Annotated in this window: 57 protein-coding genes and 1 tRNA gene (1 of these 58 cut by a window edge); 21 read left to right on the plus strand and 37 right to left on the minus strand. The window is 61.9% G+C overall.

What is annotated here, in order from left to right; all coding sequences use genetic code 11:
* The 5 genes from D0B32_RS32810 to D0B32_RS31040 all read left to right on the plus strand — a co-directional run.
* Positions 1 to 192: hypothetical protein (locus tag D0B32_RS32810; RefSeq protein ID WP_220444987.1), on the plus strand; the 192-nt coding region annotated here is incomplete at its 5' end.
* Between the two features lie 428 nt (positions 193 to 620).
* The gene (locus D0B32_RS31025) at positions 621 to 1835 is read left to right on the plus strand and encodes a DUF2863 family protein (RefSeq protein WP_117338149.1); all 1215 of its coding nucleotides are present in this window, start codon (positions 621 to 623) and stop codon (positions 1833 to 1835) included.
* Positions 1836 to 2231: 396 nt separating this feature from the next.
* Positions 2232 to 3095 carry a response regulator transcription factor gene (locus D0B32_RS31030; protein WP_117338150.1) on the plus strand — a complete coding sequence of 288 codons (864 nt, stop codon included), beginning with the start codon at positions 2232 to 2234 and terminating at the stop codon, positions 3093 to 3095.
* A gap of 93 nt (positions 3096 to 3188) precedes the next feature.
* A complete protein-coding gene (locus D0B32_RS31035) occupies positions 3189 to 3863 on the plus strand; it encodes an energy-coupling factor ABC transporter permease (RefSeq protein ID WP_117338151.1) in 675 nt (224 codons plus the stop codon).
* Positions 3864 to 4157: 294 nt separating this feature from the next.
* Positions 4158 to 4790, plus strand: coding sequence for a BspC domain-containing protein (locus D0B32_RS31040; protein ID WP_117338152.1), 633 nt, complete (start codon positions 4158 to 4160; stop codon positions 4788 to 4790).
* A gap of 185 nt (positions 4791 to 4975) precedes the next feature.
* Here D0B32_RS31040 and D0B32_RS31045 read toward each other — a convergent pair whose 3' ends face one another.
* Positions 4976 to 6130 carry a M14-type cytosolic carboxypeptidase gene (locus tag D0B32_RS31045; protein ID WP_117338153.1) on the minus strand — a complete coding sequence of 385 codons (1155 nt, stop codon included), beginning with the start codon at positions 6128 to 6130 and terminating at the stop codon, positions 4976 to 4978.
* 44 nt (positions 6131 to 6174) lie between these two features.
* Positions 6175 to 6957: a peroxide stress protein YaaA gene (yaaA, locus tag D0B32_RS31050; RefSeq protein ID WP_117338154.1), complete on the minus strand. Its 783-nt coding sequence runs from the start codon at positions 6955 to 6957 to the stop codon at positions 6175 to 6177.
* A gap of 56 nt (positions 6958 to 7013) precedes the next feature.
* Here yaaA and D0B32_RS31055 point away from each other — a divergent pair, with 56 nt between their 5' ends.
* Both D0B32_RS31055 and D0B32_RS31060 read left to right on the plus strand, forming a co-directional pair.
* A complete protein-coding gene (locus tag D0B32_RS31055; protein ID WP_117338155.1) occupies positions 7014 to 7511 on the plus strand; it encodes a putative toxin-antitoxin system toxin component, PIN family in 498 nt (165 codons plus the stop codon).
* Between the two features lie 79 nt (positions 7512 to 7590).
* Positions 7591 to 8763: a pyridoxal phosphate-dependent aminotransferase gene (locus D0B32_RS31060; RefSeq protein WP_117338156.1), complete on the plus strand. Its 1173-nt coding sequence runs from the start codon at positions 7591 to 7593 to the stop codon at positions 8761 to 8763.
* Between the two features lie 85 nt (positions 8764 to 8848).
* On the opposite strand, the gene D0B32_RS31065 is transcribed toward D0B32_RS31060, so the two are convergent.
* Positions 8849 to 9496 (minus strand): glutathione S-transferase family protein, encoded by a 648-nt coding sequence (locus D0B32_RS31065; protein ID WP_117338157.1) that lies wholly within the window; start codon positions 9494 to 9496, stop codon positions 8849 to 8851.
* Positions 9497 to 9622: 126 nt separating this feature from the next.
* Between D0B32_RS31065 and D0B32_RS31070 the strand changes: the two genes are divergently transcribed.
* The 5 genes from D0B32_RS31070 to D0B32_RS31090 are packed head-to-tail and all read left to right on the plus strand — an operon-like array spanning position 9623 to position 15115.
* The gene (locus D0B32_RS31070) at positions 9623 to 11179 is read left to right on the plus strand and encodes a 3-hydroxyacyl-CoA dehydrogenase (protein ID WP_117338158.1); all 1557 of its coding nucleotides are present in this window, start codon (positions 9623 to 9625) and stop codon (positions 11177 to 11179) included.
* Complete coding sequence (locus tag D0B32_RS31075; RefSeq protein ID WP_117338159.1) at positions 11176 to 11964, plus strand: oxepin-CoA hydrolase, alternative type; 789 nt, start codon at positions 11176 to 11178, stop codon at positions 11962 to 11964. Before D0B32_RS31070 ends, D0B32_RS31075 begins: the two co-directional genes overlap by 4 nt.
* Before the next feature lie 11 nt (positions 11965 to 11975).
* Positions 11976 to 12695 (plus strand): histidine phosphatase family protein, encoded by a 720-nt coding sequence (locus D0B32_RS31080; protein WP_117338160.1) that lies wholly within the window; start codon positions 11976 to 11978, stop codon positions 12693 to 12695.
* 23 nt (positions 12696 to 12718) lie between these two features.
* The gene (locus D0B32_RS31085) at positions 12719 to 13825 is read left to right on the plus strand and encodes a phosphotransferase (RefSeq protein WP_117338161.1); all 1107 of its coding nucleotides are present in this window, start codon (positions 12719 to 12721) and stop codon (positions 13823 to 13825) included.
* Positions 13826 to 13855: 30 nt separating this feature from the next.
* Entirely contained in the window at positions 13856 to 15115 is a 1260-nt protein-coding gene (locus D0B32_RS31090) for an acyl-CoA dehydrogenase family protein (protein WP_117338162.1), read from the plus strand.
* Positions 15116 to 15249: 134 nt separating this feature from the next.
* On the opposite strand, the gene D0B32_RS31095 is transcribed toward D0B32_RS31090, so the two are convergent.
* The 28 genes from D0B32_RS31095 to D0B32_RS31230 form a co-directional block, all read right to left on the minus strand.
* Positions 15250 to 15714, minus strand: a complete 465-nt coding sequence (locus D0B32_RS31095; protein ID WP_117338164.1) for a MaoC family dehydratase — start codon at positions 15712 to 15714, stop codon at positions 15250 to 15252.
* Entirely contained in the window at positions 15711 to 16169 is a 459-nt protein-coding gene (locus D0B32_RS31100) for a MaoC family dehydratase (protein ID WP_117338165.1), read from the minus strand. Before D0B32_RS31100 ends, D0B32_RS31095 begins: the two co-directional genes overlap by 4 nt.
* Before the next feature lie 35 nt (positions 16170 to 16204).
* Positions 16205 to 17341 (minus strand): acyl-CoA dehydrogenase family protein, encoded by a 1137-nt coding sequence (locus tag D0B32_RS31105; RefSeq protein WP_117338167.1) that lies wholly within the window; start codon positions 17339 to 17341, stop codon positions 16205 to 16207.
* A gap of 10 nt (positions 17342 to 17351) precedes the next feature.
* Positions 17352 to 18548, minus strand: a complete 1197-nt coding sequence (locus D0B32_RS31110; protein ID WP_117338169.1) for an acyl-CoA dehydrogenase family protein — start codon at positions 18546 to 18548, stop codon at positions 17352 to 17354.
* A gap of 49 nt (positions 18549 to 18597) precedes the next feature.
* Positions 18598 to 19023: a DUF1178 family protein gene (locus D0B32_RS31115; RefSeq protein WP_117338171.1), complete on the minus strand. Its 426-nt coding sequence runs from the start codon at positions 19021 to 19023 to the stop codon at positions 18598 to 18600.
* Between the two features lie 323 nt (positions 19024 to 19346).
* Entirely contained in the window at positions 19347 to 19937 is a 591-nt protein-coding gene (locus tag D0B32_RS31120; RefSeq protein WP_117338173.1) for an NUDIX domain-containing protein, read from the minus strand.
* A 41-nt stretch (positions 19938 to 19978) separates the two neighbouring features.
* Positions 19979 to 20275: a DUF2818 family protein gene (locus tag D0B32_RS31125; RefSeq protein ID WP_117338175.1), complete on the minus strand. Its 297-nt coding sequence runs from the start codon at positions 20273 to 20275 to the stop codon at positions 19979 to 19981.
* On the minus strand, positions 20275 to 21747 hold the full coding sequence (gene nuoN / locus D0B32_RS31130) for an NADH-quinone oxidoreductase subunit NuoN (RefSeq protein ID WP_117338176.1): 1473 nt from the start codon (positions 21745 to 21747) through the stop codon (positions 20275 to 20277). The genes D0B32_RS31125 and nuoN overlap by 1 nt, the downstream gene beginning before the upstream one ends.
* Positions 21748 to 21772: 25 nt before the next feature.
* Positions 21773 to 23263 carry an NADH-quinone oxidoreductase subunit M gene (locus D0B32_RS31135; protein WP_117338178.1) on the minus strand — a complete coding sequence of 497 codons (1491 nt, stop codon included), beginning with the start codon at positions 23261 to 23263 and terminating at the stop codon, positions 21773 to 21775.
* Positions 23264 to 23287: 24 nt separating this feature from the next.
* Complete coding sequence (gene nuoL, locus D0B32_RS31140; protein WP_117338180.1) at positions 23288 to 25369, minus strand: NADH-quinone oxidoreductase subunit L; 2082 nt, start codon at positions 25367 to 25369, stop codon at positions 23288 to 23290.
* Between the two features lie 18 nt (positions 25370 to 25387).
* Complete coding sequence (gene nuoK / locus D0B32_RS31145; protein ID WP_013339863.1) at positions 25388 to 25693, minus strand: NADH-quinone oxidoreductase subunit NuoK; 306 nt, start codon at positions 25691 to 25693, stop codon at positions 25388 to 25390.
* A 20-nt stretch (positions 25694 to 25713) separates the two neighbouring features.
* Positions 25714 to 26439: an NADH-quinone oxidoreductase subunit J gene (locus D0B32_RS31150; RefSeq protein WP_117338182.1), complete on the minus strand. Its 726-nt coding sequence runs from the start codon at positions 26437 to 26439 to the stop codon at positions 25714 to 25716.
* 168 nt (positions 26440 to 26607) lie between these two features.
* The gene (gene nuoI / locus D0B32_RS31155; RefSeq protein ID WP_007588142.1) at positions 26608 to 27096 is read right to left on the minus strand and encodes an NADH-quinone oxidoreductase subunit NuoI; all 489 of its coding nucleotides are present in this window, start codon (positions 27094 to 27096) and stop codon (positions 26608 to 26610) included.
* Positions 27097 to 27110: 14 nt separating this feature from the next.
* On the minus strand, positions 27111 to 28175 hold the full coding sequence (gene nuoH / locus D0B32_RS31160; RefSeq protein ID WP_117338184.1) for an NADH-quinone oxidoreductase subunit NuoH: 1065 nt from the start codon (positions 28173 to 28175) through the stop codon (positions 27111 to 27113).
* Entirely contained in the window at positions 28176 to 30509 is a 2334-nt protein-coding gene (gene nuoG / locus D0B32_RS31165; protein ID WP_117338186.1) for an NADH-quinone oxidoreductase subunit NuoG, read from the minus strand.
* A 105-nt stretch (positions 30510 to 30614) separates the two neighbouring features.
* Positions 30615 to 31943 (minus strand): NADH-quinone oxidoreductase subunit NuoF, encoded by a 1329-nt coding sequence (nuoF, locus tag D0B32_RS31170; protein WP_117338188.1) that lies wholly within the window; start codon positions 31941 to 31943, stop codon positions 30615 to 30617.
* On the minus strand, positions 31940 to 32425 hold the full coding sequence (nuoE, locus tag D0B32_RS31175) for an NADH-quinone oxidoreductase subunit NuoE (RefSeq protein WP_117338190.1): 486 nt from the start codon (positions 32423 to 32425) through the stop codon (positions 31940 to 31942). Before nuoE ends, nuoF begins: the two co-directional genes overlap by 4 nt.
* Positions 32426 to 32561: 136 nt before the next feature.
* On the minus strand, positions 32562 to 33815 hold the full coding sequence (locus tag D0B32_RS31180; protein WP_117338192.1) for an NADH-quinone oxidoreductase subunit D: 1254 nt from the start codon (positions 33813 to 33815) through the stop codon (positions 32562 to 32564).
* Positions 33816 to 33824: 9 nt separating this feature from the next.
* The gene (locus D0B32_RS31185; protein ID WP_117338194.1) at positions 33825 to 34427 is read right to left on the minus strand and encodes an NADH-quinone oxidoreductase subunit C; all 603 of its coding nucleotides are present in this window, start codon (positions 34425 to 34427) and stop codon (positions 33825 to 33827) included.
* 20 nt (positions 34428 to 34447) lie between these two features.
* On the minus strand, positions 34448 to 34927 hold the full coding sequence (locus D0B32_RS31190; RefSeq protein ID WP_006052903.1) for an NADH-quinone oxidoreductase subunit B family protein: 480 nt from the start codon (positions 34925 to 34927) through the stop codon (positions 34448 to 34450).
* A gap of 63 nt (positions 34928 to 34990) precedes the next feature.
* On the minus strand, positions 34991 to 35350 hold the full coding sequence (locus tag D0B32_RS31195; RefSeq protein WP_117338196.1) for an NADH-quinone oxidoreductase subunit A: 360 nt from the start codon (positions 35348 to 35350) through the stop codon (positions 34991 to 34993).
* Positions 35351 to 35510: 160 nt separating this feature from the next.
* Positions 35511 to 35595, minus strand: a tRNA-Leu gene (locus D0B32_RS31200).
* A gap of 112 nt (positions 35596 to 35707) precedes the next feature.
* Complete coding sequence (gene secG / locus D0B32_RS31205) at positions 35708 to 36085, minus strand: preprotein translocase subunit SecG (protein ID WP_117338198.1); 378 nt, start codon at positions 36083 to 36085, stop codon at positions 35708 to 35710.
* 86 nt (positions 36086 to 36171) lie between these two features.
* On the minus strand, positions 36172 to 36945 hold the full coding sequence (gene tpiA / locus D0B32_RS31210; protein ID WP_117338200.1) for a triose-phosphate isomerase: 774 nt from the start codon (positions 36943 to 36945) through the stop codon (positions 36172 to 36174).
* Positions 36946 to 37107: 162 nt separating this feature from the next.
* Entirely contained in the window at positions 37108 to 38124 is a 1017-nt protein-coding gene (locus tag D0B32_RS31215; RefSeq protein WP_117338202.1) for an NAD(P)H-quinone oxidoreductase, read from the minus strand.
* A 150-nt stretch (positions 38125 to 38274) separates the two neighbouring features.
* A complete protein-coding gene (gene pnp / locus D0B32_RS31220) occupies positions 38275 to 40410 on the minus strand; it encodes a polyribonucleotide nucleotidyltransferase (protein WP_117338204.1) in 2136 nt (711 codons plus the stop codon).
* 307 nt (positions 40411 to 40717) lie between these two features.
* On the minus strand, positions 40718 to 40990 hold the full coding sequence (rpsO, locus tag D0B32_RS31225) for a 30S ribosomal protein S15 (RefSeq protein ID WP_117338206.1): 273 nt from the start codon (positions 40988 to 40990) through the stop codon (positions 40718 to 40720).
* Between the two features lie 146 nt (positions 40991 to 41136).
* A complete protein-coding gene (locus D0B32_RS31230; protein WP_181969964.1) occupies positions 41137 to 42462 on the minus strand; it encodes a branched-chain amino acid ABC transporter substrate-binding protein in 1326 nt (441 codons plus the stop codon).
* 217 nt (positions 42463 to 42679) lie between these two features.
* Here D0B32_RS31230 and D0B32_RS31235 point away from each other — a divergent pair, with 217 nt between their 5' ends.
* Positions 42680 to 43237: a hypothetical protein gene (locus D0B32_RS31235; protein ID WP_259295224.1), complete on the plus strand. Its 558-nt coding sequence runs from the start codon at positions 42680 to 42682 to the stop codon at positions 43235 to 43237.
* 182 nt (positions 43238 to 43419) lie between these two features.
* Here the strand turns inward: D0B32_RS31235 and D0B32_RS31240 are convergent, their stop codons facing one another.
* The 6 genes from D0B32_RS31240 to D0B32_RS31265 all read right to left on the minus strand — a co-directional run bounded on the left by D0B32_RS31240 (position 43420) and on the right by D0B32_RS31265 (position 50499).
* Positions 43420 to 44970, minus strand: coding sequence for a 2-isopropylmalate synthase (locus D0B32_RS31240; RefSeq protein ID WP_117338208.1), 1551 nt, complete (start codon positions 44968 to 44970; stop codon positions 43420 to 43422).
* Between the two features lie 377 nt (positions 44971 to 45347).
* Positions 45348 to 46217 carry a CDP-diacylglycerol--serine O-phosphatidyltransferase gene (gene pssA / locus D0B32_RS31245; protein WP_117338210.1) on the minus strand — a complete coding sequence of 290 codons (870 nt, stop codon included), beginning with the start codon at positions 46215 to 46217 and terminating at the stop codon, positions 45348 to 45350.
* Positions 46218 to 46240: 23 nt separating this feature from the next.
* Positions 46241 to 46885, minus strand: coding sequence for a phosphatidylserine decarboxylase (locus tag D0B32_RS31250; RefSeq protein ID WP_117338212.1), 645 nt, complete (start codon positions 46883 to 46885; stop codon positions 46241 to 46243).
* Positions 46886 to 47052: 167 nt separating this feature from the next.
* Positions 47053 to 48069 carry a ketol-acid reductoisomerase gene (gene ilvC / locus D0B32_RS31255; protein WP_117338214.1) on the minus strand — a complete coding sequence of 339 codons (1017 nt, stop codon included), beginning with the start codon at positions 48067 to 48069 and terminating at the stop codon, positions 47053 to 47055.
* Positions 48070 to 48135: 66 nt separating this feature from the next.
* The gene (gene ilvN / locus D0B32_RS31260; RefSeq protein ID WP_117338215.1) at positions 48136 to 48627 is read right to left on the minus strand and encodes an acetolactate synthase small subunit; all 492 of its coding nucleotides are present in this window, start codon (positions 48625 to 48627) and stop codon (positions 48136 to 48138) included.
* A gap of 108 nt (positions 48628 to 48735) precedes the next feature.
* Positions 48736 to 50499 carry an acetolactate synthase 3 catalytic subunit gene (locus D0B32_RS31265; RefSeq protein WP_117338217.1) on the minus strand — a complete coding sequence of 588 codons (1764 nt, stop codon included), beginning with the start codon at positions 50497 to 50499 and terminating at the stop codon, positions 48736 to 48738.
* 350 nt (positions 50500 to 50849) lie between these two features.
* Here D0B32_RS31265 and D0B32_RS31270 point away from each other — a divergent pair, with 350 nt between their 5' ends.
* The 8 genes from D0B32_RS31270 to D0B32_RS31305 form a co-directional block, all read left to right on the plus strand.
* Positions 50850 to 51413, plus strand: a complete 564-nt coding sequence (locus D0B32_RS31270) for an RNA polymerase sigma factor (protein ID WP_117338219.1) — start codon at positions 50850 to 50852, stop codon at positions 51411 to 51413.
* On the plus strand, positions 51410 to 51856 hold the full coding sequence (locus D0B32_RS31275) for a DUF3619 family protein (protein WP_117338221.1): 447 nt from the start codon (positions 51410 to 51412) through the stop codon (positions 51854 to 51856). The genes D0B32_RS31270 and D0B32_RS31275 overlap by 4 nt, the downstream gene beginning before the upstream one ends.
* Before the next feature lie 16 nt (positions 51857 to 51872).
* A complete protein-coding gene (locus D0B32_RS31280; protein WP_117338223.1) occupies positions 51873 to 52625 on the plus strand; it encodes a DUF3106 domain-containing protein in 753 nt (250 codons plus the stop codon).
* A 176-nt stretch (positions 52626 to 52801) separates the two neighbouring features.
* The gene (locus D0B32_RS31285; RefSeq protein ID WP_117338308.1) at positions 52802 to 53329 is read left to right on the plus strand and encodes an RDD family protein; all 528 of its coding nucleotides are present in this window, start codon (positions 52802 to 52804) and stop codon (positions 53327 to 53329) included.
* A 251-nt stretch (positions 53330 to 53580) separates the two neighbouring features.
* Positions 53581 to 54525, plus strand: a complete 945-nt coding sequence (locus D0B32_RS31290; protein ID WP_117338225.1) for a UDP-2,3-diacylglucosamine diphosphatase — start codon at positions 53581 to 53583, stop codon at positions 54523 to 54525.
* A 58-nt stretch (positions 54526 to 54583) separates the two neighbouring features.
* The gene (locus D0B32_RS31295) at positions 54584 to 55618 is read left to right on the plus strand and encodes a glycosyltransferase family 1 protein (protein WP_117338227.1); all 1035 of its coding nucleotides are present in this window, start codon (positions 54584 to 54586) and stop codon (positions 55616 to 55618) included.
* A 20-nt stretch (positions 55619 to 55638) separates the two neighbouring features.
* Entirely contained in the window at positions 55639 to 56457 is an 819-nt protein-coding gene (locus tag D0B32_RS33055; protein ID WP_259295225.1) for a diacylglycerol kinase, read from the plus strand.
* A 141-nt stretch (positions 56458 to 56598) separates the two neighbouring features.
* Positions 56599 to 56842: the start of a TetR/AcrR family transcriptional regulator gene (locus tag D0B32_RS31305; protein ID WP_117338309.1), read on the plus strand. It continues 482 nt past the right edge of the window; the window shows 244 of its 726 coding nt (coding positions 1-244); it begins with the start codon at positions 56599 to 56601; its stop codon lies off the right edge, out of view.

The raw sequence follows: 56842 nt of genomic DNA on the forward strand, positions 1-56842 counted from the left end.
CGACCGCGTCGCGCATCAAGCGCCCACACTTATCGGCTGTTAATTTTTAAAGATCGATCCGCATTCACCACCGAAACCGCGCCAACTTCACCACCCGGCACCGCTTCGTTCTGCGTCGCTGCATCAGCAGCAGAGAAACGAGATTATGAAGAACTTCCGCTTGATCGTCAACAGGTTTTTTTAACTTCCTGAACCCGCCCGATCCGCTGCAAGCCTTGCCACTGCTGGCTCTCCCGCCTCCCGCGCCCGGTTGCCCGAAGCGCGAAAGACCGAGATTCTAGCGAGCCGGCAAGCGCTGCGCAAGCGTTATCGGAATATATTTTCAAGCGGCGTTTTCCACTACATAAGACCCGCCGGGCAAGCCCGTTCAACCACCCTTCAAACGCGCAGTCGTCGGAGCAACGGTGACGCAACTCAGCTCATAAAGTAAGTCGCCGCGATCCACTTCAAAACCTATTGGTCGCAAACCCCACGTCGATATCAAACGGGCAGTACCCGCACCGTCTACGCGCATACGTCACGCTCGTTCGCCAGCTAGCCGAACAGCCATGCAGCACAAATGATGTGACAGGCCAGAAAAGACTAGAATATGCGGTTCTGTGCACCCCATTTCTGGATTTATGCGCTCGCGAATCGCCAAACGCCTTCCCCCCGACGCCGACAAGCTTGTCGGTCTCTCGCTCGCGCTATTCGCGTCCGGCAGCCGCACCGAGGACCGCTTCTGGGAAGCGAAGCTCGATGCGCTGCTGGCCAAGATCGTCCGCAACGCCAACCAGACTACGCTGGACGCCGCGCTCGATCATCTGCAGCAAAACCACCCGGATGCCTACGGCGCGCTCGCTGACATGGCGGAAACGCACAGTGAGTCGTTCGTGATCGAACACGAAGGCGTTCCTTATGAAGCATTGCTGATTGCCGCGCCCGTGCTCGCATGGACCCGCTATGCGATTCCGTCCGGCCCGCTCAAGAGCGACGCTGCCGACGCCCTGCGCGCCCATCTGCAGGCCCACGTGCTTGCTGCCGGCACACGCGTGGCGATGGCACCGTTCCTCTACAGCATCGACCAGTTGCCACGCCATCACGTCGAAACCTGGCGTATCGCGCAACAGCTCACACAGGCCGCACTGAGCGGCGGCAGCGCGAAAATCAATTTCGGCGAATTGCCGGAGACCTCGCCGATTCTGGCCGACCCGCGCTTCCTGCTGGCCGTGGTCGCCGCGCCGGTTGGCGAAGCGACGTTCCGCTGGCAGGAGGAGGAGCACGGCAATCGCATCGAGCGCGGTCAGTGCCTCGAACAGTGGGCAACGCAGGGGGGCGCCAATTTGTCGCTGGCGTTGCCTGGTTGCGAATTCGAGTGCCTGCTGCCGGACGCCTATTACTCCGCCTGCCGGGACGCCGACGAACGCGTGCGTCCACACACCGTACGCACCGCCGTGCGCTACCTGTTCGACACGATCAGTGCCGCGCCGTCGGATTTGCGGGCTGTCGTCGCGGGATTTGGCGAGCGGCGCATTGACGAATATCGCGTCGGCTTTACGAAGCGCGGCAGCAACGACGTGATCTACGGCGTCGTGTGGCCACTCTACGGCCGTGAAAACGGCGAATCGGGCATTGACGAAGAGCCGCCGGAAGCCTCGGCATCCAGCGGCCCGCTCGAGGAGATCGTCGCGCTACTGAAGGAAACCGGGGTGACCGACATCCGCCGCCACGCCGGACGCTTCGAGCCGGAATACTGCGACGACTGCGGCGTCCCGCTCTATGCGGACCCGCTCGGCGAGATCGTGCATGCGGAGATGCCGGAAGATGCGGAGCCCGCGCAGCCTCACTTCCACTAGGTCGTATCCCCTCCGCTCCGTTCGCCGGTCCAATTACTGAACCGGCAAACAAGGCATCGGAATACGTCAAAACCCACTGCAACAAACATCAATCGGCCCGACCGGCTCACGCTGGTCGGGCCGTTATTTTTTCAGGACAGGCATCGACTAACCCCGCGCCATGCACACTTCAGCAACAGTCACGACTCACCGTTGAGCCCTCCTCTGTCGCAGATCAAAAACTCACTGATCAAGCCGACGGCACCCGCGTGTGTCTTTCATCCTATGCCATCCGGCCAGGCCGTCATGACGCAAGGAATTTGTCATCATGACGCCGGTGGCGCATCGCAATGCGACCGGGTCGATTAACGGCCCTCGGCATCGCGCCACCACGACCGATTCATCTGGAGGCATGGCATGCGATTCTCGGTTCTCAACTCGGACGCGGAACGACGCGACGGGCTCAAAGCACTGTTGCGGCAAATCGACCGCATGGCGCGATTCAACGAAGCACAAGACTGGCGTCAGGTCACCCGCTCGCTACGGCGTCAGCAACCCGACCTGCTGGCCATCGACTGGCAGGACTGGATGTCTGCCAGGGAGGTACGCCGGCTGCTGGAAGGCGACCCGAGCCTGCGGATCGCCGTCCTGAGCGACGACACCTCGCCCAGGTTCGTGCGCGGTTTGCTCGACAAAGGTGTGCTTGGCGTCATCCAGCGCAGTACTGACCCGCGCCAGATCGTGCGCGCACTCGAAATCGTGCTGCTCGGCGGTCACTACGTGCCGGCGGGCGCCCTCGCCCTCACGCTGCCGCCGGCACCGGCGCCGGTGCTGGATCCCACGCCGCAGGACATCGAGACGGTCAAGCCGCCGCCGCGGCGTCCGCGGCTCGCCAACGGCCTGTCGCCGCGCCAGGAGCAGATCATGCGCTGCGTGCACATGGGCAGCACCAACAAGATGATCGCGCGCACGCTCGGCATCAGCGAGGGCACTGTCAAGATTCATCTGGCCAGCATATTCCAGCAGTTGGGAGCGCCCAATCGGGCCGCGGCGGTGGCGCTCTACAACGGCTGGCTGTCGGCCCAGCTCGAAGTGCTGCGCAGCGATCAGGAAAGCGCCCCGCGCCCCGTGATGGGACAGCCAGGCGTCGTCCCGTTGCGCCGCCGGCCCGCGCCTTCGTTCAAATATGCGTTGCCCGCCAACGACAGTGCCGACACCCAGCCTATGGCCGCCGAACCCACGGCCTCTTTCGGCGAGCCGGGCCCTGACGAGCCGGGTTGAGACACGCCGCCGCGCCCGCCAGTGGCGTCGACCCGGCCGTTGGCATGGAATCCGCTCGCACCTTTTTTTCGTTCAACGAGTAATATGAGATCTATGGGTTTTCTCTATACACCGCTTCCGTTTTGGGTCGCCGTCGGTGGCTGGATCGCCGCCGCGCTGCTGCTCGCGCTCGCGTTGTGGAAAAACCCATTCAAGCGCCTGCAGGATGCCACCCTCCAGCATGTCTGGCTGGCCATCATCGTCGCCGTCTCGGTGCTATGGGCCAGCAACGCCTGGCTCGACGACGGCACCGTGATGCATCTGCTCGGCGCGACACTCGTCGTTACGTTGTTCGACTGGGCGCTGGCACTGGTTGCCATGGCAGCAGTAACCGGTCTTGCCGCGGTCGTCTTCGACGCACCCTGGCAGGGTATCGCGCTCACCTTCCTCATCTACGGTGCATTGCCGGTCGGCATTTCTGCGCTGCTGCAGCGCGCCTGCGTTGCATGGCTGCCACGCAACCTGTTCATGTTCATCTTCGGTCAGGGGTTCGTGTCACCGGCTATCGCCGTCGCCCTGACGGCAGCCGCCGCGCTCGGCACGCACGTCGCCATCGCGGGCGGCTCGATCACCGTCATACCTGCCGGCTACGCGTTCAGTGTCTTCCTGCTCGCAACGGGCGAAGCCTGGTTCACCGGCATGTCTACCGCACTGATCGCTGTGTATCGCCCTGCATGGGTAACGACCTACGACGTGCGACGCTACCGCCTGGGCGGTCCACGCATCTAGCTCCGCGCACTGAAGTCCGCTTGTTTATCCTGCTCATAGAATTGAGCTCACTGAAGCTCACTGCAGCACACCGAAGCACACTTCGCGACGAGCCCTCTCTCATCGCTTTGTCTCTTTCTGTGCAGCAGGTAAGTGCACTCCGCAGTAACCACAAGTGACCATGCGTCGCTACGGTGTATTCGTGCAGCGAGATCGCTACTCACGACAAGGCAAAATATTTGTGTCAGGATTGAACTCCAACCTGTCGTCAGGCATCTTACGTGCCTGATGTCTCAATAGCGCCTACCGAACTAGATGGATCGCACCAACGAACCGCGCCGATTGCTGCGGGTGGTCGGCCGGTTAACGGCATGTGCAGCGAGTCTCTCGCTCATGTTTGCCGCTACCGCTTTCGCCGATCAGCTCGACCAGCACAATCAACTCGTCGATAAATTCGTCAATGAGCTGCACGCCGATCCGCTCGTCGCGGACTGCGCGGCTCATGGCGATTTCGTCGCGAGCACCTCGACCGCGTTCGATCACGTCGAGTTTCCCCCCAGCTCTTTCGATACCGCGCATTCGTCTGTCACGCCGTGGAACGATTCATTCGACGAAGGCAAGCAGCGCGTCAAGGTCGATAACATCGTGACCGTCGAAGGACTTGGCGTACGCCAGAACAGCAGCGACGATCCCGCTGACCTGAAATTCCGCTGCGGCTACGTGGGCACCCAGATGCTCGCGTTTAGCTGGAACGATCCGGTGCCGCCCGCCAAAGCGCATGCCGCGCCAGCGCCTGGCAAGCACAAAGGCGCCAAAGGCAAACACTCGGGCAGCACGAAGTCGTCGACGAAGAAATCGTCTGGCAAAAGCTCGAAGAAGGCAACCTCCAGCAAGTCGTCTTCCGCCAAGTCGAGCAGCAAGAAAACCTCGGCTAAAAAGAAAGCATGAAACGCGATTGAAGTGCTCACGTCTCGCGAGCCCGTTCAGCGTCGACACTGAAGCTCAAGACGAAGCAGAAAAAAAGAGGCACACGCAATCAACGTGTGCCTCTTTTTCATTGCAGCACCTGCTACGGCTGCTCAAGCTCGCTCCGAGCAGACCTCAGCAAACGCCTCAAGCAACGTCAAGCAACCTCAGGCAAACGTCTCGACGTGCCGGAGAATAGCCTGCAACATGGCCGCGCCGAGCGACGCGCTGCGCTCGCCATTCCAGCCCACCCGCTCATCCGGCAGATTGGCGTTGTCCTTGAACGGCATCTCCAGCGTCAACGAAAGACAGCCGAATTCATTGCCGATGTACTTCGACGCGAGCTTCAACGCATCCTCACGATACTTGCTCGCCGCGTAGCCATACTTGTCCTGGAAGTCTGGACTCGCGTGCTTGAACGCCTCGATAAAGGCCTTTTGCTCCTGCCCCTGCCGCTCAGTGAAACCCGGCAGCATCTCCGAGCCCGCCACGAATACATATGGCAGCGCCTCGTCGCCGTGGATATCGAAAAACAGATCGCAGCCGGTGGCGTGAATGGCATCACGAACCACCAGCACTTCCGGGCTGCGCGCGGCGTCCGGCGCCATCCATTCGCGATTCAGGTTCGCGCCCGCCGCGTTGGTGCGCAGATTGCCGTGCACGCTGCCATCGGGGTTCATGTTCGGCACGATGTAAAACACCGCGTGATCGTAGAGCTTGCGCGCCACCGGATCGCCGGCCCAATCGCCCCAACCGGCCAGCCGCTTCACCATGCCTTCGACAAACCATTCGGCCATCGTCTCGCCCGGATGCTGGCGCGCGATGATCCAGATTTTCTTTTTCGGCGTATCGCCCACTTGCGGCGTACCGAGCGTGAGCAACGACATGGGCCGCCCTTCGACGGTCTGCCCCAATTCGGTGAGCGTCGCCTGCGGCATTTGCTGGACCGCGCCCAGAAACTCCGAGTGACGCTCTTCGCCGTACGGCTCGAAGTACGCGTAGTAAATGCGGTCGAAGTCGGGCGTATGGTCGATCGTCATCACCCGGCCGTCGTACGAAGTCGGCACGCGGAACCAGTTGACGCGGTCGTAGCTCGCGGCCGCCTGATAGTCACGCCAGCCCTCGGCAAACGCGCACTCGGCGGCGTTTTCGAAGGTCATTACGCAACGCTCGCCTGCCGCGCCCGAGAGGCGAAAGTAGAACCATTGGGCGAAATCGGCCTGACTGTCGCGCCGTACACGCAGACGGATGTTGTCGGCCTGCTCGCAGGACACGACTTCAATCGCACCAGCGTCGAAGTTACTCGTAATCGAAAGTGTCATGATGATTTTCCGGGCATCCCATACCAGTTGCCGCGTGCGCCGCGTCAGTCCGCGACGCGGCGACGAAATACGTACGTCGAATCATTCGAAGCCGCGGCCTCGAATGCATAACCTTCAGCATCGAAGCCTCGCAGGGCTTCCGGTGCATCAAGGCGGTTCTCGACCGCATAGCGTGCCATCAGCCCACGCGCACGCTTCGCATGGAAACTGATCACCTTGTAGCGGCCGTCTTTCCAGTCTTCGAAAACCGGCGTGATGACCGGAGCGTCGAGCAGCTTCGGCTTGACCGACTTGAAGTACTCGCCCGACGCGCAATTCACCAGTACGCGCGACGCGCCCGCGTTCTTCTTCAACTGGGCATTCAGGGCGTGGGTAATGCGCTCGCCCCAGAACGCGTACAGATCCTTGCCCCGCGCGTTCGCAAAGCGCGTTTTCATTTCGAGCCGGTACGGTTGCAGCAGATCGAGCGGCCGCAGCAGCCCGTAGAGTCCCGAGAGCACGCGCACGTGTTTCTGCGCGTAGTCGAGATCGGCCGAGGACAGCGTCTTTGCGTCGAGTCCTTCGTACACGTCGCCATTGAAGGCGAGCACGGCCTGTTTGGCATTGTGCGTGCCGAATTCGGGCGACCACTCGGCATAACGCTGGAAATTCAGCTGCGCGAGCGGATCGGAAATGCTCATCAGCGTGGCGATCTGCTGGGGCGACAGGCGACGCAGGCCGCCGATCAATTCAGCGGCATCGTCGACGAAATCGGGGAGCGTGTGCTTCTTGACGTGCGGAGGGGTTTCGTAGTCGAGCGATTTCGCCGGCGACAGAACGATTATCATAGAGGCTCGCAGGCACGCCGTGCCTGGCATTAATGACGAAAGCCAGATTGTAACGAATGCCCGCCTCCCCTGTCGCACCCCCGCTGCGCGTCGTGCTCGATTCGAATGTGTGGATCGACATCCTCGTGTTCGACGATCCGCACACGCGGCCCATTCTTGCCGCGCTCGAAAGCGGTGCGCTTGCAGCGCTGATCGACGCCCGCTGTCTTGCCGAACTGACCTACGTGCTCGACTATCCGCAGTTTGCCAGGCGCGCCATCGACAAGACCGCTGTGCTGGCGACGCTCACGCGTCTCACGCAATTTGTCGAGATCGAACCCGCGGCAACGGAAGAGGCCAAGCCCTTGCCGAAGTGCAAAGACCGCGACGACCAGAAGTTCCTCGAACTGGCGCATGCGGCGCACGCGGACTGGCTGGTATCGAAGGATCGCGCGGTGCTGAAACTGGCGCGCCGCGTGGCCCGCGATTTCGGTTTTCAGATTGCCCAGCCGGCGCCGTTCGTGAACGCCTGCGCACTGGAGGCCCACGCGTCCGGCGAGCCAGCGCCGGCGTGACGCCCACGTCACGCGTCAATTCCCTACAATCGACACTCAGCCCGCCACGACGGCCACCGAACCCGTACCCGACCGCGCCATGAATGCACCGCACGACAAGCCTGTGACCCCGTCGTTTCCGTCCCGTCTGCCGAACGTCGGCACCACGATCTTTACCGTGATGAGCGCGCTCGCGGCGGAAAAGGGGGCCGTGAACCTTGGCCAGGGTTTTCCGGACTTCGAATGCGATCCGCGCATCGTGGACGCGGTGGCCAAGGCCATGCGCGAGGGGCACAACCAGTACCCGCCCATGGCCGGTGCCGCGCCGCTGCGCGAAGCCATTTCAGACAAGCTCGCCGCGCTGTATGGACGCCGCTACGATGCGGCCAGCGAGATCACCGTCACGGCGGGCGCGACCCAGGCGCTGCTGACGGCGATCCTGTGCGCGGTGCATCCCGGCGATGAAGTGATCGTGGTCGAGCCGACCTACGACAGCTATCTGCCGTCCATCGAACTGGCGGGCGGCAAGCCGGTATTCGTCACGCTCGAGGCGCCCGACTACGCGATCCCGTTCGACAAGCTCGCCGCCGCGATCACGCCCAAAACGCGTCTGCTGCTGATCAACACGCCGCACAACCCGACCGGCACGGTCTGGCGCGCCGAAGACATGCGCAAGCTCGAAGCAATCGTGCGCGGCACCAACGTGCTGATCCTGTCGGACGAAGTGTACGAACACATGGTGTACGACGGCGCGCCACACGAAAGCGTTTCGCGCTACCCGGAGTTGGCCGGGCGCAGCTTCGTGGTGTCGAGCTTCGGCAAGACCTATCACGTGACGGGCTGGAAGGTGGGCTACGTCGCGGCTCCCGCTGCACTCACAGCGGAATTCCGCAAGGTGCATCAGTTCAACGTGTTCACGGTGAACACGCCCATGCAGATCGGCCTTGCCGACTACATGCGCGATCCCAAGCCGTATCTGGAGCTGCCCGCGTTCTATCAGAAGAAGCGTGACTTCTTCCGCGCGGGTCTCGCCAATAGCCGCTTCAAGTTGCTGCCCTGCACCGGCACGTACTTCCAGTGCGTCGACTATTCGGCCATCAGTGATCTGCCCGAGGCGGACTTTGCGCAATGGCTGACGCGCGAGATCGGCGTGGCGGCCATTCCGGTGTCGGCGTTTTATCACGAGCCGCACGAGTCGGGCGTGGTGCGCTTCTGCTTCGCCAAGCGCGAGAGCACGCTCGCCACTGCGCTAGAGCGGCTGGCGCGTCTCTAGGATGAAACGCGCGATGCAGCGAACGAACCCATCACGTTCTTCGCCATCGCGTCGAGCGGCCGCGTGCGGAATCGCGGCACACGCCTCAAGCGGGTTTGCTGGCCGCCATATAGGCCTTGCGATCCGCCGTAACGCGCTGCGCCGCCGGCCGTTCGCCAACGGTCTTCAGATAACGCTTCCAGTCCACGCCCGCTTCGAGCAGGAAGTCGTGCCCGTAGACGATCTGGGTCGTCAATCCCACCAACGGCAGATTCACAAAACCGCTCGCATCTGCCACGGAAAAACTGCCGCCGCACAGATACGGGTCCAGTTTCGCCAGCCGCTTGAAGCCGGCAATGTGGCGCGTCAGCAGCTTCTCGGCACGCCCCTTGGTGGCATCCGTGACCTTGCCACCGAAGAACGCTTCCTTGTAGAGATTGCGTGCCACCAGTTCGAGATGCAGCTCGACGAACGCGATCATTTCGCGCTCCTTTGCGGCCTCCCACGGATCAGCCGAGAAAATCCCCTTATCTGGATAGCGCGCGTGCAGATACTCGACGATGGCCTGCGACTCGCACAGATTGCCGTGCTCGGTCTGGATGAAGGGCACCTTGCCGAGCGGCGATTGCGCGAGCATGGCCTCTTCCTGGCTGGTCTGGACCGGCACTTCCTCGAACGGGATGCCGTATTCGAGCAGCACGAACTTGACCTTGTTGTAGTAGTTGGACAGCGAAAACCCGCACAGCTTGATCATCCGCGATCTCCTTCGGACGGTTATCGAAAACGCCCACCCCATTGATGCAGGCGGCGCCTCAGATCAATCATCCAGTAAATTGCACGCTCGTGCTATTCTAAATAACCAATGGAGTTGAGACATCCAATGACCTCTCGCAACAGCAGCATCGAGACTATCGGCATTGTTGGCGCGGGCGCAATGGGCCGCGGTATCGCGCAGATCGCAGCGCTGGCCGGTCTGAGCGTGCGTCTGTATGACACCAATCCGGCAGCCGTGAGTGCGGCACGTGACGCGCTTGCGGACACTTTCGCCAAACTCACGGCCAAAGGCAAGCTCGACGAAGCCCGTGCGTTCGCGGCGCTGGCTTGCGTGAGCAGCGCACAGGCGCTCACGGATTTCGTCGAGTGCGATCTCGTGATCGAAGCCATCGTCGAGAATCTCGACGTCAAGCGCACCCTGTTCCGTGAACTCGAAACCGTCGTCAGCGGCCGCTGCCTGCTGGCATCGAACACGTCTTCTCTATCCATCACCGCGATTGCCGCGGGCTGCGCGGACCCCACGCGCGTGCTCGGCTATCACTTCTTCAACCCGGTGCCGCTGATGAAAGTCGTCGAGGTAATCGACGGCCTGCGCAGCGACCCGGCCGCCGGTGACGCGCTGATGGATCTCGCGCGTCGTATGGGCCACACGCCGGTGCGCGCGAAAGACATGCCTGGCTTCATCGTCAATCACGCGGGCCGCGGCATGAACACCGAGGGTCTGCGCGTGGCGGGCGAAGGCGTGGCGAGCTTCGTCGACATCGACCGCATCATGCGCGAACAGGCCGGCTTCCGGCTCGGTCCGTTCGAACTGCTCGATCTCACTGCGCTCGACGTCTCGCATCCGGTGATGGAGTCGATCTATCACCAGTTCTATGAAGAGCCGCGCTTCACGCCCTCGCCCATCACCGGCACACGTTTCGCAGGCGGTTTACTGGGACGTAAAAGCGGCGAAGGCTTTTATCGCTACTACGAGGGCAAGCAGCAGGTGCCCGCCGAAGCGCCTGCACCAAGCGGATTGCCGCACCGTGTGTGGATCAGCCAGCGCTATCCCGAAGCGCGTGAGGCCGTGCTGCAACTCGTCGCCAAAGCGGGCGTGGCGATCGACGAAGGCTCAACGCCTGGCGCCGATTCGCTGATCATCGTGACGCCGTATGGCCATGACGCCACCACGGCGGCTGTCGACGAAGGGCTCGACGCCACTCGCGTGGTCGCAGTCGATACGCTCTTCCCGCTCGTCGGTGCACAGCGCCGCACGCTGATGACCACGCCTGCCACCACACGCGCCGCCCGAGACGCTGCGCACGCGCTGCTCGCCGCCGACGGCGTCCCCGTCACCGTGATCCGCGATTCAACCGGTTTCGTGGCGCAGCGCGTGGTGGCGACCATCGTCAACATTGGCTGTGAGATTGCGCAGAAGCAGATCGCCACGCCCGAAGATATCGATCTCGCCGTCACGCTGGGCCTCGGCTATCCGCGCGGCCCGCTCGCGCTCGGCGACGCGCTAGGCGCGAAGACCATCCTCGCGATCCTGCGCAACATGTCGAGCGTGCTCGGTGATCCGCGTTATCGTCCGTCGCCCTGGCTTGCGCGGCGTGCGCAACTCGGCCTCTCGCTCACCCAGCGCGATGCCGCTGATGCTCAACCGGAGAACCAGCCATGAGCGCCGAACTCCTCACCGCACGTCCCGCTGAAAGCGAATCGACGCTGGTCCTCACGCTCTCCAATCCCGGCACGCGTAACGCGCTGCATCCGGATATGTACGCGGCGGGAATCGAGGCGCTCGATAGCGCCGAGCGCGATCCATCGGTTCGCGCCATCGTGTTGACCGGCGCGGACGATTTCTTTTGCGCCGGCGGCAATCTCAACCGGCTGCTGGAGAACCGCGCGAAAGATCCTTCCGTGCAGGCGCAGAGCATCGACCTGCTCGGCGAATGGATCGCCGCGTTGCGCGCCTCGTCGAAGCCGGTCATTGCGGCGGTCGAAGGCGCCGCCGCCGGCGCGGGCTTTTCGTTAGCGCTGGCCTGTGATCTGCTCGTTGCTGCGGACGACGCCAGGTTCGTGATGTCCTATGCGCGCGTCGGTCTCACGCCGGATGGCGGCGGCTCATGGTTCCTCGCCCAGGCGCTGCCGCGCCAGCTTGCCACTGAGGTGCTGCTGGAAGGCAAACCGATCGGCGCCACGCGTCTGCACGAACTGGGCGTAGTCAACCGGCTCACGAAACCGCATGCCGCACGCAGCGCTGCGATTGCGTGGGCCGAGGAACTCGGCAAGATTTCGCCTAATGCCACGGCCCGTATCAAGAGCTTGATCGGCGCAGCCAATGCGCAGGCGCTCGCCGATCATCTGGTTGCGGAACGCGACAACTTTGTCGCCTCGCTGCATCACCGTGACGCGCTGGAAGGCATCACCGCGTTCCTCGAAAAACGCGCCCCTGTCTACAAATGAGCTCACCCGTCATGCCTGAATTTCAATTGCCGAAGCGGCGGCGCATCTATCTGATGCGGCACGGTGACGTGACTTACTTCGATGCCTCCGGCCGCGCCATCGATCCCGAGACCGTGCCGCTCAACGCCAACGGCCGCGAACAGGCGAGCGCCGCAGGCCGCGCGTTCGCGGAGCAGCAGATTCGTTTCGACCGGGTGATCGTCAGTGGCTTGCCGCGTACGGTGGAGACCGCGCAGCGCGTGCTTGCCGAAACGGGCCAGCACATCGAACTGGAAATCGACCCGGCGTTGCAGGAAATCCGTGGCGGCAAACTGGGCAGCATTCCAGCCGCCGATCTCGAAGCCGCGTTTCTCGGCGTGTTCGACGGCATCGTGCCCGAAAGCACGCGTTTTCTCGATGGCGAAACGATCGGCGCGTTGTTCGACCGCGTGCTGCCCGCCGTGGCTGCGCTGCGTGAAGACAGTACGTGGGACACCGTCCTGCTCGTGCTGCACGGTGGCGTGAACCGCGCCATCCTCTCGCATGCCATCACGGCAGGCGGCCGCACGTTCTTCGGCCATCTGTCGCAGGCAACCGGTTGCATCAATGCGCTGGACGTAGGCACGGCGGCGCGCGACTGGGTCTTGAGAACGCTCAATTATTCGCCGCCGTCGCCGCTGCATCGCGACGTGCGCAACACCACGATGGAAATGCTCTACGCGCAATTTACTCAATACAAGCGCAACGCATAGCCATCACTGACCTGGAGGAGACAATGGGCGAAGCCACCCCGACTGGTGAACCTGAACGCAAGCCGGATTACTCGGGATTCGTCGGCACCCGTCCGGTAACGGAGCGGCAACGTTTCGACAACGACGCGCTCAGCGCGTGGCTGTCGCAGCACGTCGAGGGATTCGCTGGTCCGCTCACCGTGGAGCAATTCGCTGGCGGCCAGTCGAACCCCACCTTCAAGCTCATCACGCCGTCGCGTACCTATGTGATGCGCGCGAAGCCTGGTCCTTCCGCCAAATTGCTGCCGTCCGCGCATGCCGTGGAACGCGAATACCGCGTGATGCATGCACTCGCCGGGACCGATGTGCCAGTCGCCCGGATGCTTGCACTCTGCGAGGACGAAAGCGTGATGGGCCGCGCGTTCTACGTGATGGAGTTCGTGGAAGGCCGCGTGCTGTGGGACCAGTCGTTACCCGGCATGACACCCGCGCAACGCACCGCCATCTACGACGAAATGAATCGCGTGATCGCCGCGCTGCATAGCGTGGATGTGGCAGCAGTTGGCCTCGCTGACTACGGCAAGCCGGGCAATTACTTCGCGCGGCAAATCGGGCGCTGGAGCAAGCAATACGTTGCGTCCGAAACCGAGCCCATCGACGCGATGCACCGGCTGATCGAATGGCTGCCGCAGCACATGCCGGCGGAAACCAGCGAGCGTGTTTCCATCGTGCATGGCGATTACCGTCTCGACAACCTGATCTTCCATCCAAACGAACCGCGCGTGCTCGCCGTGCTCGACTGGGAACTGTCCACACTCGGCGATCCGCTCGCCGACTTCGCCTATCACTGCATGGCGTGGCACGTCGATCCGGCGCAGTTCCGCGGCATCGCGGGACTCGACTGGGCCGCGCTCGGTATTCCGGACGAGGCGCAGTACGTGGAGCGCTATTGCGCCCGGACCGGCTTCGAGATTCACGGCGACTGGAACTTCTATCTGGCCTACAACATGTTCCGCATTGCCGCGATTCTGCAAGGCATCATGAAACGCGTCGTCGACGGCACCGCGGCAAGCGCCCAGGCGCTCGATGCGGGCCGGCGCGCAAAGCCGATGGCGGAACTTGCCTGGCGCTACGCGCAGAAAGTGCGCTAACCGACACCCCTGTTATCCGCGAGGTCCTACATGAATTTCGATTACACCCCGAAGGTTCAGGCGCTGCGCGAGAAGTTGCTCGCGTTCTTCGACGCGCACATCTATCCGAACGAACAAGCCTTCGCCGACGAAGTCGCGCGCAACCGTCAGAACGGCAACGCCTGGGTGCCGACTGAACTGGTCGAGCAACTGAAGCTGCAGGCACGCGAGGCCGGCTTATGGAACCTGTTCCTGCCCGACTCCGAGCGCGGCGCGGGTTTGTCGAACCTTGAATACGCACCGTTGTGCGAGATCATGGGACGCGTGCCCTGGGCGCCGGAGGTGTTCAACTGCAACGCGCCCGATACCGGCAACATGGAAACGATCGAACGCTATGGCAGCCCGGAGAACAAGCGCGAGTGGCTCGAGCCGCTGCTGCAGGGGCAGATTCGTTCCGCGTTTCTGATGACGGAGCCTGAAGTGGCGTCGTCGGACGCCACCAATATCCAGACCAGCATCGTGCGCGACGGCGACGACTATGTCATCAATGGCCACAAGTGGTGGTCATCCGGTGCGGGCGATCCGCGCTGCAAGGTGTACATCGTGATGGGCAAGACTGATCCCGAGGCGCCGCGTCATCAGCAGCAATCCATGATCCTCGTGCCCGCCGACGCCACCGGTATCACGGTGCACCGGCCGCTCACCGTGTTCGGCTACGACGACGCGCCGCACGGTCACATGGAAATTACGCTGGACAACGTGCGCGTGCCGGCTTCGAACATGCTGCTGGGCGAAGGCCGCGGTTTCGAGATTGCGCAAGGTCGACTTGGACCGGGCCGCATTCACCACTGCATGCGGCTCATCGGACTCGCCGAGCGCGCGCTCGAATTGATGGCGAAGCGCACGCTGCAACGCGTGGCGTTCGGCAAGCCGGTGGCCGCGCAAGGCGTCACGCAGGAACGCCTCGCCGAAGCGCGCTGCATGATCGAACAGGCGCGCCTGTTGACGCTCAAAACGGCGTACATGATGGATACGGTCGGCAACAAGGGCGCGCGTGGCGAGATTGCGATGATCAAGGTGGTGGCGCCGAACATGGCGTGCCAGGTTATCGACTGGGCCATTCAGGCACATGGCGCGGCGGGGCTTAGTGAAGATTTCCCGCTGGCTTATGCCTATACGTCAGCGCGTACGCTGCGCTTTGCCGATGGCCCTGATGAAGTTCACCGCAATGCGATCGCCAAGCTCGAACTGGCGCGTCACATGGATGCGGGTGCAGCGGCGCGGGTGGAGATGCCGATCACGCGGTCGTGAGGTGAGCTGCGCGTTGGTTTGGAAGCGCACGCTGATGCATAGCGTGCGCGCGCATTGAAAATGCGGGCGGCCACCAAGCCGCCCGCATTCGTTAGCGCATGGACAAACGCGCCTGAACGCGCGTCGCGCTAAAACTAGAAGTAATGCCGCGTGATGAATTCCGCCACGCAGACCGGCCGCTCACTGCCCTGCCGTTCCAGCGTCACGTTCCACACCACCTGCACCCCTTTGTCGTCCACATCGGTCACGCTTGCCACCGCGAAGCTGGCGCGTACCTGTGAATCAACCGGCACAGGTGAAGTGAAGCGAACCCGGTTCAGTCCGTAGTTGACACCCATCCGTTGCTGAAGCCTGACCGTCTCCTGCAACAGTGAAGGAATCAGCGACAGCGTCAGAAAGCCGTGCGCGATCGGGCCGCCAAACGGCGACTCGCGCCGCGCCCGCTCCGGGTCGACATGAATCCATTGATGATCGCCCGTGGCCTGCGCGAAGTCATTCACGCGCGACTGGCTGATGGCGAGCCAGTCGCTCACGAGCGGCGCACCGCCCACCAGCGCCCGCAAGCCCTCGGCATCCAGCGCCACCACATCGCGCTTCATGCGGCACCGCCTGGATGACGCAAGCCGAACAGGCCCTTCGAGCGCACCGTAATCACTGTCTCGCCGTGCTGGTTGATGCCTTCCCATTGCGTCTCGACAATGCCGCGATCCGGTTTGCTCGACGACACCCGTTTGTCGAGCACCTTGTTGAGCATGCGGATCGTGTCGCCCACGCGTACAGGCTTCAACCAGCGGATTTCGTCGATGCCCGGTGAACCCATCGACGTCGAGTCCTTGAACGCGTTACGCACCAGCATCCCCATCATCACCGAACAGGTATGCCAGCCGCTCGCGATCAGCCCGCCGAACGGCGAGGCGGCTGCCGCCGCGTCGTCGATGTGGAACGGTTGTGGATCGAATTGCCCGGCAAACTGCACGATCTCTTCACGCGTGAACGTATGTTCGCCGCATTCGATGACCGAGCCGACTTCCATATCTTCGAAACTCAAACCCATCGTGACACCTCGTTCGTTCAGATCGGACTCAGGGATCAGACTTCGGCGCGGGCGAAACCAGGCAGCGCCGCGAAACGCGCAAGATGATGATCGACATCGCCTAGCGTCGTTTCAATGATAGCCAACCGCTTGAACAGATGCGCGGCCGCCACTTCATTCGTCACGCCCATGCCGCCGTGCAACTGCACCGCCTGCTGGCCGACGAAGCGCGCCGCCTGCCCCACGCGTACCTTCGCGGCCGACACTGCGCTGCGTCGTACCTCGGCATCGCTGCTCGAATAACGCACCGCCGCCAGATACGTGACCGAGCGCGCCTGCTCGGCGTGAATCAGCATTTCGACCATGCGATGCTGTAGCGCCTGGAAGCGCGCGATGGGTTGACCGAATTGCTGACGCGTTTTCGTGTATTCGGCAGTGGCATGGTTCAGCGCGTCGAGTGCACCGATGGCTTCTGCGCATAGCAGCAGCGTGCCATAGTCGGCGATATGTTCGAGCGTTGCCGCGCCAGCTTCGCTGCCACCCAGGCGGCGCGCCGACGTGCTATCGAACTTCAGATTGGCGGCACGCTGGCCGTCGATCGTCCGATAATCCGTCACCTGTACACCGGCCGCATCACGCGCCACGACGAACAAGGCAATCTCGCCATCGAAACGCGCGGGCACGATCCAGTAATCGGCCTGTGCACCATGCAGGACGACCGATTTGTCGCCCTTCAGCGTGACGTGCTCGCCCTGCTGCGTTGCCGTGGTTTCGACTGAGAACAGATCGTAGCGTGCATGCGGTTCGTGAAACGCCACCGCCAGCTTGATCTCGCCTTGAGCCGCGCGTTCGAGCAACGCGGTGTCCTCGCTGTTTCCGGCGCGCGCCGATCCCGCCAGACGCAGCGCCTCGATGCCCACGGCCGTCGCCCAGTACGGCTCGATCACCAGCGCCCGGCCAAGCTCCTGCATCACCACCAGCAGATCCACCGGCGAGCCATTGAAACCACCCTGCTCTTCCGGCACCGGCAAGGCCGTCAAGCCCAGCTCCGTGAACGCATTCCAGTGCGTGTCCGACACGCCCGCGTCCGAACGCACGATGGCCTGACGTGCCTCGAAACCGTAGTTCTTGTCCAGATAGCGGCGCAACGCGTCGGCGAATTGCTGCTGTTCGTCGGTAAAAGTAAAGTCCATGCGCCGCTCCTCAGAGTCCGAGAATCATCTGCGCGATGATGTTCTTTTGAATTTCGTTCGAGCCGCCGTAAATCGACGTCTTGCGGAAGTTGAAGTAGTACGCGGCGAGCGGCGCGGCGTCATCGTCGCCGGCAATGCTGTGCTCGCGTTCTCCTTCGAGGAAAGGCACATCGAATGGCGCAGCAAGCGGCCCAACCGCCTCGACCATCAGCTCGGTCAATCCTTGCTGGACTTCCGTACCCTTGATCTTCAGCATCGACGCTTCCGGTCCCGGCCCACGGCCGCCCGCTTCATTCGCGACCACCCGTTGCACGGTGACTTCCAGCGCCAGCAGTTCGATTTCGAGGCTTGCCACCTTGGCACCGAAAACCGGATCGAGCAGCAGCGGCTTGCCGTTCTTTTTCTGCTCAAGCGCGAGGCGCTTGAGAAAGACCAGTTCGCGCTTCGATTGACCCACCCGCGCAATGTTGGTGCGCTCGTGACCGAGCAGATATTTGGCGTAAGTCCAGCCGCGATTCTCTTCGCCGACCAGATTCTCGACCGGCACCTTCACGTCCTCGAAGAACACTTCGTTGACTTCGTGGTCTTCGTCGAGCGTGATGATGGGACGCACGGTGATGCCCGGCGTTTTCATGTCGATCAGCAGGAACGAAATGCCCTCTTGCTTCTTCGCGCCGCTGTCGGTGCGCACGAGGCAGAACATCATGTCGGCGTGCTGGCCGAGCGTGGTCCATGTCTTCTGGCCGTTCACCACGTAGTGATCGCCGACACGCTCAGCGCGCGTACGCAACGACGCGAGATCGGAACCGGAGCCTGGCTCGGAATAGCCCTGACACCACCAGTCGGTGCCGTCCAGAATGCGCGGCAAGTAGTGGCGCTTTTGCGCTTCAGTGCCGTACTTCATCAGCACCGGCGCGACCATCGAGACGCCGAACGGCAGCACGGCCGGTGCCCCGACGCGCGCGCACTCTTCGTCCCAGATATGCCGCTGGGTCGCGTTCCAGCCGGGGCCGCCGTATTCGGCGGGCCACGCGACGACCGACCAGCCGCGCTTGCCGAGCAGCTTGTGCCAGTTCGCGAAGTCAGCGCGATTCAGACGCTTGTGATTGAGGACCTTGTGGCTCAGCTCTTGCGGCAGATTCGCTTCGAGCCAGGCGCGGATGTCGGCGCGTAACGCGTCGTCGGCGGGGGAATAATCCAGATTCATGCGCAGTGTCTCCTGGCCGCGACCGCCCTGCCGCCAGTGAGCCACTGCCTTACTGCAGCGGTTCCTTCAGCGCGGCCGGGGCCGGCAACGGCATCACTTCAATGCCTTCTTCGACCAAGGCTTTCGCATCTTCCGGTGTCGTGACACCGCGAATATTGCGTGCGGGCGCTTCATTGTAGTGAATGCGCCGTGCTTCCTCGGCGAAGCGGTCGCCCACGTTCTCGGTCTTTTCCAGTACCTCGCGCAACGCGCGCAGCACGCGCGCCTGCCTGTTCTCAGCACCCGCCGGAGCTTGCGATTCGGACGCACCGGACAGATTCAGCCGGGGCGCCGAGGGCAAACGGCTGACTTCGGTCGCGCTGCAGATCGGACATGCGACCAGCTTGCGGGACAACTGTGACTCAAAGTCTTCGGCTGAAGCAAACCAGCCTTCAAACCGGTGGCCGTGCGGGCACTGTAAATCGAGGACCTTCATGTGGAATCAGGGCTTGCGTATGAGTTTAGCGCAAAATCTAAATTTGTGAACGGTCGTTCGTAAATTTTGCTGGGACGACTGAGGCACGCTTTTCCCGTGCAGGAACAATCAAGCGTGCGTGCGCGATTCTACCCCGCCGGACGGATGCTCGCCGACGGCACATCAAGCGGGAATGGGGGTGGGAGCGAGGCGAGCGCGTCTATGACGCGACGGCAGTCGTGAGAGTGATGGAGGGGTAATGCTGAGATGAAGCCAGGTGGGGAAAACCGCGCGCTGCGGCGACAGGCGAGCGTTGCGCTCGCCGTCCCTCTGTCTGCCGCTGCTTAATTGGGCTCGGGCTCAGCCGTCGGCCATGTACCGGCCAGCACCTTCTCCAGCCAGAAAGTGCCAATGATGGTTTTCACATCACTGATCTTGCCGGTCCGCACCCATTCCGATACCTCGGGCACCGTCGCAGTGAACAGTTCGAGAAACTCGCCGTCGTCGAGCTTGCGCTCGCCCGCGGTCAGCCCACGCGCCAGATAGATGTCGATGAATTCGGTGGAGTACGAAATGATCGGGTGGATACGCGTCACGTAGATATATTCGCGCGCCGTATAACCCGTTTCCTCACGCAGCTCGCGCTTCGCACAGGCCAGTGCGCCTTCGTTCGGATCCAGCTTGCCCGCCGGATATTCGTACATGACCTTGCCGATCGGATAGCGGTACTGGCATTCCAGCAGCACGCGGCCGTCGTCGAACAGCGGGATCACCATCACCGCGCCCGGATGCTTGACGTATTCGCGGGTGGCGCTCTTGCCGTCCGGCAGACGGACGGTGTCGCACTTGAGTGTCAGGAACGGGCCCTGATGGAGCGTTTTGCTCTCAAGGCAGGTCTCGGTGAGCGCGGCGTCGTGATCGGGAAGTTCAGCCATGTGCGACCTCAGGACAGCGTGAAGCGCGACGGCTCGAGCCGTCAGCGCCGTTTGACGAGATACTGGAAGGTGAAACCGGGAAACGCAAACACGATGAAGAGGCTAAACGTGATGGCGTAAAACTGCCAGCCCTGATCGAAGCGGTTGCCCGCCCGCGCCTCCAGCATGAAGCCGAGCGCGCCAACCACGAGATACAGCACGATAAGCTCGGCAATTCGCAGCCACGCACTCTTCTTTTCCGCCTTCATGGGGACGAAGGCGAAGAGGCGTTGATTCAGAAACGGCAGGTTGGCGCCGACGAGCGCCAACAACACGATAAACCACCCTGCTGCCGACATCAGAACGGCAGCGTATGGGTGATCGCTTGCAGACAAGCAGTCAACAGATGCCCAGGAACCAGACCCAGCACCAGCACGGCGATACCGTTGATGGCCAGCAACGCGCGGTTGCAGACATCGGCCTTGATCGGGCTCGTGTCCTGCGGCTCGTCGAAGTACATCAGCTTGACGATACGCAGGTAGTAGAACGCGCCAAACAGCGACGTAATCACGGCCAGCACGGCCAGCCACGTGAGACCCGCGTTCATGGTCGCTTCGAGCACGGCCAGCTTGGCGTAGAAGCCAACCGCTGGCGGCACACCTGCGAGCGAGAACATCATGATCATCATCACGAACGCAAACACCGGGCTGCGCTGATTGAGGCCCTTGAAGTCGTCGAGCGTCTCGGCTTCGAATTCGCGGCGTGCGAGCAGCATCACGATACCGAAGGTGCCGAGTGTGGTGATCAGATAAACGATGCTGTAGAACATCGCCGAGCCGTAGGCACTCGCGGCGGTGGCGGTCTTGCCGTCCACCACGCCGGCCAGCAGGCCTAGCAGCACGAAGCCCATGTTCGAGATGGCCGAGTAAGCCAGCATCCGCTTGACGTTACGCTGCACGATACCCGTGATATTGCCGACGATCAGCGAGAGCGCCGCGAGGATCACCAGCATTTCCTGCCAGTCCACTGCCAGCGGCAACAGGCCCATCACCAGGAACCGCAGGCCCCACGCGAACGCTGCGACCTTCGGGCCACCGCCCGTCAGCAGCGTCATGGCCGTGGGTGCACCCTGATACACGTCAGGCACCCACATGTGGAACGGCACCGCGCCCATCTTGAACGCCACACCCGCCACGATGAAGATCACGCCGAACAGCAACACCACGTCGTTGATGCGACCCGATGCAACGGCCTTGAAGACTTCGTTGAGGTCGAGCGAGCCCGTCGCGCCATACAGCATCGAGATGCCGTACAGCAGGAAACCGGAGGCCAGCGCGCCCAGCACGTAGTACTTCATGGCCGCTTCGTTCGACTGCGCCGCGTCGCGACGCAGTGCGATCACCGCGTAGAGCGAGAGCGACATCAATTCCAGACCGAGGTACAGCGTCAGGAAGTTGTTGCCCGAAATCATCACCAGCTGGCCGAGCAGCGAGAACATGCCGAGCAGGAAGAAGTCACCGCGGAACAGATCGCGGTCTTCGAGATACCTGCGCGAGTACACGATCGACACCGCGTAACCCAGCGACACCACCGCTTTCATCATGCTGCCGAACGAGTCGACCACGTACATGTGCGCGAAGTAGTAGTGCACTTGCGGATCGAACGCGTTGACGGCGAACCAGATGCCGGCGATCAGCGTCGAGAAGAACGCGATGAAATAGGTCGTGCGTCGACCCGCCTGGCCGAAAAACGTGTCGTTGAGCCACGCGACAACGACGGCGAGCATCAACAGGCCGTCAGGCAACAGGGCAGTCATAGGGGCGTTTTGCATGGTCTTTAAATTCCTCCGCTCTGCGTTACTGTGGCAACGGCAGCTTTGACTGCGCAACGTGGGAGAGGAGGTTTTCCACGGATACGTGCATCACATCGGTAAAAGGCTTGGGATACAGGCCCATGAACAGCGTCAGCGCGGCCAGCACGAGCAGCATGAAGAACTCGCGATTGTTGATATCGAGCAGTTTCTTCACGTGGTCGTTGGCCACCGCGCCAAAGTACACACGCTTGTACATCCACAGCGTGTAGGCCGCGCCGAGAATCAGCGTGACCGCGGCGCCGCCTGCAATCCAGAAGTTGTACTGGACCGCAGCCAGAATCACCATGAATTCGCCGACGAACCCGGAGGTGCCCGGCAGGCCGCAATTGGCCATCGCGAACAGCATGACCAGCGCGGCGAACTTCGGCATCACGTTGACGACGCCGCCGTAATCCGCGATCTGCCGCGAGTGCATGCGGTCATACAGCACGCCGATACACAGGAACATCGCGCCCGACACGAAACCGTGCGAGATCATCTGCACGATCGCGCCTTCCGCGCCGAGTTGATTGAAGATGAAGAAACCGAGCGTGACGAAGCCCATGTGCGCGATGGACGAATACGCCACCAGCTTTTTCATGTCCGCCTGCACCATTGCCACGAGACCGATGTAGATCACCGCGATCAGCGACAGCGTGATCACCACGGGTGCGAGGAAGTGGCTGGCGTCGGGCGTGACCGGCAGCGAGAAGCGCAGGAAACCGTACGCGCCGAGCTTCAGCATGATCGCAGCCAGCACCACCGAACCGCCAGTCGGCGCTTCCACGTGGGCGTCAGGCAACCACGTGTGGACCGGCCACATGGGCACCTTCACGGCGAAGGCAAGGAAGAAGGCTATAAAGAGCAACACCTGCGGGGTCATGCCGAGCTTGGCGGCCTGCCACGTTGCCAGATCGAACGTGCCCGTCTGCGTGTACAGATACAGCAGCGCGACCAGCATCAGCAGCGAGCCCATCAGCGTGTACAGGAAGAACTTGAACGCGGCGTACACCCGGTTCGGACCGCCCCACACGCCGATGATGATGTACATCGGAATCAGCGTGGCTTCGAAGAACACATAGAACAGCATGCCGTCGGTGGCACTGAACACGCCGACCATGATGCCCGACAGGATCAGGAACGAAGCGAAGTACTGGGCCACGTTCTTCGTAATGACCTGCCATCCGGCAATCACCACCAGCACCGTAATCAACGCCGTCAGCACGACGAACCACATCGAGATGCCGTCGACACCCAGGTGATACGTAATGTTGAAGCGCTCGATCCAGGTCGCTTTCTCGACGAACTGCAGATCCGCCGTGCTCGAGTCGAAACTCGTGAACAGCGGAATCGTCACGATGAAACTGATGACCGAACCCACCAGCGACAGCCAGCGCGCCGGGCCCGGGTTCTGATCAGAACCGACAGCAAGGACCAGGAGGCCGAACAGGATCGGCAACCAGATCGCGATACTTAAAATCGGAAACGTGTGCATTGTGTGGTGTCCCCTCGCCTTCTCTTATTTGCCGCCGAGCGTTACAAACAGCGTCAGGAGCCCCAGCATGCCGATGATCATGGCAAACGCGTAGTGATAGATGTAGCCCGACTGAAGGAAGCGGATCACACCGGCGAACCAGCCGATGAAGCGCGCGCTGCCGTTGACGATACCGTCGATCACCACCACGTCGCCCTCTTTCCACAGCCCGCGGCCGATAGCCACTGCACCGCGCGCGAACACGACTTCGTTGATCTTGTCCAGGTAGTACTTGTTCTCCAGCAGCGTGTAGATCGGGCCGAAGGCGCGGCGGATGACCGGCGGCAGATCCGGACGTTGCAGATACAGGAACCACGACACCACCACGCCAGCGAGCGCCAGCCAGACCGGCAAGCCCGCCACCGAATGCAGACCCATTGCGAGCCAGCCGGTGAAATCTTCGGCCAGCCCGGCCATAGCCGGGTGATTGGCGGCGACGTAGATCACCTTGTCGTACACCACGCCGTGCTGGAAGTAATCGCCAAACAACAGCGGCCCAATGGCGATGGCACCAATGATGACCGACGGAATGGCCAGGAGCACCAGCGGCACCCACACCACCCACGGGCTTTCATGCGGCTCGTGTGCATGGCCGTGATCGTCGTGGCCATGAGCGCCGTGCCCATGACCGTGGTCATCGTGACCATGCGCTGCCTGCGCTGCGGCTTCGATGCCCATCGGCGAATCCGGATGCTTCGGCTTACGGAAACGCTCCTCGCCGTGGAACACCAGGAAGTACATACGGAACGAATACAGCGCCGTGACGAACACGCTCGCCACCACCGCGAAGTATGCGAAGCCCGAACCCGGCAGATTCGACAGCTTCACCGCGTCGATGATCGAATCTTTCGAATAGAAGCCTGAGAAGAACGGCGTACCGATCAGCGCCAGTGAACCGATCAGCGATGTGATCCACGTGATCGGCATGTACTTGCGCAGGCCGCCCATGTTGCGCATGTCCTGATCGTGGTGCATGCCCATGATGACCGAACCCGCGCCAAGGAACAGCAGTGCCTTGAAGAACGCGTGCGTCATCAGGTGGAACATGGCAACCGGGTAAGCCGATGCGCCGAGCGCCACCGTCATGTAACCGAGTTGCGACAGCGTGGAGTACGCCACCACGCGCTTGATGTCGTTCTGGACGACGCCAAGGAAACCCATGAACAGCGCGGTAATGGCACCGATGATCGTCACAAACGACAGCGCCGTATCCGACAGTTCGAACAGCGGCGACATGCGCGTGACCATGAAGATACCGGCCGTCACCATGGTTGCCGCGTGAATCAGTGCGGAGATCGGCGTCGGGCCTTCCATCGAATCCGGCAGCCACACGTGCAGCGGGAACTGCGCCGACTTACCCATTGCGCCGATGAAGAGGCAGATACAGGCAACCGTCAGCAGACCCCAGCTCGTGCCGGGGAAGTTCATGGCCGCCAGTTCGTGGCTCTTCGAGAAGATGTCCGCGTAGTTCAGCGAGCCGGCATACGCCAGCAGCAAGCCAATGCCCAGCAGGAAGCCGAAGTCGCCCACGCGGTTCACGATGAACGCCTTCATGTTCGCGTAGATCGCGCTTTCGCGGGTGAAGTAGAAACCGATCAGCAGGTACGACACCAGACCCACCGCTTCCCAGCCGAAGAACAGCTGCAGCAGGTTGTTGCTCATCACGAGCATCAGCATCGAGAACGTGAACAGCGCAATGTACGAGAAGAAGCGCTGGTAGCCGTCGTCCTCGGCCATGTAGCCAATCGTGTAGATGTGCACCATGAGCGACACGAAGGTCACCACGCACATCATCATCGCCGTGAGCGAATCGACGAGGAAGCCCACTTCGAACTTCAGCTTGCCCACCGACATCCATTCATACACCGTCGCGTTGAAGCTCGCGCCGTTCATGACGTCGAGGAACACGATGGCCGAAAGAATGAAGGAGATCGCGACGCCGAGGATCGTGACCGTGTGCGCTCCGGCGCGCCCCACTGCTTTCCCGAAGAGTCCGGCAATCAGGGAGCCAGCCAGCGGTGCGAGCGGAACGGCCAGCAACAGGTTTTCGTTGAGTGTCGTTGACATAACAGTCTTGCCCTGAAATTAACCTTTGAGCTGATCGAGATCCTCGACATTGATCGTGTCGAGGCTACGGAACAGGGTCACCAGAATCGCCAGCCCGATTGCCGCTTCCGCCGCTGCAACCGTCAGCACGAAGAAGACGAAAATCTGGCCATGCACGTCGCCAAGGTAATGCGAGAACGCGACGAAATTGGTGTTCACCGCCAGCAGCATCAATTCGATCGCCATCAGGATGATGATGACGTTGCGGCGGTTCAGGAAAATGCCGACGACGCTGATCGCAAACAGGATCGCGCCGAGCACAAGGTAGTGAGCAAGGGTCAACATAATTTTTCTCCTGTCTCCTCTCAGCTATTTTTAGCGGGCGCTGCAGCAGCCGGTGCTGCGGCGGCGGCCGCGGCCGCTTCTGCATGGGCCGCTGCTGCCGCGGCGGCTTCTTCCGCCGCGAGGGTTTTCGCCGTTTTCTCCGACGGCATCTTCACGACGCGCACGCGGTCTTGCGCGCGCACCTTCACCTGATCGCTCACGCGCTGGCGCTTGCTGTCCTTCGCGTGACGCGTGGTCAGTGCGACCGCGGCGATGATCGCCACCAGCAGCACCAGACCGGCCACTTCGAACGCGAAGATGTAGTCGGTGTAGATGACCTTGCCGATCAGACGCGTATTCGACCAGCCTTCCATTGCGCCGCCGGCAGCCACTGTCGTGTCGCGCAGCGCCGTGACGGTGGCGCCGAAGCCGTGCCAGAGAATCAGCGCGGTTTCGAGCACGATGATCGCGCCCACTACCGTGGCCATTGGCACGAAGCGTTTGAAGTCGCGTCGCAGCACGTCGAGATTGATGTCCAGCATCATCACGACGAACAGGAACAGCACCATCACCGCGCCCACGTACACCAGCACCAGCAGGATGGCGAGGAACTCGGCCTGCAGCAGCATCCAGATCGCGGCGGCGTTGAAGAACGCGAGCACGAGGAACAGTGCCGAGGACACCGGGTTGCGCGAGGTGATCACCTTCAACCCCGACACCACCAGGAGCAGAGCAAAGATGTAGAACAGTACGGTCGTGAATTCCATGATTACCGGTTCATCGTTAGGCCATCTTCAGGCATTGTTCTTTGGCACAAGCGCGCCGCGTTACAGCGGTCAAGCAGCCTACGGCCCGACAGCGGGCCGGTGCAACGTGATACGTCAAGCAAAAGCATTTCAACAGCGGCGTTCCAGCAACGGCGTTTTAACCCGCGTTTAACGATAAGGTGCGTCCGCTGCCTTGTTCGCAGCGATTTCCGTTTCGTAGCGGTCACCCACTGCCAGCAGCATGTCTTTGGTGAAGTACAGATCGCCGCGCTTCTCGCCGTGATACTCGAGGATGTGCGTCTCGACGATCGAATCGACGGGGCAGCTTTCCTCGCAGAAACCGCAGAAGATGCACTTGGTCAGATCGATGTCGTAACGCGTGGTACGGCGCGTGTTGTCCGCGCGCGTTTCGGATTCGATCGTAATGGCAAGCGCCGGGCACACCGCTTCGCACAGCTTGCAGGCAATGCAGCGCTCTTCGCCGTTTTCATAGCGGCGCAGCGCGTGCAACCCGCGAAAGCGCGGCGAAATAGGCGTTTTCTCTTCCGGAAACTGCACCGTGATCTTGCGCTGGAACGTGTAACGTCCCGTCAACGCGAGGCCCTTCAGCAGTTCCGTGAGGAAGAAGGTCTTGAAGAAGTTTTGGATTGCGGTCATGGTTCTATCCGCCCTTATTTCCAGATGTTCAACGGCGACATGATCCAGAAGCCGACCACCACCAGCCAGATGACGCTGACCGGAATGAACACCTTCCAGCCGAGACGCATGATCTGGTCATAGCGGTAACGCGGGAACGTGGCACGCGCCCAGATGAACACCGACAGCAACAGGAACACTTTCAGTACCAGCCAGAAAATGCCCGGGATGAACGACAGGAAGCCGAACGGAGCACTCCAGCCGCCCAGGAAGAGCGTGGAGGCCAGCGCCGAGATCACGATCATGTTGATGTACTCGGCGAGGAAGAACAGCGCGAACGCCATACCCGAGTAATCGATCATGTGACCCGCGACGATTTCCGACTCCCCTTCCACCACGTCGAACGGATGGCGGTTCGTTTCGGCGATGCCCGAGACGAAGTACACGACGAACATGGGCAAGAGCGGCAGCCAGTTCCACGAGAGGAAGTTCAGCCCGTAGCTGGCGAAAATGCCGCGCTCCTGCGAACCGACGATGTCCGACAGGTTCAGCGTGCCGGCCGTCATCAACACGACGACGAGCGCGAAGCCCATCGAAATTTCGTAGGACACCATTTGCGCGGCCGCGCGCATGGCACCGAGGAACGCGTATTTCGAGTTCGACGCCCAGCCGGCCAGAATCACGCCGTACACGCCGATCGACGAAATCGCCATCGCGTAGAGCAGGCCGGCGTTGATGTCGCCGAGCACCGCGCCCGCCTGGAACGGAATCACCGCCCAGACCGCGAAAGCCGGCACCACCACCATGATCGGCGCAATCAGATAGATCCAGCGGCTTGCCTGCACCGGCTGAATCACTTCCTTCAGCAACAGCTTCAGCACGTCAGCGATTGGCTGGAGCAAGCCAGCGGGACCCACGCGGTTCGGACCGAGACGCACGTGCATCCAGCCGATCAGCTTACGCTCCCAGAGAATCAGGTAAGCCACGCACAGCAGGATCGCGACGGATACCACCAGGATGCGCACCAGTGCCCACACCGTGGGCCATGCCACACCGAGAAGCTGGGTGCCGCCCGAGTTGATCGAATCGAACAAGCTCATTTACGCCTTCTCCACCAGCAGTTCACCGAACAGGCTGCCCAGCGCTGCACCGGCAGGCGTGGCCGCCGATACGCGGACGACTGTCTCCGCAAGATTTGCATCGCGCACGGCCGGCAACTGCACCGAGCGCTCGCCCTGACGTACCCGCACTGCGTCACCGTCTTTCAGACCCAGCTTGTCGAACAGCGCAGCCGGCAAACCAACCGTGTTGGCCGTGCGCGCAGCCGCCGTCAGATGCAGCGATTCCGCACGGCGCACCAGCGCGTCGGCGTGGTAAATCGGCACATCGGCGATGCGTTCGAAGGCGCCGTCTGCGGCCTTCGCTGCGCTGCCGTGCGCCACGACGACGTCGGTCTTGTTGGACAGACGCGAGGCGATCTCGCCGTCACCCAGCGCAGCCGCGCGCACTTCTTCGGACGTGTCGAATTCGAAGCCCGGCAGACCCAGCAGGCTACCCAGCACGCGCAACACCTTCCAGCCCGGACGCGTATCGCCGAGCGGGCGCACGACGCCGTTGAACGACTGCACGGTGCCTTCCGCGTTGACGAAAGTGCCGGCCGTTTCCGTGAACGGGGCGATCGGCAGCAGCACGTCTGCGTATTCCGCGCCGGTCTGGAACGGCGACATCACCACGACCATTTCAGCCTGGTTCAAGGCGGCCAGCGCTTGCGCCGGATTCGCCGTATCGAACTCGGGTTCGAGGTTCAGCAGCACGTAACCCTTGCGCGGCTGTTCGAACACTTCACGTGCGTTCAGACCACCCGCGCCCGGCAATGCGCCGACCAAGTGGGCACCAACCGTGTTGGCACCTTCGGTCAGGAAGCCGAGCGTGGCGCCGGTCGCGTCCGCGATCCATTGCGCCGCGGCGTGGATACGCGAGAAGTCCGGATGACGGGTCGCTGCGTTGCCGAGCAGCACGAGGCGGTGTTCGCCCGTGGCCAACGACGCTGCAACCTGCTTGTGAGCATCGCTCGGCTGCGTGCCAGCAAACGCTTCCGGCAGGGCCACACCGCGTGCTTCGGAAACGGCACCCGCGATACCGGCGATCTCAGCCAGCCATGCCGACGGTGCAGCCACCACGCGTTCGGCTTGCGGGATCAGCGCGTCGTCAGCCGTGGCCTGCACGAGCGTGAGCTTGGTGCCGCTCTTGGCCGCCTGACGCAGACGGGCTGCGAACAACGGATGATCGCGACGCAGGTCGGAGCCGATCACGATCGCGGCGTCCAGATTCGACAGATCGGCGATCCTCGCGCCGAGCCACGGTGCGCCGCTCACGGGCGCCGAGAAATCCGACTGGCGCAGACGGAAGTCGACGTTAGGCGTGCCGACCGCTTGCGCAAGTTGCTTCAACAGGAACAGTTCTTCGACCGTGCTATGGGCGCTGCCCAGTGCGGCCAGCGCGTCTGCGCCGTGGTCGCCCTTGATGCCCTTCAGGCCCTTGACGACGTAGTCGAGCGCGGTTTGCCAGTCGGTCTCGACCCACTTGCCACCTTGCTTGAGCATGGGCTTGGTGAGACGTTCCGGGCTGTTCAGACCTTCGTACGAGAAGCGGTCCTTGTCCGAGATCCAGCATTCGTTGATGGATTCGTTCTCGAACGGCAGCACGCGCATCACGCGATTATTCTTGACCTGCACCACCAGATTCGCGCCAACCGAATCGTGCGGGCTCACCGACTTGCGACGCGACAGTTCCCACGTACGGGCGCTGTAGCGGAACGGCTTGCTGGTGAGCGCACCCACCGGGCACAGGTCGATCATGTTGCCGGACAGTTCGGAGTCGACCGTCTTGCCGACGAACGAAGTGATTTCCGAATGCTCGCCGCGGCCCAGCATGCCCAGCTCCATCACGCCGGCAATTTCCTGGCCGAAGCGGACGCAACGCGTGCAGTGAATGCAGCGCGACATTTCTTCCATGGAGATCAGCGGGCCGACGTTCTTGTGGAACACCACGCGCTTTTCTTCGCTGTAGCGCGAGGCCGACTTGCCGTAGCCCACCGCCAGATCCTGCAACTGGCATTCGCCGCCCTGGTCGCAGATCGGGCAATCGAGCGGGTGGTTGATCAGCAGGAATTCCATCACAGCTTGCTGGCCCTGCACCGCCTTGTCGGACTTGGTCCGCACGATCATGCCCGCCGACACCGGCGTAGCACAGGCGGGAACGGCCTTCGGCATCTTTTCGACGTCGACCAGACACATCCGGCAATTGGCCGCAATCGACAGCTTCTTGTGATAGCAGAAGTGCGGAATATACGTGTCGACCTTATGCGCAGCCTGGATCACCATGCTGCCTTCCGGTACCTCTACTTTCCTGCCGTCTATTTCAAGTTCAACCATGATGGTCAATCTTCCTTAACCTGTTACCGCTCAATCGTTCGCCCGTTCATCGCCACACGGCGATGACCCCCGCGGTTGACGCTTGTGTGTGCCGGCGCCTGTCGTTCAGGCCGCCACCGTTTCCGAAGCCGCTGCTGCGCCGGCATGACCGCCCACGAGGCAGTGCTTGTGTTCGACGTGATACGCGAACTCGTCCCAGTAGTGCTTGAGCATGCCGCGCACCGGCATGGCTGCCGCATCGCCCAGCGCGCAAATCGTACGGCCCATGATGTTGCCGGCCACCGAGTTCAGCAGATCCAGATCTTCCTGACGACCCTGGCCGTGCTCGATACGATGCACCACGCGATACAGCCAGCCCGTCCCTTCACGGCACGGCGTGCACTGACCGCAAGACTCTTCGTAATAGAAGTACGACAGACGCAGCAGCGAACGAACCATGCAACGCGTTTCGTCCATCACGATCACTGCGCCTGAACCGAGCATCGAACCTGCCTTGGCGATCGAGTCGTAGTCCATGTCCGTGTGCATCATCATCTCGCCCGGAATGACCGGCGCCGATGAACCACCAGGAATCACTGCCTTGATCTTCTTGCCACCGCGCATGCCGCCGGCGAGATCCAGCAGGGTTGCGAACGGCGTGCCGAGCGGCACTTCGTAGTTGCCCGGACGTTCCACGTCACCCGAAACCGAGAAAATCTTTGTGCCGCCGTTGTTCGGCTTGCCGAGTTCCAGATAAGCCTGCGGGCCGACCGACAGCAGGAATGGCACCGCAGCAAACGTTTCGGTGTTGTTGATCGTGGTCGGCTTGCCGTACACGCCAAAACTCGCCGGGAACGGCGGCTTGAAGCGCGGCTGGCCTTTCTTGCCTTCCAGCGATTCGAGCAGCGCGGTTTCTTCGCCGCAGATGTACGCGCCGTAACCATGATGCGCGTGCAACTGGAACGAGAAGCCCGAGCCCATGATGTTGTCGCCGAGGTAACCGGCGGCGCGTGCTTCGTCGAGCGCTGCTTCGAAACGCTTGTACTCGGCGAAGATTTCACCGTGGATATAGTTGTAGCCCACGCTGATACCCATCGCGTACGCGCCGATGATCATGCCTTCGATCAACGCATGCGGATTCCAGCGCAGGATGTCGCGGTCCTTGAACGTACCCGGTTCGCCTTCGTCCGAATTGCAGACGAGGTACTTCTGCCCCGGGAACTGGCGCGGCATGAAGCTCCACTTCAGACCGGTCGGGAAGCCTGCACCGCCGCGGCCGCGCAGACCCGATGCCTTGACGTCCGCAATGACCTGCTCAGGCGGAATCTTCTCTTCGAGAATACGGCGCAGCTGGACGTAACCGCCGCGCGCTGCGTAGTCTTCGAGATGCCAGTTGTCGCCGTTCAGGCCGGCGAGAATCAGCGGTTTGATGTGACGATCGTGGAGAGACGTCATTTCGAAAGCTCCTCGAGCAGCTGGTCGATTTTCGCGCGGCTCATAAAGCTGCACATGCGATGGTTGTTCACCAGCATGACCGGTGCGTCGCCACACGAGCCCATGCACTCGCCTTCTTTCAAGGTGAACTTGCCATCTGCCGTGGTTTCGCCGAAGTCGATACCAAGCTTCTGCTTCAGGTATTCCGCAGCGCTTTCCGAGCCGCCATCCGGGCCGAGCTGGCACGGCAGGTTCGTGCAGAGCGTGATCTTGTACTTGCCGACCGGCGACGTCTCGAACATCGTGTAGAAGGTCGCGACCTCCTGCACCGCGACAGCGGGCATGCCGAGATAGTCCGCGACGAACTGCATCAGGTCGGGCGTCAGCCAGCCATGCTCTTCCTGAGCAACGGCCAACGCCGCCATGACGGCGGACTGTTGCAGACCGGCGGGGTACTTCGCGATCGCACGATCGATTTCTTTCAGGCCTTCAGCTGAGATCATTTTCAGACACGACTCTTTCAATTCCTACCGAACGAAAACCTGTCGCTTGCTACCCGTTGCGACAGACCCGGCGTTCCTTTGCTTGACGTGCGCCTGTGCTACGACTTCGACGCGCACGCCACGATGAAAACCGCTCTTAACGATCGATTTCGCCAAACACGATGTCTTGCGTACCGATGATCGTCACGGCGTCCGCGATCATGTGACCGCGCGCCATTTCGTCGAGCGCGGACAGATGCGCATAACCCGGTGCGCGAATCTTCAGGCGATACGGCTTGTTCGCGCCATCGGAGATGAGATAGATGCCGAACTCGCCCTTCGGATGTTCGACAGCGGCGTACGCCTCGCCTTCCGGCACATGGAAGCCTTCCGTGAAGAGCTTGAAATGGTGAATCAGCTCTTCCATGTTCGACTTCATGCCCACTCGCGACGGCGGCGCAACCTTGTGATTGTCGACCATCACGGGGCCCGGATTCTTGCGCAACCACTCAACGCACTGTTTCGCGATCCGGGTAGATTGACGCATTTCTTCAACACGGACCAGGTAGCGGTCGTAGCAGTCGCCGTTCACGCCAACCGGAATGTCGAAGTCCAGCTTGTCATACACTTCGTACGGCTGCTTCTTGCGCAGGTCCCACTCGATGCCCGAGCCGCGCAGCATCGCGCCCGTCATGCCGAGCTGCAACGCACGCTCGGGACTCACCACGCCAATCCCCACCAGACGCTGCTTCCAGATGCGGTTGTCGGTGAGGAGCGTTTCGTATTCGTCTACGCAATGCGGGAAACGCGTGAAGAAGTCGTCGATGAAGTCGAGCAACGAACCCTGGCGGGTTTCGTTCATCTTCGACAGTGCCTTCGCATTACGAATCTTCGACGCCTTGTATTGCGGCATTGCGTCAGGCAGATCGCGATACACGCCGCCCGGACGGTAGTAAGCCGCGTGCATCCGGGCGCCGGATACGGCTTCGTACACGTCCATCAGGTCTTCGCGTTCACGGAACGCATACAGAAACACCGCCATCGCGCCGACGTCGAGCGCGTGCGAGCCGATCCACATCAGGTGGTTCAGCACGCGCGTGATTTCGTCGAACAGCACGCGAATGTATTGCGCACGTACCGGCACGTCGATGCCGAGCAGCTTTTCGATGGCCATCACGTAGCCGTGCTCGTTGACCATCATCGACACGTAGTCGAGACGGTCCATGTACGGCACGGACTGGATGAACGTTTTGGTTTCGGCCAGCTTCTCGGTGGCGCGGTGCAGAAGACCGATGTGCGGGTCGGCGCGCTGGATGACTTCGCCGTCGAGTTCGAGCACGAGGCGCAGCACACCGTGCGCGGCCGGGTGCTGCGGGCCGAAGTTGAGCGTGTAGTTTTTAATCTCTGCCATGGCGTTCTCTTAGTGTTTCAGACCGCCATAGCGATCCTCGCGGATCACGCGCGGCGTGATTTCCCGCGGCTCGATCGTCACAGGCTGATAGACGACGCGCTTCTCTTCCGGGTCGTAGCGCATTTCGACGTAGCCGGAAATCGGGAAATCCTTACGGAACGGGTGACCGATGAAACCGTAGTCGGTCAGGATGCGGCGCAGGTCCGGGTGACCTTCAAAGACGATACCGTACAGGTCGAAGGCTTCGCGCTCGTACCAGTTGGCCGAACTCCACACATCGACCACCGACGGGATGAGCGGCACGTCGTCGTTCGGCGCGAATACACGCACGCGCAAACGCCAGTTGTTCGATACCGACAGCAGATGCAGCACCGCAGCGAAACGCGGACCGTCGTACGAACCATCGCCGTAGGTCTGATAGTCGACGCCGCACAGATCGACGAGTTGCTCGAAATGCAGCGCAGCGTCGTCACGCAGATGCGTGAGCACGTCGAGATATTCACTTGCCTTTACAACGATCGTCAGTTCACCGATTGCTTCGGTGACGCTCTGCAGGCGGCCGCCAAAGGCCGCCTCGAGGTTCGCTTTGAGGGTCTCGAGTTTGCTTGCCATATAGTGGGGAGGCTTTGGCCTTATTGACGGGCGATGGTGTTGGTGCGACGGATCTTGGCCTGGAGCTGGATCACGCCGTAGACCAGCGCTTCGGCGGTCGGCGGACAACCCGGCACATAGACGTCGACCGGCACGATCCGGTCACAGCCCCGCACCACCGAATACGAGTAGTGGTAGTAGCCGCCGCCGTTCGCGCACGAGCCCATCGAGATCACCCAGCGCGGCTCGGCCATCTGATCGTAGACCTTGCGCAGAGCGGGCGCCATCTTGTTGCACAGCGTGCCGGCGACGATCATCACGTCCGACTGTCGCGGACTTGGACGAAACACAACGCCAAAACGGTCGAGGTCATAACGGGCTGCACCCGCATGCATCATCTCGACCGCGCAACACGCAAGACCGAACGTCATCGGCCACAGGGAGCCGGTACGCGTCCAGTTGATCAGCTTGTCAGCCGTGGTGGTGACAAACCCTTCCTTCAAGACCCCTTCGATACTCATTTGCTTTCCACTCCAGACGGGGCGGCGAGCGTTGGCCACCCACGCAAACCGGCGATTAATCCATCATTCCCAGTCGAGGCCGCCCTTCTTCCAGATGTAGGCGAAACCCAACAGGAATTCGAGCAGGAAAATCATCATTGCCATGAAGCCCGGCCAGCCGATGTCACGCAGGGCGACGCCCCACGGAAACAGGAACGCGGTTTCAAGGTCGAAAATAATGAAGAGAATGGCGACAAGGTAATAGCGCACGTCGAACTTCATGCGCGCGTCCTCGAATGCTTCGAAGCCGCACTCGTACGGTGCGTTCTTCTCGGTATCGGGCTTGTTCGGACCGAGGATCTTGCCGATACTGACCAATGCCACGCCTAAACCAGTGCCCACCAGGAGAAACAACAAGACGGGGTAATAGGCTGCGAGGTTCAAGACTATCCTCAATCGGTTGGTTGTGAATGCTGCCAGGGAGGGGACTCACCTGACGCGAAATCACTTCGGCGTGCTTGACGTTGCAAGCTTAACGCAAACACCCAGCCAGAAGCGAAAATGCCAGCCGAGAGCGAAGCAAGCGGCTGGCATTAGATAACATTGGTGCCGACGGCGAGACTCGAACTCGCACAGCTTTCGCCACTACCCCCTCAAGATAGCGTGTCTACCAATTTCACCACGTCGGCACTGTCTGCAATCCGGGAAATCAACTTATAAAACCCGCGAATCGCTTCAAGACTTGAATTGTAACTTGTTTAAACAGATTGTTCAACGCACAAGAGCACACAGAACGAAAATTTATTTCGGCACGTCCTGGCCCGGAGTCGACGCGGCAGTAGCCGGCGCAACGACCGACGCACCTGCCGGCATGCTTGCCGACGAGGCTGCAACCGGTGCCGTCGCTACTGTGCCGAGCAAGCCAGCAGAAGGCTTCGCGCGATACGCACCGAGATACGTGAGCGTCAGCGTGGTAATAAAAAAGATTGCCGCCAGAATGGCCGTGGTACGCGAAAGGAAGTTGGCCGAACCCGTCGCGCCGAACAAACTACCCGACGCGCCACTACCAAAAGCAGCGCCCATGTCAGCGCCCTTTCCGTGCTGCAGCAACACGAGGCCAATCACCCCAAGTGCCGACAACAACTGCACGACGATAATCAAAGTTTTCAAATACAGCATCACACTCACCTGAGTCTTTATTAATCGCGCGGCACGAGATGCACCGCACGCAATGGAGCCTGCTTCGCCCCTGCAATCCGCCCGATTTATTGCGTGACGCTTACCGCGCCGGCCGCTTCGCAGATTGCCAGGAAATCCTTGTACTTCAATGACGCGCCGCCCACGAGGCCGCCGTCGATATCCGGCTCACGGAACAATTCTTCCGCATTTTCCGGCTTCACGCTGCCGCCGTACAACAGCGGCACATCTTGAGCACCCTTGGCGACCAGACGCTCGCGCAAAAATGCGTGCACCTCTTGCGCCTGTTGCGACGTGGCGCTCTTGCCGGTGCCGATGGCCCAGATAGGCTCATACGCCACCACGATGCGCACCGCCTCTTGTGCCGACAGCTTCGCCAGCACGGCATCGATCTGCTCGCCGACCACCTGATGCATTTCGCCCGCTTCTCGCTGTTCCAGCGTTTCGCCCACGCAGACGATCGGCGTCAAACCTGCCTCGAGCGCACGCTGCGTCTTGACGGCCACCAGCTCAGCACCTTCATGGTGATAGGTACGCCGCTCCGAGTGCCCAACCACGACCAGCGACGAGCCAAAATCCACGATCATGGCGGCGGCCACTTCGCCGGTGTAAGCGCCCTGCGTGTGCTCGGAGACATCCTGCGCGCCCCACGCTACCCGGCTGCCCGCCAGCAGTGCCTGCGCTTGCGCCAGATACGGAAACGGCACACAAACGCCAACTCGCACGCTTTCAGGCAACTCGGCAGCGCCCTGCGCTACCGCTTCGAGCAGGGCCGCGTTCTCAGCGAGACGCCCGTGCATCTTCCAGTTACCTACTACCAGTTTTGCTCGTTGCTTCGGCATCGTCTCGGCTTGTCGTAACGGCGAATCCGGTTTGAGCCGAATGTGCACCGCGAGTTTGTCGGAACCACCCGCCCGCTGACATCACGAGGCGCACGCAAAACACGGAATTTTACTTCGAGCAGGCGGATTGGGTCAAACCGCGCCTGTCAGGCCTGCACCATGTCAAACACCGGCATCCCAGCTCAGCATGATCTTGCCGACGTGCGTGCTGCTTTCCATGAGCGCATGCGCTTCAGCCGCCTGCGCCGCCGGGAATACCTTGTAGATCACCGGTTTGATGCGGCCATCTTCGAGATGCGGCCACACCCGTTCCTTCAACTGCGCTGCGATCTTCGCCTTGAACTCGACCGGCCGCGGACGCAACGTCGAGCCTGTGAGCGTGAGACGGCGGCGTAGTATTTCCGCCAGATTCAGTTCCGCCTTCACGCCGCCCAGCGTCGCGATCATCACAATTCGGCCACCATCGGCGAGCGCGGTCAATTCGCGCGGGACGTAGTTGCCGCCCACCATGTCGAGAATCACGTCCACGCCTCGGTCATTCGTCAGCGATTTGATGACCTCGACGAAATCTTCGGACTTGTAGTTGATCGCCCGCTCCGCGCCGAGCGCCTCGCAGGCGCGGCATTTCTCGTCGGTCCCCGCCGTGGCGAACACCCGGAAGCCCAGCGCATGCGCAATCTGGATTGCCGTCACGCCGATCCCGCTCGAACCGCCCTGCACCAGCAGCGTTTCGTTTGCCCCGCCTTCGCCCGCGCCGAGATACGCCCGCTCGAATACGTTGCTCCACACGGTGAAGAACGTTTCCGGCAGCGATGCCGCCTCGACATCCGACAATCCAGCCGGCACCGGCAGACACTGCGCGAGCGGCGCCGCGGCCAGTTCCGCATAGCCGCCGCCGGCCAGCAGCGCGCACACGCGATCGCCTATCTTCAGGCCAAACGGATTGTGCTTCTCGTCGATCGTGCCGCCGACAATTTCCCCCGCGACCTCAAGGCCCGGCAGATCCGACGCGCCCGGCGGCGGCGCGTAGCCGCCCTTGCGCTGAAACACGTCGGGCCGGTTGACACCCGAGGCCGCCACCTTGATCAGCACCTCGCCTGCTTTCAGTTGCGGCGTGGGCCGCTCGGCGAGTTTCAGGACATCCGGATCACCGAATTCCGTAATTTCGATCGCTTTCATCGACGTGACCCCCAAGGTCTGGATAACGTTGCAAACGGAGTGCGGAGGAGCAAATTTCCCGCCGTTTCGCGCCAGTTTGCAATGCAATCCACCCTACATGAAAAACGGCCGGCGCGCGTTCGCGCTGCCGGCCGTTGCCCTGCTACCGCATTACTGCGGCGTCGGTTCGCCTTGCGGCGCGTCGTTCAGCAACGCCTTGGCCGACAAACGCACGCGGCCCTTCTCGTCCGTCTGGATGACCTTGACCTTCACTTGCTGGCCGTCCTTCAGGTAGTCGTTGATGTCCTTGATACGCTCGTTGGCGATTTCGGAGATATGCAGCAGACCGTCCTTGCCCGGCAGGATGTTCACGATCGCGCCGAAGTCGAGCAGCTTGAGCACGGTGCCTTCGTACACCTGGCCCACTTCGACTTCCAGCGTGATGTTCTCGATACGCTTCTTCGCTTCGGCCATCCCTTCGCTGCTCGTGCTGGCGATGGTGACGACGCCGTCGTCCGAAATATCGATCGTCGTGCCGGTTTCTTCCGTCAGCGCGCGGATCACCGAACCACCCTTGCCGATCACGTCGCGGATCTTTTCCGGGTTGATCTTGATGGTGATCATGCGCGGTGCGAACTCCGACAGTTGCGTGTTCGCGCCGGCCACGGCCGAGGTCATCTTGCTCAGGATGTGCATACGGCCTTCCTTCGCTTGCGCGAGGGCGACCTGCATGATTTCCTTGGTGATGCCCTGGATCTTGATGTCCATCTGCAGCGCGGTCACGCCGTTTTCCGTACCCGCCACCTTGAAGTCCATGTCGCCGAGGTGATCTTCGTCGCCAAGGATGTCGGTCAGCACAGCGAACTTGTTGCCTTCGAGGATCAGGCCCATCGCGATGCCGGCAACGTGCGCCTTCATCGGCACGCCTGCGTCCATCAGTGCGAGGCAACCGCCGCACACCGAAGCCATCGACGACGAACCGTTCGATTCCGTGATTTCCGACACCACGCGGATCGAGTAGCCGAATTCGTCGGCGCTCGGCAGGCACGCAGCCAGCGCGCGCTTGGCCAGACGGCCGTGACCGATTTCACGGCGCTTCGGCGAACCGACGCGGCCCGTTTCGCCGGTCGCGAACGGCGGCATGTTGTAGTGGAGCATGAAGCGTTCGCGGTACTCGCCTTCGAGCGCGTCGATGTTCTGCTCGTCGCCCTTCGTACCGAGCGTCGCGACCACCAGAGCCTGGGTTTCGCCACGCGTGAACAGTGCCGAGCCGTGCGTACGCGGCAGCACGCCGGTGCGGATTTCGATGGGGCGCACGGTACGCGTGTCGCGACCGTCGATACGCGGCTCGCCGTTCAGGATCTGCGAACGGACGATCTTCGCTTCGATGTCGAACAGGACGTTGCCGACCGTTGCCTTGTCGGCCGCGACCGTACCGCCTGCCGCAGCGTCTTCTTCCAGCTTCGCCGACACGGCTGCGTAGACTTCCTTCAGCTTGGTCGAACGGGCTTGCTTGTCGCGAATCTGATAAGCGGCGAGCAGGTTGTCTTGCGCCAGTTCCGACACGCGTGCAATCAGCGGCTCGTTCTTCGCAGCCGGCTGCCAGTCCCATTCCGGCTTGCCGCCTTCGCGGACCAGTTCATGGATCGCGTCGATCGCGATCTGCATTTGCTCGTGACCGAACACGACCGCGCCGAGCATCACTTCTTCGCTCAGTTGCTGCGCTTCCGATTCCACCATCAGCACCGCGCGTTCCGTACCGGCGACGACCAGGTCGAGTGCCGATTCCTTCATTTGCGGACGCGTCGGGTTCAACACGTATTCGTTGTTGATGTAGGCCACGCGTGCAGCACCGACCGGGCCGTTGAACGGCAGACCCGACACGGCGAGCGCCGCCGACGCGCCGATCAGCGCGGGAATGTCAGCGGGGATTTCCGGGTTCAGCGACAGGACGTGGATCACGACCTGGACTTCGTTGTAGAAGCCTTCCGGGAACAGCGGACGCAGCGGACGGTCGATCAGGCGGGAGATCAGCGTTTCGCCTTCCGAAGGACGGCCTTCACGGCGGAAGAAGCCACCGGGGATCTTGCCGGCTGCGTAGGTCTTTTCGAGGTAGTCGACCGTCAGCGGGAAGAAATCCTGACCCGGCTTGGCGGTCTTTGCGCCTACGACGGTTGCCAGCACCACGGTGTCTTCGACGTCGACAATCACAGCGCCGCTCGCCTGACGGGCGATTTCACCGGTTTCGAGGCGAACGTTATGTTGTCCCCACTTGAATTCTTTGACGATCTTATTGAACAGAGTCATTTCTTTTCCTCATCGTAATGCCGCGCGGACCAGAAGCGGCGCGGCAACGCCAGGACCGGCGCCGCATGGGGAAGAGTAGTGATATGCCATTCCAGAGAACCACGCTCGAGCGCGCGAACCGCTGGAATGACACAAAGCTCTGCCCCTGAAGCCCGGCCATGTTGGATGTTGTCCGCCGCATGAACCGGCACGCTACTGCGGACAACGGTCGGCACACCTCACATGAAGCGTACCGTGCAAAAACAAAATGCCTGTATCAGTGAACTGACACAGGCATCTTGCTGAGAGCGCCTAACCGCGCGCCCGATTACTTACGCAGACCCAGCTTCTCGATCAGCGAGCGGTAACGATCCGCATCCTTACCCTTCAGGTAGTCGAGCAGCTTACGACGGCGGCTCACCATGCGCAGCAGACCGCGGCGGCTGTGGTGATCCTTCGTGTGGGCCTTGAAGTGAACCGTCAGTTCGTTGATGCGGGTCGTCAGCAAAGCGACCTGCACTTCGGGGGATCCGGTGTCGTTAGCAGCGCGTGCGAATTGCGCGACGACTTCGGATTTCTTGCTTGTTTCAACTGCGGACATATTGATTTCCTTAAGAACTAAACAGGCGGTCACGGAAGAAAGGCCGTGCCGTGGCTTACAACGAGGGGCGTATTGTAGCACAGCCCGAACGTCCGGCGAACCCCGCTGTGTGGCGCGGAGCGAAGCCGGGCGTCACAGGCGCTTCCTTATGGGCGCGCCATGTGGCAAGTGGTGGGCAGCACGGTCTGCTGCGGCGTCAGCGCGAGTACCGTGCGGAAGCCATAGCCCGAGCCTTCGTTATCGAAGCGCACGCCCGGCGTGCCAGCCTTGTCCATCTCCATGACATAAAGGGGCTGGATCAATTGATGGTCGTCGGCGCGCATCCACGAGGCGTGAAAACCGTTGTCGAACTTCATGCCTTCCAGCGCCTTCGCCACGGCTTCCGGCTGGGCCGTACCGGCCTTGTCCATCGCGGCGGCCAGCATGTGCACCATCAGCACCATGCGCAATACCGGGTAGTCGTCTTGCGCTGCCGGAAAACGGGTGCGGAACGCCTTGTACCAGGCATCGGAGTCCGCCCCACCAGCATTCGGATGCCAGTCAGCCACGGCGACCACCCGGTTCACGCCGGCGTCCCCGAGCGCAGCGGGCGCGCCCAAGCTATTGCCGTAGAAGGTATAGAACTTCGCGGCGAGGCCCTGCTCGCGGGCCGCCTTGACCAGCAAGGTCAGATCGTTGCCCCAGTTGCCCGTGATGACGGCGTCCGCGCCACTCGCCTTGATCTTCGCGATATAGGGCGCGAAATCCTTCACGCGGCCAATGGGATGAAACTCGTCGCCGACAATCGCGATATCGGGCCGTTTAGCAGCCAAAGTCGAGCGCGCGAGATTGCTCACGTCGTGGCCGAAGCTGTAATCCTGATTCAGCAGATACACCTTCTTGACCGCCTGATCGCGCTGGATAACGTCCACGAGCGCGTCCATTCGCATGCCGGCGTGCGCGTCGAAGCGGAAGTGCCAGAAGCTGCAACTGGCATTGGTGAGCGCGGGATCGTCGGCGGAATAGTTGAGGAACAGCTCGCGGTTGTCGGGCTCGCGGCTATTCTGCTTCTCGATGGCACTCACGAGTGCCGCCGCTACGGCCGAGCTGTTGCCTTGCAGGATGTAGCCAATATGGCGGTCGGCAGCCGCGCGCAACTGCACCAGCGCTTCTTCCATGGAGCCCTTGCTGTCCAGCACGACCAGTTCCAGTGGATGCGCGCCGTCGGCCAGTTTCACGCCGCCCTGCGCGTTAACCTGCTCGACCCCGAGGCGCAGATTGCGCTCCACCGCCGCTCCGGCGTTCGCAAACGGCCCGGACATGCCTTCGATCAGTGCCAACGGGATCGGCGCGCCGGCCGGCGCTGGGCTCGTGGTCGCAGGAGTCGCAGGAGTCGCCGCAGACGATGCGGAGGCCGCGTGCGCCGCCAGTTGCACCGTCATCATCATTGCTGCTGTCAACGCCGCTATGGCGCGTCCCCACTTCGCCGCCATGCGCAGCTCCTCTGAATCATTTGAAGCGCGGATCATAGGACGGGCAGCGCGGAATAAGCAAGCACACTGAAGCGTTACGAACTTGGGGCGAGCGTTTCTTGTAAGGACCTTACACTGCGCAGGCCGCACACGATCCACACAATCTTTTGCCGTCGCGCGTGTCAAAATATTGCGTCTCGATGATAACAACCACCATCACACGCCATCGGAGGAATTCATGTTGACCCGCCTCTCAACCGTGCTTGCCTCGACGCTTTCAGCGGCGCGGCGGCGCGCACACCTGCGGCGCGCTGCGCTTGTCTGCTTCGGCACGCTGCTACTGGCGGGCTGCGCACAGCCGTGGCAGCGGTTTCAGCAGGGCCAGGACGAGTCCACCATTGTGGCGACGCTCGGGCCGCCGCGCGAAGTCTACGACTTGCCCAACGGCGGCAAACGCCTGATGTGGCCCACGCAGCCGATGGGCGAAACCACCACCGCCGCGGATATCGACGGCGCCGGCAAGATCGTCAACGTGCGTCAGGTGCTGGATCCGCTTGAGTTCTACAAGGCGCAGATCGGCACGTGGACCAAGAGCGACGTGCTGGTCAATTTCGGCCGCCCCGTGGAGACCTCCTACTTCCCGCTGATGAAGCGCGAGGTCTGGACCTATCGCTACATGGAATCGAACGTCTGGTACATGATGTACAGCTTCTATTTCGATGACCAGGGCATCCTGAGGCTCACGCAGAAAACGCCGGATCCGCTGCACGACCCGGATCGCCGTAACTTTTTCTGAAGGTAGCAAGCGCGCGGCATGTTAGCTCGCCCTTTGATCCACCTCCAGCAGACCACACGCAGCACGTCACAGGCAGCATGCAAAAGGCCCTCGTCACGGATAAGTGACGAGGGCCTTTTGATGTGCGGCGGCGCGGATTACGCCGCTGCGTGAAACGTGACCTCAATAGCGTCCGGCCGCGCTCACGGACCTTCCGAACGCTGCGGGTTCAGCTTGTCATTCGAATACAGCTTGTTGAGCGCCGAAATGTACGCCTTGGCGGAGGCCGCGACGATATCCGGATCGGTGCCCACGCCATTCACGATGCGCCCGCTCTTTGACAGACGCACCGTCACTTCGCCTTGCGCCTGCGTGCCGGTGGTGATCGCGTTCACCGAGTACAACAGCAACTCCGAGCCGCTGCCCACTTCGCTTTCGATCGCGTTGAGCGTAGCGTCCACGGGACCGTTGCCACGTGCTTCGCCGGTCACTTCCTTGCCCTCCATCGAGAACACGATGCGCGCCTGCGGCTGCTCGCCCGTTTCCGAACGCTGCGCAAGCGACACGAACTTGTAGTGCTCCTTCTGCTGCGCCTCTTCGGATTCTTCGGTGACGATCGACATGATGTCTTCGTCGAAGATCTCGGCCTTGCGGTCAGCCAGTTCCTTGAAGCGCGCAAACGCCGTGTTCAGCGCAGCTTCGCTGTCGAGCGCGACGCCCAGTTCCTGGAGACGCTGCTTGAACGCGTTACGACCCGACAGTTTGCCGAGCACGATCTTGTTCGCACTCCAGCCCACGTCTTCGGCTCGCATGATTTCGTAAGTGTCACGCGCTTTCAGCACGCCGTCCTGATGGATGCCCGAAGCGTGCGCGAAGGCGTTGGCGCCCACCACGGCCTTGTTCGGCTGCACGACGAAACCGGTGACCTGCGAGACGAGCTTCGAGGCCGGCACGATCTGCGTGGTGTCGAGTCCGACTTCGAGACCGAAGTAATCCTTACGGGTCTTGACCGCCATCACGATCTCTTCGAGCGAGGTATTGCCCGCGCGTTCGCCGAGACCGTTGATCGTGCATTCCACCTGACGCGCACCGCCAATCTGCACGCCGGCCAGCGAGTTCGCGACCGCCATGCCGAGGTCGTTGTGACAGTGCACCGAGAACACGGCCTTGTCCGAATTCGGAATCCGCTCGCGCAGCGTCTTGACGAGTTGCCCGTACAGTTCCGGCACGCCGTAGCCCACCGTATCCGCGATGTTGATGGTCGTGGCGCCCTCGGCAATCACGGCTTCCAGCACGCGGCACAGAAAGTCCATGTCCGAACGGCTGCCGTCTTCCGGCGAAAACTCGACGTCGTTGGTGAACTTGCGCGCAAAACGCACGGCGAGCTTCGCCTGCTCGAACACCTGATCCGGCGTCATGCGCAATTTCTTTTCCATGTGCAGCGGCGACGTGGCGATGAACGTGTGGATGCGGAAGTGATCGGCCGGTTTCAGCGCGTCGGCGGCGCGCTGAATGTCCTTGTCGTTGGCGCGGGCGAGCGAGCAGACGGTGCTGTCCTTGACCATCGACGCGATGGTGTGGATCGCATCGAAATCGCCATTCGAACTCGCCGCAAAGCCGGCTTCGATGACGTCCACTTTCATCCGCTCCAGTTGTTTGGCAATGCGGATTTTTTCTTCCTTCGTCATCGACGCACCGGGCGATTGCTCGCCATCGCGCAAGGTCGTGTCGAAAATGATCAGTTTGTCTGCCATCGCGGGTCTCCTGGGAGGATTCGGTCAATAAGGGGATCGAAAAACGAAATTCGGGTGTTTGCGCCACCGCAGGCGACGCCAAACAACGAACGAGGCAGACGGAGGGCGAAAACGATCAGCGCGGTAGACGCGCTAGCGCTAGCACGCATAGCAGCGCGCCGGCTTGAAGAGATTGGAAGGGGAACGTGAACGTAACCATCCAGCGACTATAGCGGCAATCCAGTAATCCTGCAATTGGGCGCACACCTGCCCGATCGGCGCGCTGGCGCGGCCCTGGCGGCGGTCTGAGCAGCGCTCGCGCGGGCGGTACGCGCAGCGGAGACTGCAATGAAAAACGGCAGCCCGAAGGCTACCGTCCTTGATCTTGCCAAGTGCACTCAGCGGTCCCGCTGCACCGAGCGCGCCGGATTCGCCCTGCCCCGCAGTATCTGGTAGCCCCAGAACGCGTAACCCGACAGGCCATACAGTACGAACAGCCCGAACAGCATCAACGGCGGATCCGACGACACCAGCACGAACGCCACCACGACCAGCAGAATCACGCCGAACGGCACGCGGTGCCGCACATCGAGCGCCTTGCCGCTGTAAAACGGCGCATTCGAGACCATCGTGACACCGGCGTAGATGGTCAGCACGAAGGCCACCCACGGCAGCCATACGAGCTTGACCGGCACACGGTTATCCGTGGCGAGCCACACGAAACCCGCGATCAACGCAGCCGCCGCCGGGCTGGGCATGCCCTGGAAGAAACGCTTGTCGACCACACCGATGTTGGTATTGAAGCGCGCGAGCCGCAGCGCCGCGCCCGAGCAATACACGAAGGCCGCGAGCCAGCCCCAGCGGCCGAGATCTTTTAGCACCCATTCGTACATCACGAGCGCCGGCGCCACGCCGAACGACACCATGTCCGACAGACTGTCGAACTGTTCACCGAACGCGCTCTGCGTGTGCGTCATGCGCGCCACGCGACCGTCCATGCCGTCGAGCACCATCGCGACGAAAATGGCGATGGCCGCCACTTCGAAGCGCACGTTCATGGCCTGCACCACCGCGAAGAAACCGCAGAACAGCGCGGCCGTGGTGAACGCATTGGGCAACAGGTAAATGCCGCGCTTCCTCAAAAACTGCTGGCGCGCCGCGCGGCGGCTGTCGATCGCCCCTGTTTCCTGCACCATCGGCTTGTTGCGGCGAAACGGCCGCGGCTGCGGTGCAGCGTTGTTACGGGGACGACGCTTGAATGCGGCCATCGGACAACCTCCTTTGTGCCGCTTTACAGTTCGAGTTCAGCAAGAATGGTCGACGAGGCCGAAACCTTTTCGCCAATCGACACGCGCGGACGGCTGCCCACCGGCAGATACACGTCGACCCGCGAGCCAAAACGGATGAAGCCATAACGCTGACCACGCGTGAGCGGCTCACCTGCACGAACGTAGCAAAGAATGCGCCGCGCGATCAGGCCGGCAATCTGCACCGACGTCACGGTATGGCCGCTGGCGGTTTCGATGACGAGCGCATTGCGTTCGTTTTCGAGCGAGGCCTTGTCGACCGCCGCGTTCAGATACGCGCCCGGAAAGTATTCGACCTTCGAGATCGCGCCATCCACCGGCGAGCGTTGCGAGTGCACATTGAACACGTTCATGAACACGCTGATCTTCAGCGCTTCACGGTTCGCATACGGATCATGGGTGGTTTCGACGGCAACGATGCGCCCGTCTGCCGGGCACAGCACGGCGTTGGCTTGCGTGGGGATGGGACGGGCCGGATCGCGGAAGAACTGCACCACGAAAATGAGCAGCAGCCAGAACAACCAGGCAAAGCCGAATCCCGCGAAGGCTTGGATCAACAACGCAACGACGGCCGCGATGGCGATAAACGGCCAGCCTTCGCGCGCGATGATCGGGTGAGGGTAATTCATGGATTGGCTTCTGTATTTTTGTAAAACCGTAGCATAGCAAAAGCCGCCCAGGGTTCAGCACCCTTGGGCGGCTTTTTGCGTGACCGGCGCCTTTCGCAAGCGCGCCGCGCCGGTCGGGAACGGCCACAGGGGCCGTTCGTAGCCGAGTTGCTGGCGAAACGCGTCGCTTAGTTCTTCGACTGATCGACCAGCTTGTTCTTGGCGATCCACGGCATCATCGCGCGCAGCTTCGCACCGACCGTTTCGATCTGGTGTTCAGCCGTCAGACGGCGGCGCGATTGCAGCGTCGGTGCGCCAGCGCGATTTTCGATGATGAAGCTCTTCGCGTACTCGCCCGTCTGAATGTCGGTCAGCACCTGCTTCATCGCCTTCTTCGTTTCAGCCGTCACGATCTTCGGACCCGTCACGTACTCGCCGTACTCGGCATTGTTCGAGATCGAGTAGTTCATGTTGGCGATGCCGCCTTCATAGATCAGGTCGACGATCAGCTTCAGTTCGTGCAGGCATTCGAAGTACGCCATTTCCGGCGCATAGCCCGCTTCCACCAGCGTTTCGAAGCCAGCCTTGATCAGGTCGACCGTACCGCCGCACAGCACGGCCTGCTCGCCGAACAGGTCGGTTTCGGTTTCTTCACGGAAGTTGGTTTCGATGATGCCGGCACGGCCGCCGCCGTTCGCTGCTGCGTACGACAGCGCGATGTCACGGGCTGCGCCCGACTTGTCCTGCGCCACCGCGATCAGGTGCGGCACGCCGCCACCTTGCGAGTAGGTGCCGCGCACCGTGTGGCCCGGCGCCTTCGGTGCGATCATGATGACGTCGAGGTCGGCACGCGGAATGACCTGGCCGTAATGCACGTTGAAGCCGTGCGCGAAGGCGAGCGCCGCGCCTTCCTTGGCGTTGGCGTGCACTTCTTTCGCATAGACTTCGGCGATCTGCTCGTCCGGCAGCAGCATCATGACGACGTCTGCACCCTTCACGGCTTCCGCCACTTCCTTGACCTGCAGGCCGGCGTTCTCAGCCTTGCTCCACGATGCGCCACCCTTGCGCAGACCGACCGTCACCTTGACGCCGCTTTCGCTCAGGTTCAGTGCGTGCGCATGGCCTTGCGAGCCATAGCCGATGATGGTGACTTGCTTGCCCTTGATGAGGGAGAGGTCGGCGTCCTTGTCGTAGAAAACTTTCATGTCAGTTCCTTGGCTAAATTCGATGAAATCGGTGAAATTCAAATAGTGCGTGTGTCGCGCCTGGCGTCAGACTTTTAGAATGCGTTCGCCGCGGCCGATCCCCGAGCCGCCCGTGCGGACCGTTTCGAGAATCGCGGTGGCGTCGATCCCTTCGATGAACGCATCGAGCTTCTCGCTCGCGCCGGTCAGTTCAATCGTGTAGGTCTTTTCGGTGACGTCGATGATGCGGCCGCGGAAAATATCCGACATCCGCTTCATCTCCTCACGTTCCTTGCCGACCGCCCTTACCTTGATCAACATCAGCTCGCGCTCGATATGGGCGCCCTCGGTAAGGTCGACCACTTTCACCACCTCGATCAGGCGGTTCAAATGCTTCGTGATCTGTTCGATCACGTCGTCCGAGCCAATGGAAACGATGGTCATACGCGACAGCGAACGGTCTTCGGTCGGCGCCACCGTCAAGGTTTCAATGTTGTACCCGCGCGCGGAAAACAGACCTACCACGCGCGAGAGTGCGCCTGGTTCGTTCTCCAGCAGGACGGAAATAATGTGTCTCATGATTTCGCTTCTTCCAGATGTGTGATGTATCGAGCCGTCAGACGCCGCCTCGTCCGCCCTCGCCTTTTTTGAAGGCGCGCAGAGCGAAGCCGGCATCAAAAACGGTCGTTATAGATCTTCCGAACCCAGCAGCATCTCAGTGATGCCCTTGCCGGCCTGAACCATCGGCCAGACGTTTTCGGTCGGATCAGTCTGGAAATCGAGAAACACGGTGCGATCTTTCAGGCGCAGCGCTTCCTTGAGCGCCGGCTCGACGTCCGCGGTCCGCTCGATGCGCATGCCCACGTGACCGTAGGCCTCGGCGAGCTTCACGAAATCAGGCAGCGCATCCATGTACGAATGCGAATAGCGCTTGCTGTATTCGATCTGCTGCCACTGGCGCACCATGCCCAGATAGCGGTTGTTCAGGGAGATGATCTTGACCGGCGTTTCGTACTGCTTGCAGGTCGAGAGTTCCTGAATGCACATCTGGATCGAGCCCTCGCCCGTGATACAGAGCACGTCGTCGTCCGGGTGCGCCATCTTCACGCCCATCGCCGCCGGCAGGCCGAAGCCCATCGTGCCGAGCCCGCCGGAGTTGATCCAGCGGCGCGGCTTGTTGAAGCGATAGAACTGGGCCGCCCACATCTGGTGCTGGCCGACGTCCGAACACACGAAGGCATTGCCGTCCGTGAGTTCGTAGGCCTTTTCCACCACGTATTGCGGCTTGATGATGTCGCTCTTGCGGTCGTACTTCAGGCAGTCTTTGGCGCGCCAGGCTTCGATGTCCTTCCACCAGTCGGCGAGCGCCGCGGTGTCGGGGCCATGTTCGGCCGTCTGCAACTGCTCGATCAGTTCCTTCAGCACTTCCTTGACGTCGCCGACAATGGGAATGTCGACCTTGACGCGTTTGGAGATGGAAGAGGGATCGATGTCGATATGGATGATCTTGCGTGGCCGCGACGCGAAGTGCGCCGGATCGCCGATCACGCGGTCGTCGAAGCGTGCACCGATGGCGATCAGCACGTCGCAGTGCTGCATGGCCATGTTGGCTTCGTACGTGCCGTGCATGCCGAGCATGCCGAGGAATTTCTTGTCGCTCGCGCGGTAACCGCCCAGCCCCATCAACGTGTTCGTGACGGGGTAGCCGAGCAGATCGGCGAACTGGTTCAGCTCACGCGAGGCGTCCGCGAGGATGATGCCGCCGCCGGTATAGATGTACGGGCGCTTCGCCGAGAGCAGCAGGGACACGGCCTTGCGGATCTGGCCGGAGTGGCCCTTCGTCACCGGGTTGTACGAACGCAGCGAGACGCTCTTCATGGGTTCGTACTGGCAGGGCATCTTCGACACGTCTTTCGGAATGTCGATCAGCACCGGGCCGGGCCGGCCGGTACGGGCAATGAAGAAGGCTTTCTTGACGGTGGCGGCAAGGTCGCGCACGTCCTTCACGAGGAAGTTGTGCTTCACGCAGGGACGCGTGATGCCGACCGTATCGCACTCCTGGAAGGCATCCTGGCCGATTGCCGCGGTGGGCACCTGACCGCTGATCACCACCAGCGGAATCGAGTCCATGTAGGCGGTGGCGATGCCGGTCACCGCATTGGTGACGCCGGGGCCGGAGGTCACGAGGCACACACCGACCTTGCCCGTGGAACGCGCATAGGCGTCCGCGGCATGGACTGCGGCCTGTTCGTGGCGCACCAGCACGTGCTGGAACTTGTCCTGCTTGTACAGCTCGTCGTAGATATAGAGTACCGAGCCGCCGGGATAGCCCCAGACAAACTCGACGTCTTCGTCAGCCAGTGCCTTCATGAGCACGGTGGCACCGATAGAGTCGGTTTCCTGATGGGGTGTCGTATCCGACGTGGAGAATTCCGCGCTGGGCATATTCATACATTCACCTTTCGAATTTTCGGCAAAAAATTGATCGGGTGCTCTCTGCCGGGCTTGTGGCTCGGGTTCAAGCGGCGCGTCCAGTTGACAGGTGAGCTTCTTGGGCCACACCTCAAATGACACAGTCACTTATGTTGCGAACCAAAGACGATATCTGCTGAGGCCAATACGGTCAAGCAGATATTTCCGGGTCGCCGCCCGCCTGCTGCAAAAAAGGTTGCAAAAGGCTGTCATAAGTATCGATTCCGCTTCGTGTTTTTCCCCAGCGGGCCGAAAGTTTGTTAGCATCCGCCAGTTTTACGACAATTTCGATCGATTACGCGCACGCTCGCTGCGCCGACCCCCAACGGATGGCATCAGACAAGGAACTCGCCGATTTTCTGGCGGGCGTCGAAAGGCGCGCGTTCAAGCAGACGGTCTACGCCGTGCGGGACGACGACGCCTCGCTCGACATCGTGCAGGACGCGATGATCAAGCTCGCCGAAAAATACGGCGACCGACCAGCAGCCGAACTGCCGCTGCTGTTTCAGCGTATTCTGCAAAATTCCATGCACGACTTTTTTCGTCGGCAGAAAGTACGCAATACTTGGGTTACGCTGTTCTCATCGCTCGGCAGCAGCGAGGACGACGAATTCGATCCTCTGGAGACATTCGAAGCACAAGAAGGCTCGGTAGGCGCCGAGAGTAGCGAGCAGAAGCTGGAACGTGAACAAGTCTTACAGTTGATTGACGACGAGATCCAAAAATTACCGGCACGTCAACGGGAGGCCTTTCTCATGCGTTACTGGGAAGATATGGATGTTGCCGAGACTGCCGCCGCAATGGGCTGCTCCGAAGGCAGTGTGAAAACGCACTGCTCGCGGGCCACTCACACGCTGGCGCAAGCGCTCAAGGCCAAAGGAATCACGCTATGAGCTCCTCTCTCGATACGAAAGAACTCGAGTTCGCGAGGCAAGTACGCCGCGCCCTCGATGAAAATGCCGCCAGCCTGTCCCCCGCCACCGTCGATCGACTCGCCGTGGCGCGCCGTGCCGCGCTCGCCCGCAAGAAACCCGAGACCGTCGCGGTCGCCGCGCCCGTGTTCGTCCCTGCGCTGGCTGGTGCAGGCGCCGCTGGTGCCGCTGGTGGATTGCCGCCCGTCGAACTGCCGCCGCGCCGCCGCTTGCGCTTTAGCCGCTTTGCGCTTGCATGGCCGCTCGCGGCGCTGGTCGTCAGCCTCGTGGCCATCGCTTACTGGGAAGACCAGCAACGCACCGCCGAACTGGCCGATATCGACGCCGCCATGCTGAGCGACGACCTGCCGCTCACCGCGTATCTGGATCACGGCTTCAACGCGTACCTGTCGCGCTCACACTGACCAGGAGACCCTTCGGGTGAGTTACAAGCGCGGCCTCGCCGTTGTGTCCGGATGTGCAATCGCGGCCCTCGTGTCGTTTGCCGCCACTTATCCGCGCTTCTACCCGAACCCCGTTTCGGCGCCGGCAGTCAATGCCGGACCCGGCACGCCCGCCAAGCTTGCAGCGCCGGTAGCCGGCACCGATGTGCCGGGCACGCCCGTCAGCCCGCTCTCGTGGGCACGTCTCACGGACGCGCAACGCGTCGCCCTCGCACCGTTCGCCGCCCAATGGGACACCTTCAGCGACGAACGCAAGCGCCGGTGGATCAAGATCGCGTCGCGTTACTCGAAGATGACGCTTGAGCAGCAGAAAGGCCTGCACGAGCGCATGACCGAGTGGGTCCATCTCACGCCGGATCAGCGGCGCGTGGCGCGGGAAAACTATCAGGTGTCGAAGGAATTGCCGCGCGAGGCGCGTCAAAAGGCGTGGAAGGCGTACCAGCAATTGCCGGAAGAGCAGAAAGAACGGCTCGCCGCCACTGAACGCAAGCGCCGGCCCACCGTGGTCAGCGCCCCACCCTCTGGCAAGACGGAATTGAAGGACATCAACCGGCTCGTCAACGCGCGTGACCACGGCGCGAGCGGCGTGGTGGCGGCAGCGGAGACGGCTTCGACGCCGGGCGCAGCCATGCCGGTTGCGCCGGCCGTACCGTCGGCGGCCAGCGTCGTACCGGCCACGCCGATTCCGGTCTCGCCACACGACGCGCCGTCGCTGTATAAAGGCTCCTGAGCGCGGCCACGACTGGCCGGATCACTCGCCCCGTCTGGTCCGGTTCGTTGTGGCTGGTTGTTCGCGACTGGGTGACCACAAGCTCACGCTTTTGGCTTACCCTTCTGGCTCAACCTTCGCCGCATTTAGCCCGGCCCCGAGACCCTCCTCCACTCACCGCGCCCAACGTGCCATCCGTGCTCAACACCCAGCCCGCTGCCTCCACTGATCCCGCCATTGCGCGAGCCACGACGACACCCTCGATTCGCCGCCGGCTCGCCACCATGCTCTACGAAGGCGTGATCCTGTTCGGCGTGGTGTTCATCGCCGGTTATCTGTTCAGCACGCTCACGCAGCAACGCAATGGACTCACGCATCACAATCTGCTGGCTGCCTGGATCGGCTTCGTGGTCGGCCTGTACTTCGTGTGGTTCTGGACCCACAGCGGCCAGACGCTGCCCATGAAAACCTGGCGTCTGCGGGTCGTCGCGGCCAACGGTGCGGCGGTATCCACGCCACGCGCCATCGTGCGTTATGTGCTGGCCTGGCTGTGGTTCTTGCCGCCTCTCGCCTTGCATCCGCTGCTCGGCTTGTCGCTGCCGCATACCCTGCTCGCGGCGGCCATCTGGTTTGTACTTTGGACTGCTACAGGTCGCCTCGACGCGAACCGTCAATTCCTGCATGACCGGCTCGCGGGCACGCGCATCGTCGCCGTGGCGGGTTGAACCTGCGAAGCAAAGCCGCGAGTTGAATCATCAGTTAAGCATGCGAATTAAAACCGCGAACGACATCTGCAAACTGAAGTAGCGCGCCACGCCGCAAGCTGAAGATCGACACCACGCACTGTCTCACGCTCATCGCGCGCCCGTCCGTCAACACCACTTCGCCTCCTGCGTAATAAGAACTTCTCGTGACTGTCACGGCAGGGTCACACGCCAATGGCGCAATACGGGCACCGCAACTCGACGCGTGAGCCATGGACCCGAAAACGTCCGCGACTTCCCTGTTCCGCCAAACTGGCCCGAGCGTCGACCCCGTCGCGTTCCGCCCCGACTCCGCTTCCTTCGGCAGTGCACTGCCGCTTCCCGTGCCGCCGCTCACCGCGGAAACGAATCCCGGCCGTCACGACGACGATCACGAGGAGCCGCACCGCTATCGCACCATCTGGCTGTCGGACATCCACCTCGGGTCGAGCGGCTGTCAGGCGCCATACCTGCTCGACTTCCTGCGCCACAATGATTCGGAGTACCTATACCTGGTCGGCGACATCATCGACGGCTGGCAGTTGAAAAAAGGCTGGTACTGGCCGCAGGCGCACAACGACGTCGTGCAGAAAATCCTGCGCAAGGCGCGCAAGGGCACCCAGGTGGTGTACATCCCGGGCAATCACGACGAAGCCGCGCGGCAGTTCTGCGATCTCGCCTTCGGCGACATCCACGTGCGCGGCGAGGCCTTCCACACCACCCTCGCCGGCAAGCGTCTGTGGATCGTGCACGGCGATCTCTTCGACGGCGTGATCCAGCACGCCAAGTGGCTCGCCTACCTGGGCGACACGCTGTACACGCTGATCCTCGTGCTCAACCGCTGGTTCAACCGTATCCGCAGCCGCCTCGGCTTCCAGTACTGGTCGCTCTCGCAGTACCTGAAGCACCAGGTGAAGAACGCGGTGAATTTCATCTCGTCGTTCGAACGCGTGATGACCGACGAAGCGCGTCGCCGCGGTTGCGATGGCGTGGTGTGCGGCCATATCCACAAGGCCGAAATCCGCGATATCGACGGCGTGCTGTATTGCAACGATGGTGACTGGGTCGAGAGTCTGTCGGCCCTCGTCGAGACCTTCGACGGCGAACTCAAGGTGATTTACTGGACTGTGATGCGCTCCCCCGAAGCCAGCGTGCAGAAAGCGCGCGTCACAGCCTGATGCCTGCGACCAACTCAACCCCGCGTAGTCCCTATTAACGTCTATTGGGTCAAAGCCGATGAAGATCATGATCGTCACCGATGCATGGGAACCGCAGGTCAATGGCGTGGTTCGCACGCTGAAGAACACGACGCGCGAGCTGACTGCCCTGGGACATCGCGTCGACCTGCTGACGCCGCTCGAATTCAAGACGATTCCGTGCCCGACCTATCCTGAGATTCGCCTGTCGCTGTTTCCGAAGCGCAAGCTGCACGAGCGCATCGACGCGTTCGCCCCGGACGCACTGCACATCGCCACCGAAGGCCCGCTCGGCATGGCCGCCCGCGCCTACGCGATCCAGCACAAGCTGCCGTTCACCACGGCGTATCACACGCGCTTTCCGGAGTACGTGCAGGCCCGCTTCGGCATTCCGGTGGCCGCCACCTACAAGTTCCTGCACTGGTTCCACAAGCCGTCGCTGGCCGTGATGGCGCCCACGCCGGTGGTGAAAAGCGATCTCGAGAAATACCACTTCACCAACGTCGTGCTGTGGACGCGCGGCGTCGATCTCGACATCTTCCATCAAATGGATTCGAAGGTGCTCAACACCGCGCGGCCGATTTTTCTGTACGTCGGACGCGTGGCGGTGGAGAAAAATGTCGAAGCGTTTCTCAAGCTCGATCTGCCCGGTTCGAAGTGGGTGGCCGGCGAAGGCCCGGCGCTCGCCGAACTGAAGTCGCGCTATCCGCAGGCGAATTACCTGGGCGTCCTGAGCCAGGCGGAACTGGCCAAGGTGTACGCGGCCGCGGATGTGTTCGTGTTCCCGAGCCGCACCGATACGTTCGGCCTGGTGTTGCTCGAAGCCCTCGCCTGCGGCACGCCGGTGGCGGCTTATCCGGTCACCGGCCCGATCGACGTGCTGGGTGACGGCGGCGCCGGCGCCATGAACGAAGACCTGCGCGAAGCGTGTCTGGAAGCGCTGAAGATCGACCGCGACCACGCCCGCGCCTGGGCTGAGCGTTTCTCGTGGGCGGCTGCCTCCGAGCAGTTCGCCGCGCATCTGAAGCCGCTGCCGCGCAAGCCATCGTTCAGCGAGAAGAGCGCGGCCGCGTGACACGCCCCGTCAAACCCGCCATGCGAGCACGCAGCCCCCACGACCGGCGCGCGTCACGCGGCGCGCCGCATCCGGCCGAAAACGAGGCGCCGGATCTCGAGCCGTTTGCCGATGTCCACGAGGACGGCGTGCCGCTCGTCGCGCGGCACGCCAATGGCACCAATGGCACCAGTCGTACCGACGCTGCCAACGCCGACTTTGGTGCGTACGACCATGCTGCGGGCGCTGCGGATCCTCAACCCGCCGCCCGCCGCACGGCGGCGCACGGTGGCAGGGATGGCACGAGCGCGGCTGCAATCAAACCGCTTCAGACGGTCCGCGCACAGAACGGCGCGCGTTCCAGCGAGTCGCAAACCCTCGATCTCGACGACGCGGCTCACGCCGATGGCGCCGCCGAGGTCCACGAGCCGCTCGGCCCCGACGATCCGCTCAGCCCGCTGCCCTTCAATCCCTACAAGGGCAATCGCGGCGTGACGCGCGCCTGGCACGCGATGAAAAACTCGCTCGCCGGTTTTCAGGTGGCGATCCGCGAGGAAAGCGCGTTTCGCCAGGAGCTGACGCTCGCCGCGATCCTCGTGCCGTGCGGCATCTTCGTGCCGGTCGAGCCGGTCTCGCGCGTTCTGCTGCTCGGCTCGGTGTTGCTGGTGCTGATCGTCGAACTGCTGAATTCGAGCGTCGAAGCCGCCATCGACCGCATCTCGCTGGAGCGTCACGAACTGTCGCGGCGTGCCAAGGATCTCGGCAGTGCGGCCGTCATGGTCGCGCTCGGGATGTGTCTCATGACGTGGGTCCTGCTCGTCGGCCCGGTCGTCATACGGTGGATTGAACGGCTGCTGTAAGAGAATCCGGATTCTGGCCTTGGTCTATGAACGGTCGGTTTATAATCGGCCCCATAGTCTCAAAATACCAACCGCGTCCGGGTGGACACGCAGCGGCAGCGCGCCGCGGCGGCCAATCCGGCGTTAACAGGGCCGGACGACATGGAAGCCAAACCTCCCCGCCGCACCCGCGAACGGATTCTCGAACTGTCGTTGAAGCTGTTCAACGAGATCGGCGAGCCGAACGTGACCACGACGACCATCGCCGAGGAAATGGAGATCAGTCCGGGCAACCTGTACTACCACTTCCGCAACAAAGACGACATCATCAACAGCATCTTCAGCCAGTTCGAGCAGGAGATCGAAAAGCGTCTGCGCTTCCCGGACGATCACCGCGCGACGATCG

It is taken from the genome of Paraburkholderia sp. DHOC27 (assembly GCF_003429005.1).
Classification (GTDB): Bacteria; Pseudomonadota; Gammaproteobacteria; order Burkholderiales; family Burkholderiaceae; genus Paraburkholderia.

Bases quoted from the DNA above. Each gene is read 5' to 3' on its own strand.
- nuoL (WP_117338180.1), bottom strand. From the start codon at position 25,369: ATGTCAACGACACTCAACGAAAACCTGTTGCTGGCCGTTCCGCTCGCA.
- D0B32_RS31110 (WP_117338169.1), bottom strand. From the start codon at position 18,548: ATGAATCTGGATTATTCCCCCGCCGACGACGCGTTACGCGCCGACATC.
- D0B32_RS31055 (WP_117338155.1), top strand. From the start codon at position 7,014: ATGCCCGCCTCCCCTGTCGCACCCCCGCTGCGCGTCGTGCTCGATTCG.
- ilvC (WP_117338214.1), bottom strand. From the start codon at position 48,069: ATGAAAGTTTTCTACGACAAGGACGCCGACCTCTCCCTCATCAAGGGC.
- D0B32_RS31295 (WP_117338227.1), top strand. From the start codon at position 54,584: ATGAAGATCATGATCGTCACCGATGCATGGGAACCGCAGGTCAATGGC.
- pssA (WP_117338210.1), bottom strand. From the start codon at position 46,217: ATGGCCGCATTCAAGCGTCGTCCCCGTAACAACGCTGCACCGCAGCCG.
- D0B32_RS31070 (WP_117338158.1), top strand. From the start codon at position 9,623: ATGACCTCTCGCAACAGCAGCATCGAGACTATCGGCATTGTTGGCGCG.
- nuoK (WP_013339863.1), bottom strand. From the start codon at position 25,693: ATGTTGACCCTTGCTCACTACCTTGTGCTCGGCGCGATCCTGTTTGCG.
- nuoE (WP_117338190.1), bottom strand. From the start codon at position 32,425: ATGATCTCAGCTGAAGGCCTGAAAGAAATCGATCGTGCGATCGCGAAG.
- nuoG (WP_117338186.1), bottom strand. From the start codon at position 30,509: ATGGTTGAACTTGAAATAGACGGCAGGAAAGTAGAGGTACCGGAAGGC.
- secG (WP_117338198.1), bottom strand. From the start codon at position 36,085: ATGCTGTATTTGAAAACTTTGATTATCGTCGTGCAGTTGTTGTCGGCA.
- ilvN (WP_117338215.1), bottom strand. From the start codon at position 48,627: ATGAGACACATTATTTCCGTCCTGCTGGAGAACGAACCAGGCGCACTC.
- D0B32_RS31075 (WP_117338159.1), top strand. From the start codon at position 11,176: ATGAGCGCCGAACTCCTCACCGCACGTCCCGCTGAAAGCGAATCGACG.
- D0B32_RS31275 (WP_117338221.1), top strand. From the start codon at position 51,410: ATGAGCTCCTCTCTCGATACGAAAGAACTCGAGTTCGCGAGGCAAGTA.
- D0B32_RS31235 (WP_259295224.1), top strand. From the start codon at position 42,680: ATGTTGACCCGCCTCTCAACCGTGCTTGCCTCGACGCTTTCAGCGGCG.
- yaaA (WP_117338154.1), bottom strand. From the start codon at position 6,957: ATGATAATCGTTCTGTCGCCGGCGAAATCGCTCGACTACGAAACCCCT.
- D0B32_RS31105 (WP_117338167.1), bottom strand. From the start codon at position 17,341: ATGGACTTTACTTTTACCGACGAACAGCAGCAATTCGCCGACGCGTTG.
- D0B32_RS31080 (WP_117338160.1), top strand. From the start codon at position 11,976: ATGCCTGAATTTCAATTGCCGAAGCGGCGGCGCATCTATCTGATGCGG.
- D0B32_RS31265 (WP_117338217.1), bottom strand. From the start codon at position 50,499: ATGAATATGCCCAGCGCGGAATTCTCCACGTCGGATACGACACCCCAT.
- D0B32_RS31035 (WP_117338151.1), top strand. From the start codon at position 3,189: ATGGGTTTTCTCTATACACCGCTTCCGTTTTGGGTCGCCGTCGGTGGC.
- D0B32_RS31250 (WP_117338212.1), bottom strand. From the start codon at position 46,885: ATGAATTACCCTCACCCGATCATCGCGCGCGAAGGCTGGCCGTTTATC.
- D0B32_RS31185 (WP_117338194.1), bottom strand. From the start codon at position 34,427: ATGGCAAGCAAACTCGAGACCCTCAAAGCGAACCTCGAGGCGGCCTTT.
- D0B32_RS31230 (WP_181969964.1), bottom strand. From the start codon at position 42,462: ATGGCGGCGAAGTGGGGACGCGCCATAGCGGCGTTGACAGCAGCAATG.
- D0B32_RS31150 (WP_117338182.1), bottom strand. From the start codon at position 26,439: ATGGAATTCACGACCGTACTGTTCTACATCTTTGCTCTGCTCCTGGTG.
- D0B32_RS31085 (WP_117338161.1), top strand. From the start codon at position 12,719: ATGGGCGAAGCCACCCCGACTGGTGAACCTGAACGCAAGCCGGATTAC.
- D0B32_RS31180 (WP_117338192.1), bottom strand. From the start codon at position 33,815: ATGGCAGAGATTAAAAACTACACGCTCAACTTCGGCCCGCAGCACCCG.
- D0B32_RS31040 (WP_117338152.1), top strand. From the start codon at position 4,158: ATGGATCGCACCAACGAACCGCGCCGATTGCTGCGGGTGGTCGGCCGG.
- D0B32_RS31025 (WP_117338149.1), top strand. From the start codon at position 621: ATGCGCTCGCGAATCGCCAAACGCCTTCCCCCCGACGCCGACAAGCTT.
- tpiA (WP_117338200.1), bottom strand. From the start codon at position 36,945: ATGCCGAAGCAACGAGCAAAACTGGTAGTAGGTAACTGGAAGATGCAC.
- D0B32_RS31125 (WP_117338175.1), bottom strand. From the start codon at position 20,275: ATGTCGGCAGCAGGGTGGTTTATCGTGTTGTTGGCGCTCGTCGGCGCC.
- D0B32_RS31270 (WP_117338219.1), top strand. From the start codon at position 50,850: ATGGCATCAGACAAGGAACTCGCCGATTTTCTGGCGGGCGTCGAAAGG.
- rpsO (WP_117338206.1), bottom strand. From the start codon at position 40,990: ATGTCCGCAGTTGAAACAAGCAAGAAATCCGAAGTCGTCGCGCAATTC.
- D0B32_RS31190 (WP_006052903.1), bottom strand. From the start codon at position 34,927: ATGAGTATCGAAGGGGTCTTGAAGGAAGGGTTTGTCACCACCACGGCT.
- D0B32_RS31090 (WP_117338162.1), top strand. From the start codon at position 13,856: ATGAATTTCGATTACACCCCGAAGGTTCAGGCGCTGCGCGAGAAGTTG.
- D0B32_RS31060 (WP_117338156.1), top strand. From the start codon at position 7,591: ATGAATGCACCGCACGACAAGCCTGTGACCCCGTCGTTTCCGTCCCGT.
- D0B32_RS33055 (WP_259295225.1), top strand. From the start codon at position 55,639: ATGCGAGCACGCAGCCCCCACGACCGGCGCGCGTCACGCGGCGCGCCG.
- D0B32_RS31095 (WP_117338164.1), bottom strand. From the start codon at position 15,714: ATGAAGCGCGATGTGGTGGCGCTGGATGCCGAGGGCTTGCGGGCGCTG.
- D0B32_RS31135 (WP_117338178.1), bottom strand. From the start codon at position 23,263: ATGCACACGTTTCCGATTTTAAGTATCGCGATCTGGTTGCCGATCCTG.
- D0B32_RS31030 (WP_117338150.1), top strand. From the start codon at position 2,232: ATGCGATTCTCGGTTCTCAACTCGGACGCGGAACGACGCGACGGGCTC.
- nuoN (WP_117338176.1), bottom strand. From the start codon at position 21,747: ATGCAAAACGCCCCTATGACTGCCCTGTTGCCTGACGGCCTGTTGATG.
- D0B32_RS31120 (WP_117338173.1), bottom strand. From the start codon at position 19,937: ATGGCTGAACTTCCCGATCACGACGCCGCGCTCACCGAGACCTGCCTT.
- nuoH (WP_117338184.1), bottom strand. From the start codon at position 28,175: ATGAGCTTGTTCGATTCGATCAACTCGGGCGGCACCCAGCTTCTCGGT.
- D0B32_RS31215 (WP_117338202.1), bottom strand. From the start codon at position 38,124: ATGAAAGCGATCGAAATTACGGAATTCGGTGATCCGGATGTCCTGAAA.
- D0B32_RS31240 (WP_117338208.1), bottom strand. From the start codon at position 44,970: ATGGCAGACAAACTGATCATTTTCGACACGACCTTGCGCGATGGCGAG.
- D0B32_RS31065 (WP_117338157.1), bottom strand. From the start codon at position 9,496: ATGATCAAGCTGTGCGGGTTTTCGCTGTCCAACTACTACAACAAGGTC.
- D0B32_RS31100 (WP_117338165.1), bottom strand. From the start codon at position 16,169: ATGGGTTTGAGTTTCGAAGATATGGAAGTCGGCTCGGTCATCGAATGC.
- D0B32_RS31045 (WP_117338153.1), bottom strand. From the start codon at position 6,130: ATGACACTTTCGATTACGAGTAACTTCGACGCTGGTGCGATTGAAGTC.
- nuoI (WP_007588142.1), bottom strand. From the start codon at position 27,096: ATGACCGCAATCCAAAACTTCTTCAAGACCTTCTTCCTCACGGAACTG.
- nuoF (WP_117338188.1), bottom strand. From the start codon at position 31,943: ATGACGTCTCTCCACGATCGTCACATCAAACCGCTGATTCTCGCCGGC.
- pnp (WP_117338204.1), bottom strand. From the start codon at position 40,410: ATGACTCTGTTCAATAAGATCGTCAAAGAATTCAAGTGGGGACAACAT.
- D0B32_RS31115 (WP_117338171.1), bottom strand. From the start codon at position 19,023: ATGAAGGTCCTCGATTTACAGTGCCCGCACGGCCACCGGTTTGAAGGC.
- D0B32_RS31290 (WP_117338225.1), top strand. From the start codon at position 53,581: ATGGACCCGAAAACGTCCGCGACTTCCCTGTTCCGCCAAACTGGCCCG.